Genomic DNA, 55809 nt, shown 5'->3' on the forward strand with positions numbered 1-55809 from the left:
CCGTGAAAGTCGTCGCAAGCCAATGTCGCTGAAGTATTTTTCACGCAAAAACGACAGGAGAGCGCAGGAGTGCCCCGTTAGCCTGACACACTTTCATGTTCAGGGGTGGCAGGCACACCTTCCATGGCCGTTAGCCGGTCCGGCGCGCAGGCACGACTGGTTTTCCTTGGTTAGGTCGGGAACCGCCACCGGCTAAAGCCTCGACCTCCGGTTGAGGATAGACCTTCGTTGGCCGGCACGACGATCAAGGACGAAAAATCATAGTGCTGACAGCTTGGGTGTACGATGAAAAGGTTTTGGCAAATTTATTTACACAGTTCTCCTTGGTTGATCTTTCTGCCTTTTTTGTTTTTATTTGTTCTTATTGTGCTGTCGTTTCATGCTGACGCGATGCACGGCGATGGCGCGAGGTATAATGAATTCGCAAATAATTTATTAAACGGTTTCTATTCGGCGCCCGCGCCTGATATTAACTTGTGGAGTGGCCCTGGATATCCGGTTTTCTTGATGCCTTTTGTTTTTTTTAAGATGCCTTTGGTCTCCATGACCTTGGCGAATGCGTTTTTTCAGTATTTTTCGATTATTTTGTTGTTTTATGCTGTTAAGGAATATGCGTCGCGACAGAAAGCTTTGTTTTTTTCTTTCTTGTGGGCGTGCTATTATGTTTCTTATCAAGAGCTCTACTCTATTTCGACCGAGCCTCTTGCTTCATTTTTGACTGCGCTTGTCGTTTACCTGGTTGCGAAATCGTTCAAGTCCGGCTCGGCTATAGGTTTTCAGTTTTTGCTGGGTGTGGTTATTGGCTACCTGGCGCTGACCAAGATCATTTTTGGTTATGTGATAGTGATTTTGCTTTTTATTTCATTTTTATTATTTTTTTTTAAGATCGAGCCCGCTAAGAATAAAAAATTACTTTTCATTCTTTCGCTGGCCTTTGCTGTCAACGTCCCGTATCTATTTTATACTTATAGCCTAACTGGTAAGGCGCTATATTTCGGTAACTCCGGAGGGCTTTCGCTCTATTGGATGAGTACGCCGTTCGAGGGTGAGTTTGGCGATTGGAATAATGAGTCGTTTACCGCGAATTGCGGTTCCGCTGCAAGTGCCTTATGTAACGCTGCCAGCTTTGCGAAAAACCATCAGGCAGATATTGATTACGTGAGTCAATTTAGGGGGGTAGAACGCGACGATGCGCTTAAGCGGATCGCAATCAATAATATATTGACCCATCCGGTAAAGTACCTAAGGAATTGCCTGTCGAATGTCGGCCGTCTTTTTTTTGGAGTTCCGAATAGCTACATTTATCAGCGGGAAGAGACTTTAGTTAGGTTTCCTCCGAATAGCATTATTTTGACGATGATGATTTTTTCTATAATCGCCACGATCTATAACTTCAAAAATATTCCGCTCGAAATAGGCTTTGTCGTTACTCTTATTCTAGTCTATCTATTTTTGACCACTCTGGTGAGCGCTTATCCGCGGCAGCTCTATATCGTTGTTCCCTGGTTGTTGTTTTGGTTTGCTTTTGTTGCTGAAAAGTGTGTTGTTATCAAGTTCGATATGGCCAGCGATAGAGAGTCGATCGGCAAGGGTCGAGCTGATTGGCGTCGAAACTCAGCGGCTGTCGGGGGCTGACCTTGATCATCGGTTCTTGATCATAACTCCGGCCGCCGGCGCTCCCGGCGCAGAGCGCCTCACACATGCGTGACTCCGCTGGAGAGACTGGGCAAGAATCGGTGTCGTGTCGTGTCGTGTACGCTAGCGCCTGGGAGCGCCGACATTCTGTCGGCCAACGCGCCGCCGGAGGTTCGCGGTTTCGCGGTTAAGCGCAAGGGGCGTTGTTTTCGTGAGGACCCAACGGCGCTTCGCGCCGTCGCCGACAGAATGTCGGCGCTCCCAAACGCCACAGGGTTTGGTGTCTGCGAATACTTGTCCAGTCTATGGAGCGGGCTTGATCGTCGTTCTGGCTGGCCTCTCTATTCTGCGCGTTCGTACTGACTGAGAGATATACTTGTGGGAGCTCGTCGCGGCCGGGGGCCGCTCCTACGGCGGTAGGGGCGGCCCCCGGCCGCGACGTATGTCGCGTCGGAATATTACGAGCGCCGCGCGGGCGGCGCTGGATGCTTCATCGCAACGGGTTCCGATACCATGAAACTCACGATTGTCATTCCCTGTTATAACGAGCGGGACACGATCGAGTCGATCGTCGACGCGGTGCGTCAGTCGGCCTATCCCGATAAGGAAATCATCGTGGTGGACGACTGCTCGGACGATGGCTCACGCGATGTCTTACGTGAAAGAATCGCGCCCAAGGTCAATCAGATTCTCTATCATGAAATGAATCAGGGGAAAGGCGCGGCCCTGCGGACTGGTTTCAAGGCGGCCACGGGCGACATCGTCATCGTCCAGGACGCGGATCTGGAATATGATCCGCAAGAGTATCCAATCGTTCTCAAGCCCATTCTGGATGGAAAAGCGGATGTGGTCTACGGTTCGCGCTTTATGGGTGGGAATGCGCATCGCGTGGTCTATTTCTGGCACCGTGTCGGCAATGGCTTCTTGACGCTGATGTCGAATATGTTCACGAATTTGGATTTGACGGATATGGAAACCTGCTACAAGGCCTTCCGCCGTGAAATCGTCCAGGGGATCGAGATCGAGGAAAATCGCTTTGGCTTCGAGCCTGAAATCACCGCCAAAATCGCGAAGACGGGATGCCGGATCTACGAGGTAGGCATTTCTTACTATGGCCGTACTTACGCCGAAGGCAAGAAGATCGGTTGGCGCGATGGGGTACGGGCCTTGGTCTGTATCTTTAAATACAATCTACTGCGATGAGAGTTTTCCGCTATTTTTTTGTCGGCGGCGCGGCGGCTGCCGTCGATATCGGGCTGTTTGGGCTGTTGGTCAAGGGGGTTGGGCTGCCCTGGTTTCCGGTAGCCGTTGTGAGCTTTGGGCTGGCGACGGCGGTCAATTACTTTCTGTCCATTCGTTATGTCTTTGACAGTGGTGTCAGGTTCGCTAGCCACCACGAGGTGCTGCTGGTGTTCGTTGTCAGTGCCGTCGGCCTGGCGATCAATCAGGCCGTCCTGTGGGTGTTGATTCAATATACGCCGGTGGATGTTCTGTTAGCCAAGATGGCGGCGACCGGCGGTGTGTTTTTCTGGAACTATGGGGCGAGAAGCAGGTTTATTTTCAGGGCTGTCGAATAACAGATCGGTTTGGGGTGCGGCGCTGGGCGGCCGCGATCATCGATGCGGCCACCGACACCCTTGGCGCAGAGCGCGCGGTACCTGAGTGACACCGCTCGCGCGGTGTGACGAGCGCCGGGTGAGAGGCTGCTACCGGAATCATGCTCAAGGTCGCTGGGCGTGTGTCCCTTCTTAACGTCTTGATGATTCATCGGATCATAAAATCTCACCGTGATCCGTCGCGGCCTGGGGCCGCTCCTACCGGAGTTGCCCGAGGGGTTCGGACGCGATGACGGGCGGTTGTTTGCCGGGCGCGAAGGTGCGGACAAATGGGCGCAGCCGTTTCAGGTTGGCTGGGAGGGCGTTGAGCGCCTCGCGCGCTTGGGCCTTATCGGTGAATAGGCCGGAGATTATGATGACCCCGGCGCGGGTGGTCTCGATATGGATGCGCTGCGGGTCAAGCGCGTGCTCTGCGATGAATGCGCGGAGGTCGCGGCGGGGCACGGCGGCGATCTGGATGCCATAACTGACTTGCTCCAAACTCGGTTGGTCGGCCGCGGCCGGCGGGTCCGGGACCGGTTGAGCCAGCGCCGGTGCCGGGGGCGGTGCGGGTGGGTCGGTGGTCGCCTGCTGTTCTTCGTGAGGCGGCGGCCGATCTGCGGCGACCTGGGGTGTCTCCAGAGCGTCGAGCCGCGCGGTGAGTCGCAGCACTTGCACCTCTAGCTCGGCCAACCGCTCGGGGCGCTCGGGGGCTGGTCGGCGATCGGGGGCGGCCGGATCGGGGCGCCAGGCCGGTGGCGGTTGGGCCGAAGCCGCAGGATCCGCGGCGGTTGGTGCCGCGGGCCTGGGGCGGGGGAGGGGGGCGTCATCGAGCCAATGGGCGGCCAGCGCGGCGGAGGCGATGATGGCCAGGAGCAGTGCCAGGTTGGTCCGGCGCCGCAGGGCCTCGAGCTGGCCTTGCCACCAGTCGCGCTCGGCGGAGTCGAGCCGGTGAATCTCCAGGCGCGGCGCCTCGCCGGTGGCCGTGCTCGTCGGCAGGTGGGCCGGTGTCTGTGCCGGTGCCGGGGGCGGGTCGGGCCAATCGCTCGGCCGCGCCGGCTGGGTTCCGGTGATCCGGATGACGGTGTCTTCGAGTAACCGGCGGTGCGGTTCGGCATCGGGGGCCGCCAGGAAGCCATCGAGCAGGGCAAGCAGTTGCTCGGCTTCGCTGCGGGTACGGGCGAGTGTGTCGTCAGCCGCCGCCTGCCGCGGTGCGCCGCCGTCGGCCTCGGCGCTGGCCGGGGCCGCCGCTGCCAACTGCCGCCCGACCTGCTCCAGGTAGCTGGCGATCTGTCGGGTGAGCCGCGTCAGGGTCGCGGCGGCGTGGGCGTCCCGCGGTGCTGCTAACAGGAGTCGGGGCAGGCGCTCATGCAGTGCCGCGAGGGCCGCGGCGGTCGCCGCCCGCGTTGTCGGGAGGTCGTTGGGGCCGATCGGCGGTGCGGGCGGTTGGTTCACGGTGCAAGCGCTCGCTCAGGCGTCGAATGGGTTGCGCGGCCGACGATCGGCGACCGGTGCATCTAATGCACGAGGCGTCGTCGGCGCGCTCGCCATCGCCTGCATGGTCCTGGTGCGGCGCTCGCGCCGCTGCTTGCCGTGAGTCACCGGTAGGCGCCCGGGTGGGGCGAAAAACAGGCCGGCCAGGAAGGCGAAATAGCCAAGATTGGCGGGGGTGTGGAGGTTGTAGTCGGTGAGGCTGTGGCCGAGCAGGAGGGTCAGCCCGACCCCGGCGCCGATCTGAATACAGCGAAACTCCGACCACTCGACCCCGTCCATCAGTCGCGACCACTGGCGCGCGCCGAGCCCCAGGAAGAGCACGAGCAGCGCGGGCGCCCACAGGCCGGTCTCGTAGAGCGCCTCGAGATAGTCGTTATGCGCGTGCGGGATGAACCATTGTCCCAACTCTATGGGCTGGTTGATCAGGTAGGCGTCCGGGTAGGTGCCGGGCCCGCTGCCGAGCGGGAGCAGCCGGCCGGCGCCATCGAAGGTGGTGGTGGCGATCGACCAACGCGCGTCGGCGACCAGGGCGCTCGTGGAGAACCGATCGAGCACCGGGGCGAGCCCGAGTGCGGCGGCGAAACCGACGGCCAGGGTCAGGAGCCGTCCGACCATGCCGAAGGTCTCACGGCTGCCGACGTAGCGGGCGAAGAGACTCGCGGTGAGGACGATCCCGAGCATCGCCAGGACGATACCGCTGCGCGAGCGGGTGAGCACGATGCCGACCAGCAACAGCATGGCGAGCAGGACCAGGGCCTGGCTGGGGCGCCCGCCGGCCCGCAACATCCCGATCAGCCGCTGGCGCCGGCTGCGGCTGGGGCGGTCATGGCGCGGGGTGCGCCCGAGGTGGAACAGGAAGAGTGCGAGCGCGAGCGGGAACACCATCTCGAGCATGCCGGCGAGATGATCGCGATTGCGGAAGGTCCCGGAGGCGATGTGGCTCAAAGGGGCCAGCCCGGCGATCCCGTAGTCGACCCCGGTGCTTTCGCCGGCGAACTGGAACAGGCCGATCAGCACCTGGAGCAGCGCGGCGGCGAATAACAGATAGACTAGGCGCCGGGCCTGGCCTTCGGCGAGCGTGCGCGTCCCCAGGTAGATACCGATCGGGATGAGGGTGGTGAGCCAGGCGGTCTCGGTCGCGAATGGATGTATCGAGAGTGTACGCCCGGCCTCCAGACCCTGGCCGGCGACCAGGGCGATGGCGTTGCGATAGCGCTCGCGTCCGCTCAGGTGTACGAGTAGCCAGTCCGGCCAGGGGACCAGATAAAGGACGGGGAGCAAGAACAGTGCGCCCAAGAGGACGCCTTCGACCGTGCTCAACCCGGCGCGCTGCGGTGGTTGCCAGAGCGCCAGTCCGATCAGGATGAGTCCGAGCCACTCCAGCAGCAGGCGTGGCAGTGGCTCGATCCCGCCGCTCAAGAGCGGGGCCACCAGGATCAGGATGGCGAGTACAGCCTGGATGAGGTTGGTGCCAAGACCTGCCGTGGGGCCGTGAAGCGAGCGTGTGTCTGACGTCAAGATGGGTGCTCTGAGAGGGGTGCGCGTTAATAAACCGTGAAAATGCCTGGGCACTGGGGCTCCGTTCAAGGGTAACGGACACCAAAGGGGCGATGGTCAATCCGGACGGTTTGATGTTAGCCTGCTGTGTTCACTGATAGCCAACGTTCGTTGCACATGAATCAGCTATTGTCCGCCTCTCCCCTGCGCATGCCCACTACACGAATCATAACTTTTCTGCGGACCTGGCGCAGCCTTGGCTTACTGATGCTGGGCGGATGGCTGGTCCTGCTCCTGGGCTGTGAGACGCACCCCGGGTCCGCGCACTGGGGCGAGACGTCGACCGTGGGTGCTGCGACCGCGACGGTCGCGGGGCAGGCGGTGCAGCCGCCGCCACCGGGTGCCCAGATGATGCCGGCCGTGGTCGGCCCGCCGCCGGACCCAAATCCCGCGGACCTCATCTATCGCATCGGTCCTTACGACACCTTGCGGGTGGACGTGTTCGGCGTACCTGAGCTGTCGGCCGACGCCGACGTCAACCTGCAGGGCCTGATCGTACTCCCGCTGATCGGCCCGGTGTCGGTCAGCGGTCTGACGCCGAACGAGGCGGAGGCCGCGATCGTCCGGCAGCTCGCCGGTCGCTATCTGCGTGACCCCCGGGTGACCGTCTATGTCAAGAGTTCGGCCAGTCTCAACGTGACCGTCTCGGGTTGGGTGGGCAAACAGGGCGTGCAGCCGATCCAGGGACGCAAGACCCTGAGCGACATCCTGGCGCAGGCCGGCGGGGTATCGCCGATGGGCAAGAAAGGGCAGGTGGTGCTGTACCGTGGCAACGAACCCGGTCGGGCGTCAGGCGATGAGCGCGTGACCGCCTATGTGATCGATTATCAGGCGATCCTCGACGGCAAACTGCACGATCCGCTGGTGGTGGGGGCCGATCGGATCTATGTTCCGGCCTCGGGTGTCGCGCTCTTCTTCAGCCCGATTGCCAATGTCCTACAGACCTGGGTGAGGCCCTTTATCCCGTTACCCTAAAGATCGGTCGTCTCGCCGGCCTTGCTGATCCCGCCTTGCCCGCGCGTTGGTCATCGCGGGGCTGCTCGCGGCGGGGCGCCGCGCTGCCCCATCGTGGTCGACCCGACGATCGAGGTGGTCGGGGCCGCGGGCCAGCCCGTATACTTCCACCCTGAGCTCTTTTTGTGAAGATTGCTTAATCTATGTCGACGCAGCATCCCGATGCGGGGCCTGGTTATCCGCTCCAGGCGATTCCAGGCGGACGCGGACCCGCACCGCACTCACTGGCCGCGATCCATCCGTTCGCCCCGGGCCTGATGGATGATGAACCGCCGTTGGACCTGCGCCGCTATCTGGCGATCCTCGTCCATCGCAAATGGTTGCTGGTGTTCTCGGCGATCCTGGCGCTGATCGGCGGTCTCGCCTTCACCATTCGGCAGACGCCGATCTATCGTGCCACCGCGGTGGTGGAGGCGCGGCCGCCGGCGAGCAATCCATTCGGCTATAAGGACTACTCGTCCTTTGTCAGTTCACAAAACTTTGCCGGCGATCAGATTCAGATCTTGAAAAGCGCCGCGCTGGCGCAACGGGTGGCCAAGAGTTTCGGGATCGCTCCGCCGAAGGCGGCCGGTGGTACCGATGCAGGGGGTTTTTTTGCCGAGCTGAAGACACAAATGGCAGGCTGGTTCGCGCGGCTCCAGGGCCGCTCGCCGGCCGAGCTGTCCGCTACCCCCGCGGATGATCCTCAGGTCGTTCAGCGGGCGGCGCTCGAGCGGGCGATCCGGGGCGGACTGAAGATCGTGCCTATTCCAGATACGAATATGTTGAGCCTCTCCATCGACGATGGGGATCCCCGGCGCGCCGCCGCCCTGGTCAATGCGGTGGTCAAGACCTATGTGATGCTCCACGGCGAGCAGCGCTTTCAAGATTCGACCAAGACGCAGGCCTTTTATGATGCCCAGGTCCGTAAGACTCGCGCCGAACTCGAGGACATGGAACATCGACTCATTGCCTATGCGCGCGGCAAGGACCTGGTCAATCTGGATAACCTTTTGGAATATAAAGAGAAGGAGTACAGTCAACTCAAGGCCCAACTGTTCGACGCCGAGCAACGGTTGTTTCAGGCCGAGTCGAAATTCGTCACCATGCGCGAGTCCGGTGGCCATTCCGGCGAGGACTTCCTCAACAGCCTGGTGATTCAGCAGTTAAAGACCCGCCGCGGTCAGCTCGAGGATGAGTATCAGCTCAAACTCCAGGTGTTTCTGCCCGATTATCCGCAGATGGTGCAGTTGCGCAGTCAGATCGATGCGATCGACCAGCAGCTCAAGGACGAACAGAATGCGATCGCCAAGGGTGTCGAGGTGACTTATCAGGCGATCAAACGCGAGAAGGAGGGGACCGAGCGACGGGTGGCGCAGGCCCGGGATGCGCTGATGGCGATTCGCGATCAGACCGCCGACTATCAAGCGCTCAAACGCGAACACATGGCGCTCGAGTCGGTCTATGCCGGCCTGATGGAGCGGATCAAGGAGGCCGGGATCGTCGCCAATGTGGGCAGCGACAATGTGTCGATCCTGGACCTGGCCAGCGTGCCCGACTTCCCCTATACACCGAACTTGAAGCTGAATTTGATCGTGGCGCTGGGCCTGGGGCTGGGCCTTGGGGTCTTGCTCATCGTCCTGCTCGAACAACTCGATGATTCAGTCAAATCCGCCGAGGAAGTGGAAAGGCTGGTGGGTGCGCCGATCCTGGGTAGCATCCCATTCGTTGGCGAGAAGCGGTCGACGCGCGATGCCGGGGGCCAGTTATCGATGACGGTATTGGGAGACCCCAAGGCCCCGTCGGCGGAGGCCGGTCGTTCGCTACGCGCCACGCTGCTGTTTGCCACCGCGCAGGGGGCACCCAAGGTCCTTCATTTCACCAGTTCAGCCCCGGGCGAGGGCAAGACCACCGCGACCGTCTGCGCCGCGCTGGCGTTTGCGCGCAGCGGGGCGACCGTGCTTTGTATCGATGCCGATCTGCGCAATCCGTCGCTGCACCGTCTCTTTGACCTGCCCAACAGTCAGGGTTTGAGCAATTTTCTGGTGTCCGATATCCAGCCCGCCGAGATCGTCCAGGTCGCCGATACGGAGGGGATGTTTGTCGTCACCAGTGGTCCGCTGCCGCCCAACCCGGTTGAGCTGCTGTCGAGCCGCAAGATGTCGGAGCTCCTGCGGTTGGCGGCCGAGCGGTTCGACTATGTCTTTATCGACAGTCCGCCCGTGTTGGGGCTCGCCGATGCCCCGATCCTGGCGAGTCTCGCGGGGGCGACACTCTTTGTGGTCGAACAGGGGCAGACGCGCAAGGTGGCGCTGGCGGACAGTATGAAACGGCTGCGCGCGAGTCAGGCGCGGGTGCTTGGCGCGGTCTTGCAGAAGGTGGGCCGGAGCGGTGGCGGCTATGGCTATGGCTATGGCTATGGCTATGGCTATAAATACAACTATCAGTACATGTATGGCTATGGGCAATCGGCCCGCGAACTGGAGTCGGTTTGATGTGCCGCCGCGACCCTAGTCATGGGCCGGCCGGTATCCGCTGAAATGATGGGTTCCCGGCAGAGTCTGTGGCGAGCTGTCCTGCTACTAGGCCTGGCCGCCTTGGCCTGGCGGATCACGGCCGTGGGTGTGGCCGGCCGTGCGGTGGGGACCCTGGACACCGTCGGCGAGGCCGCAGCGCGTCAGGCGCTCGACTGGTATCCTGGACAGGCGGCGGCACTGTATCGGCTGGGGGTCGGGTCGCTGCGACGCGATGGTGGGGCAGCCGAGCGCCTGCTGGCCGCTGCCTATCTGCACAATCCGACCGATCAGCGTGCGCTGGTAATGCTGGCTGGGATTGCGCTGGGGCGCGGTGAGTCGGGGCGCGCCGACGCGCTGGTGGAGCAGGCGGGCGTGCTGCGCCCGGTCGATCCCTGGGTGCAGCAGGACCTGGGCCGCTATTGGTTGGAACGGGGCCAGCCGCAGCGGGCGTTCCAACACTGGGCGCTGGCACTAGAGGCCAATCCCCGGTTGTCATCCGCGCTGTTCGCGACCTTTCGGCAACTGCTGAAGGAGCCCGCGATGCACGATGCCTTTGCGTCGTTGACGCGCGCGCCGCCCCCTTGGTGGAATACGTTTTTCACGGATACGGCGAAACGTGCCGAAACCGTGGAGAGCGTTCGCCAGCTCTACCGGATGCGGCGCGAGTCGACCGAGGTACCCTTGACTTACCCCGAGCGTCAGGCCTATTTTGAGCGCCTGCTGCGCGATGGGCTGATCGAGGAGGCCTATCTGGCCTGGGCCAACAGCTTGAATGCGGAACAGCGACAACGGCTGGGGCCATTGTTCAACGGTGGCTTCGAGGGGTCTTTGACTGGACTGGGCTTTGATTGGCAGGTCGGCAAGGTCGATCGGGCGGAGATCGCGCCTGCCCACGCCGAGGGGGACGACCGTCAGGCCTTGCGCTTGCGCTTTCGGCTCTTGCGGGAGCCCTTCGACCAACTGGCCCAGCCGTTGTTCCTGAGCGCTGGGGCCTATGCGGTGGCGGGGTCGTTCCGTAGTCGGGACCTGATGTCTGAGGGCGGCTTCCGGTGGGTGGTGCGCTGTCGCGCTCCTGCTCAAACCCTGCTTGGCGAGAGCGCGCGCATCTTTGGTGCCGAGCCCTGGACGCCGTTCAGGTTCGAGATTGAGGTGCCCGGCGACTGTCTCTATCAGGAAATTCGACTGGTTTCAGCCGATGCGTCGGGGCTGGACAAGACCCTGACCGATGGCGAACTCTGGTTCGACGACATGTCGATTCGGCGTATCGACGGCCTGTCGCCCGAGGCGCGGGCGAGCATTGAGGGGCTGCGGGCAGAGGAGCAGGCCGCCGAGAAGAAGCCTGGTGGTCATTGATCGGGAGGCTGGCCGATCGATCCGCGCTGTGCCTTGTGCCTTGTGCCTTGTGCCTTGCTCCTTGACGCTTGAAGGTTGATACCTGGCCGATTGGATGGGACTTGCGTTTCAGAGCGGCAAGTGTTTGTGCCAACATATTGTTTGATTGAGGGTCTTGCGCATGTTGAAATCTCAAGGGTTATTGGCCGCGATGGGTGCGGCGGTGAGTCTGGCCTGTGCGTTCGGACCGGCGGGCGCGGCGGATGTCGTGGGTCGACTCCTGCCGGTCAAGGGCACCACGATGATCTCCGCCGGTCCGCTGTATGTGCCCGGAACCGAGGGTATGTCAGTGCATGTCGGGGATCGGCTGATGGTCATGGAAGGGGGCAAGGCCCTGCTTCAGTTCGCGGATACCTGCCAATTTGAGCTCGGCGAAGACTTGATCCTCAATGTGGGGGTGCGCAGTCCCTGTGCCCTTGGTAGCGGGGGCGAATATCGGCCTGAGCTGCGGGGAGTCGCGGCCCTCGCCATGAATGAAAAACAAGTCACGCAAGTGGCGCAGGCTCAAGTGGTGCCGCCTCCCGCTAACCGGGAAAATGCTGGTGCTGGTGGTGCTGGTGGTGCTGGTGGTGCTGGTGGTGCTGGTGCTGGCGGTGCCGGCGGTGCGGGTGGCGCCGGTGCTGGCGGCGTCGGCGGTGCGGGTGGTGCCGGTGCGGGTGCCGGTGCGGGTGCCGGTGCCGCGGCTGGCGCGGGTGCCGGTGCGGGCGCCGGCGCTGGCGGTGCCGCTTGGCTGGCTGGCGGTCTTACGGTCGGCGGGCTTTCGACGGCGGCGACGGCTGGGCTGATCGTTGGCGGCACCCTTGCCATCGGTGGCGTCGTGGCCGCAGTTGGCGGTGGCGGTGGCGGTAGCGGTGGCACCATCCCACCTAGCGGCGGCACGACACCGACACCGACACCGACACCGACACCGATCAGTCCATAGTTAAAACGCGGTGGAGGTCCCGGTTTCCAGTTGTGCGCGGGGCGAAAAAACGCCCCATCAGACGGCCCAGGCGTGAGCCGCCGACCGCGGGTTCGGGGGTGTCGGCGAGTGCCGGTGGGGGGGCGACACCCAGCGGATCGCGGTCGTCGAGGATGGCCTGGGGGCGGTCATGCACCAGGCGTTGCGCCTCGGCGGCGCCGACCCAGCGTTCGGCCGCGCGGCGCCCCTCACCGATCCGCGGCGGTCGGTGGATGTCATCGTGGGCGTCGCTGGCCAGCAGATGTACCAGCCCGTCGTCGAGCAAGCGTTCCGACCAGCGGCGTGCGCCCTTGCCGAAGCGTCCGGTCACTGCATCGGCGGTGAGTTGGATCCAGGCGCCCTCAAAGACGGCATTCACAAACCAGCCATAGGTGTCCTCGCTCAACCATCCCAGCCGCTCGGGATGGGTGATGACTGGCACATAGCCGGCCGCCAGTGAGTCGTCAATGAGGCGTTCAAAGGCCAGTGGGACGACGACATGCGGCGGCTCGAACAGGAAGTAGCGCGAACCGTTCAAGGTGGGCAGCCGGCCGCTGCGCAGACCCGCGACGAGTTCCGGGACGATCTGGATATCGGCGCCGTGCGTGACCTTGAGCGGGATGTCGGCCGCGTGGAGCTGATCCGCCAGGCGGGCGACGCGCCGCCGGATGTCGCTGCCCTCGTTCTCAAACAGGTTGGGATAGATGTGCGGCGTGCAGGCGGTGGTCGTGATGCCCTCGGCAACCGCGAGCCGGGCCATGGCGAGCGACATGGCGAGCGAGTTCGAGCCGTCGTCGATCCCCGGGAGTAAATGGCAGTGCAGGTCGATCATGGGATCCGGTGGGCCCTCTTGGGTGAATCTGGTGGGGGAGGCGGGTGGCGGCCTGGGACCGGCGCTCAACCGCTGTACTAAGGTCAAGGTGGCGGCAGTATTCCGGTTTTTCCAGTTCGCCGCAGCGCTGCCGGCATCCGCGGGCCGCTACGCCGACCGCAGTTGCCCGAGCATTGAGTTAAGCAACGTCAGGCGTAGAAATTAATGACTCCAATCCTTGTTACCGGTGGCGCCGGCTACATCGGCAGCCACACCTGTAAGGCGCTGGCGCGCGCCGGCTATCTGCCGGTGGTCTACGACAATCTGGTTTACGGCCACGACTGGGCGGTCCAGTGGGGGCCGCTGGAGCGGGGCGACCTGCTGGACGGGGCGCGGTTGGCGGCGGTGATCGCGCGTTACCGCCCGGTGGCGGCGATCCATTTTGCCGCCTATGCCTATGTCGGCGAATCGGTGACTGATCCCGCCAAATATTACGCTAATAACGTCGGCGGTACACTTAGCCTGCTGGCGGCCCTGCGCGCCGCCGCGGTCGGGCGCCTGGTGTTCTCCAGCACCTGCGCGACCTACGGGGTGCCGGAGCGCCTCCCGCTCGACGAGCGCCATCCGCAACGCCCGGTGAACCCCTACGGTCATTCCAAGCGGATGATCGAACAGGTCCTGCGCGACTACGACCGGGCCTATGGTCTGCGCTCCATCGCCTTGCGCTATTTTAATGCCGCCGGGGCCGACCCGGACGGCGACCTCGGCGAGGATCACACGCCGGAGACCCATCTGATCCCCTTGGTGCTGCGGGCGGCGCTGGACCCCGCCGCCCCGGTGTCGCTCCACGGGGACGATTATCCCACCCCGGACGGCACCTGTATTCGCGATTACATCCATGTGTCCGACCTGGCGGATGCCCATCTGCGCGCCCTGGCGGCGCTGGAGCGCAGGGCGCCCACCGCGGCCTATAATCTCGGCACTGGCCGGGGTCATTCAGTGCTGGAGGTCCTTGCTGCCGCACGCCGCGTGACCGGGTGCGACATCCCGGTCGTCGTCGGCCCGCGCCGCGCCGGCGATCCACCGGAACTGGTGGCCGATGCCGCCTTGGCTGGTGTCGAGCTTGGTTGGCAACCCCAATTCACCGACCTCGAGGCCACCATCGCCACCGCCTGGGACTGGGCCGGAAAACACCCATCGCCAGCGGTCGCGCGCGGCCCGTGATACCAAAGACGAGCACCCCTATTCATGCTTTATATCGACAAGGTGATTGCCCAGTTGGCCTATCCGTTGAGCCTGTCGCTCGCCCTGTGTCTGCTGGCCCTGGCGTTGTTGGCCGTGGGGCGGCGGCGCTCGGGGGGGTTGGCGGTGCTGGCCGGGGTGCTGTGGTTGGGCGGCTGGTCGTTACCGGTGGTCTCGGACGCACTGCGGCTGTCGTTGGAGGGGCGGTTTGCGAACAATCCAGTGACCGCATTGCCGCTGGCCGATGTGGCGGTGGTGTTGGGTGGCGGGATCGACGTCGGGCCGCCGCAGTGGCCTTATCCGGACCTGGGCGCGGCGGTCGATCGGGTCTGGCAGGGGGCGCGGATTGTGCGCGCCGGCAAGGCCCCCTGGGTGATCGTGACGGGTGGCTCGATGCCCTGGAGCGGTGAGCGTGGTTCGGTTGCGGAGGCCACGCGCGCCTTGCTGGTCGACCTAGGCGTGCCCGAGCAGGCGGTGCTGTTGGAGGGGCGCAGTCGCAATACCCGCGAGGACGCGCTCTACAGTGCCGACGCGATCCGCGCGCGCGGTTTTCAGCGCGTGTTGCTGGTCACCTCGGCCCTGCACATGCCGCGCGCGCTGGAGTGCTTTCGGGCGGTGGGGATCGAGGCGATCGCCGCTCCCACCGATTTCGAGGTGATGCCCGAACCCCCCAGTCTGCTGCGCTGGCTGCCGGATGCCGAGGCACTGGCCGCCAGCACCCATGCGTTGAAGGAGTATCTGGGCCTGTGGATGTACCGGTGGCGGGGGTGGGCGCTCCCCGCTGCGGCTGGTTGATGGGAGGGCCGGGGCGGCGTTCCATTTTCTTTCTCGTGACCCCGCTCAAGCGGTGTCACGCCTGTGTCAGGCGCTCTGCGCCGCGTGCGCCGATCACGTCCGGACTTTCGCAAGTGCCTTACGGCATTTGTTTTTCCATGACGGAGTATGAGGTAGCAGGCGGATGAGCGACGTGGTGTTGGCCATCGACCTCGACGGCACCCTGCTGCGCACCGACAGCCTGGTCGAAGCGCTGTGCGAACTGCTGCGCGAGCGCCCGCTGGCCTTGGTCAAGGGCGCGCTGACACTGGGTGTGCATGGGCGTGCCGTCTTCAAGGGTTGGGTGGCCGATCACGCCCGGCTGGACGTCGCGGGGTTGCCGCTCAATACTCCCTTGCTGGACTGGTTAGGGGCCGAACGTGCGGCCGGTCGGCGGCTGGTGCTGGCGACGGCGGCCGATCGGCGGATCGCCGAGGCGGTGGCCGCGCGCGTGGGTCTGTTCGACACGGTGTTGGCGAGCGATGAGGGGCACAATCTCAAGGGCGAGCGCAAGGCGTTGGCGTTGGTTGCCCGCTTCGGCCAAGGAGGCTACGACTATGCCGGTGACAGCCCCGCCGACCTGCCAGTGTGGCGCGAGGCGCGCCGGGCCATCGTGGTGGGCGGGCCTGGGTTGGCGCGCGCGGCAGGTCGCGTGGCCGAGGTCGAGCGGGTCTTCGCACCCGTGTACGGTCGGGCGGCGGCGCTGCTGCGTGCGTTGCGGCCGCATCAATGGGTGAAAAACCTGCTCCTGTTCCTGCCGCTAGTCGCCGCGCATTCGGCGACCGACGGCCCCCGCCTGCTCGCCGCCGCGCTCGCCTTCCTGGCCTTCGGGCTCACCGCCTCTGCGGTCTATCTGTTCAACGACCTGCTCGACCTGCCGGCCGATCGGCGCCACCCGCGCAAGTGCCGTCGCCCCTTCGCCGCCGGCGATCTGCCGCTGGTCTGGGGTCTGCTACTCACACCGCTGCTGCTGTTGGCCGCCGCGGCGCTGAGTCTGCTGGCCTTGCCGCCGGTCTTCACGCTCGTGCTGGCTGGGTATGTCATGCTGACCACCGCCTACTCCTTCGGACTCAAGCGCAAACCTATCCTGGATGTCATGCTGTTGGCCACGCTCTATACGGTGCGGGTCATTGCGGGGGCTGCCGCGGTGGCGATTCCGCCCTCCTTCTGGCTGCTGGCGTTTTCCATGTTCATCTTCCTGAGTCTGGCCCTGAGCAAGCGTTACACCGAACTGCACGGGCTGCTGCTGCGCGGTGAGTTGACGGCCGCTGGGCGCGGCTGGCATGTCGATGACCTGTCGTTGGTGCAAACCCTGGGGACTGGGGCCGGCCTGGCCTGTGTGCTGGTGCTGGCGCTCTATATCGACAGCGCCCCGGCGCAGCGCCTGTACGCCACTCCCGAGGTGCTCTGGTTCGTTTGTCCGTTGCTGCTCTACTGGATCGGTTGGCTCTGGTTCAAGACCCACCGTGGCGAGATGCACGATGACCCGGTGGTGTTCGCCTTGCGCGATCATGTGAGCCTGCTTATTGGCGCACTCACCGCCGGCATTGTCCTGCTGGCCACAGTCGGGGTTGCACCGTGATGAACCGACACGAGTCCTGGGGACGTTACCCGCAGGCGACGCCGGCGTTGGTCACTCGGCTCACCGACCGGCGTGCGCCGTTGCCCCCGTCGGATCATCCGCGGCTGGTTTATGGTAACGGCCGCAGCTATGGCGATGTCTGTCTCAATGACGGCGGCGAGGTGCTGCTGGCGCGCGGCCTGGACCGGTTCATCGCCTTTGGTGCAGCCACCGGCGTGCTGCGCGCCGAGGCCGGGGTGCTGTTGTCTGAGGTCCTGGATCTGGCGGTGCCGCGGGGCTGGTTCTTGGCCGTCACCCCCGGCACCCGCTTCGTCACCCTGGGCGGGGCGGTGGCCAATGATGTGCATGGGAAGAATCACCATCGCGCCGGCACCTTCGGCTGTCATGTGCGCGCCTTGGAGCTGGTACGCTCGGACGGCAGTCGCCGGGAGTGCTCGCCAACCCAATCGCCTGACTGGTTCGCGGCGACCATCGGCGGTCTGGGGCTCACCGGGCTCATCGCCTGGGTCGAGATCCAACTGAGCCGTATCCCCGGACCCTGGCTCCACGCCGAGAGTCGGCGCTTCAGTGCCCTTGCCGAGTTTTTCCCACTGTCGGAGGCGGCCGACCGGCGCGATGAATTCACCGTCGCCTGGGTCGACTGCGCCGCGCGCGGGGCCAACCTGGGGCGCGGCATCTTGCTCAAGGGCAGTTTCGCCCCGGTCGCGGCCGGCAGGGGCACGCCGCCCAAGGCGCATGGGCGGCTCAGTGTCCCGGTCACGCCGCCCTTCTCGCTGATCAATCGACTCACTCTCGACGCCTTCAATGCGCTCTATTACCGCAAGCCCGAGGACGCTGGACTTACCCACTACGCCCCCTTTTTCTATCCACTCGACGGCATCGGGCATTGGAACCGCATCTACGGCCCCAAGGGCTTCCTGCAATATCAGTGTGTGCTGCCGCCCGCCGTGGCCGAGCCGGCGCTGCGCGAACTGCTCGCGCGTATCGCCCGCAGCGGTGAAGGATCTTTCCTCGCGGTACTCAAGCGTTTCGGTGGGCGGGTGTCTCCAGGCCTGTTATCCTTTCCGCGCCCCGGGGTAACCATTGCGCTCGACTTTCCGTTTAAGGGCCAAGCCACGCTGCGACTGCTCGACACCTTGGATGCGGTGGTTGCCGCAGCGGGCGGTGCGCTCTATCCGGCCAAGGATGCGCGGATGGGTCCTGCGATGTTCCGGCGATCATTCCCGGCGTTGGAGCGATTTATGACCTTTGTCGACCGCGGCTTCAGTTCGGGATTTTGGCGGCGGGCGACACTCTGATGCGGGGGATCTGGGAATGGCGATGCAGCAAGTCTTGATCGTGGGCGGCACGTCGGCGATCGGCGAGCAGGTGGCCAGGCGGCTAGCCGTCCGCGGGGCGATGCTTTATCTTACCGGCCGGGATGGCGGGCGGCTGGCGTCCATCGCGGACGATCTGCGCGTGCGCGGCGCGGCGCGCGTTGCGCCGGAGGGGCTGGACCTAACCCATGGGCCGGCGCTCGCTGGTCTGGTCAGTCGTGCGGCACAGGCCCTCGTGGGGCTGGATACGGTCTTATTCGCGGCAGGTCTGCTGCCCGATCAGGCACGGGTGAACAAGGATGCGAATCTCTTACGCGAGACGCTGGCGGTGAACGCCACGGGCGCCATGGTGGTACTCAACGAGGCCGCTGCCTACTTTGAGCAACAGGGCCACGGCCAGATCGTCGCCATCGGCTCGGTGGCCGGCGATCGCGGTCGGGCAACCAACTATGCCTATGGGGCGGCCAAGGGGGCGTTGGAAATCTTTATGTCCGGGTTGCGTCAACGCCTGCAGGGGCGCGGCGTGCAGGTGCTGCTGGTCAAGCCGGGTTTTGTCGATACGCCGATGACCGCTGACTTCGCCAAGGGGCCGCTGTGGGCAAGCCCCGAGCGGGTGACCAAAGACATCGTCCGGGCCATGGAGCGGGGTCGCTCCGTGATCTACACGCCCTGGTTCTGGCGTTGGATCATGCTCATCATTCGTCATCTTCCTGAGCGGCTCTTCGTGCGGCTGCGTTTCTGATGGCCTACTCATCCCGCCAACCGTGGGTGCGGGCCTTGGCCGACCACACCAGGACATACTGCACGCCGCTCACCAGTATGGTGACGAGACAGGCCCAGGTCAGGGCCGTGATCACCCAGTTGGGCATCGGCATGGGTCCGGCGTCGGTAATTGCGGCGATCACCAGCACGATCTGAAACAGGGTGTTGATCTTACTGCTCAGTGTCGGCGCGGCCTCTAGCTCCTCGACCCGGTAGTTGTACAGGAGCGCCCCGGCGACAATCACCAGGTCCCGAAAGATGGCCGCCATCACCAGCCACACCGGGATCAGGCCCATCGAGCCTAAAACCAGTAGACAGCTCACCAGCAGGGCCTTGTCGGCCAGGGGGTCGAGGATGCCGCCCAAGCGGCTCTGCCAGCCGTAACTCTTTGCCAGAAAGCCGTCCACGCCATCGGAGATACCGGCGACCGCGAACAACACCAGCGCCCAGCCGAATTGTTGGGTCAACAGCAGCCACACCACCGGGATCACTGCGACCAGGCGCAAGGCACTGATGATGTTTGGGATGTCGCTGGGCCTCACGTTGGGTAGACCGATGGCGCCGGTAAACGGCTGGGAGGCGATATGCTAGCCCGATGGGGCCTCGCTGTCCAAGGCGGTGACGGGCGCGGGATGCGGGTAGAATCGCCCCATGTATCCCACCGGAGCCCCCGCGTGTCCCAGGAAATCGAACCACAACTCCCCCGATCACTCAGTTACCGCGATGCCGGCGTCGATATCGACGCCGGTGCGGCCCTCGTCGAGCGCATCAAGCCGCTGGCCGCCGCCACCGCCCGCCCCGGGGTGGTGTCCGGCCTGGGGGGCTTCGGGGCGCTCTTTGCACTGCCCATCCAGGACTATCGGGAGCCGGTCCTGGTCTCCGGTACCGACGGGGTGGGTACCAAGCTGCGCCTCGCCATCGCGCTCAACCGGCACGACACCATCGGCATCGACCTGGTGGCCATGTGTGTCAACGATATCCTGGTGAGCGGTGCCGAGCCGCTGTTTTTCCTCGACTATTACGCGACCGCCCGGTTGGAGTTGGAGGTCGCCACCGCGGTGATCGCCGGCATCGCCCGCGGCTGCGAACTGGCGGGCTGCGCCCTGACCGGCGGGGAGACCGCCGAGATGCCCGGGATGTACAGCGCCGGGGACTATGACCTGGCGGGCTTCTGCGTGGGCATTGCCGAGCGCTCGGCGCTGATCCTGCCCGAGCGGGTGCGCCCGGGCGACCAATTGATCGGGCTCGCCGCCTCCGGGCCGCACTCCAACGGTTACTCGCTGATCCGCAAGGTGATCGAGGTGAGCGGGGCGGATCTCAGCGCGGACCTGGATGGGGCGACCCTGGGTGAGCGGCTGCTCGCCCCCACCCGCATCTATGTGCGCTCGGTGCTGCCGCTCACCCGGGCGCTGAACGTCCACGGTCTGGCCCATATCACCGGCGGCGGTATCACCGAGAACCTGCCGCGCGTCCTGCCGCCGGGGACCCAGGCGCGGGTGGATATGGGCAGCTTCCAGCGCCCGGCGGTCTTCGACTGGCTCCAGACCCAGGGCGGCATCACCGAGGCGGAGCTGCGCCGCACCTTCAACTGCGGCATCGGGATGGTGGTCTGTGTCGCGCCGCAGGATACCGCTGCGGCGCTGGCCATGCTGCGCTCGGCCGGGGAGGAGGCCTGGGTGCTGGGTGAAATCGAGTCCGCCACCGGCGCGCCGCGGGTGGTCTATGGCGACGCGACAGATCATGACTGAGGCGTCTGCGGCTCGGCTTCCGGTGGTCGTGTTGATCTCCGGGGGCGGCAGCAACCTGGGCGCCTTGATCGCGGAGCAGTCCCGCTGGCCCTACCGGATCGCGGCGGTCATCAGCAACCAGCCCGCCGCCCGGGGGCTGGAACGGGCGCTTGCGGCGGGTATCCCGGCTGAGATCCTGGACCACCGTGACTATCCGGATCGGGCGGCCTATGACCTGGCCCTGGCCGCGGCCATCGACCGTCATGCCCCTGGCCTGGTGGTGCTGGCCGGCTTCATGCGCATCCTCACGCCGGCCTTTGTCGCCCGCTATCCCGGGCGGCTGCTCAACATCCACCCGTCACTGTTGCCCAAGTTCCCCGGCCTGCACACCCACCGCCGCGCGCTGGAGGCGGGTGAGCGCGAACATGGGGCAAGCGTCCACTTCGTTACCGCCGAGCTCGATGGCGGCCCGGCGATCATGCAGGCGCGCGTCCCGGTCGTGCCGGGGGACTCGCCCGAGACCCTGGCGGCTCGGGTGCTGGTGCAGGAGCACCGGCTGTATCCGCCCGTGCTCGGCTGGTTCGCGCAGGGGCGCCTGCGGCTCGGGGAGGATGCCCGCGTGCAGTTGGATGGGGTGCGACTGGCTGGGCCGCTGGACCTCAACGAATTGCCAGCCGTCCTCGGTATGTGAACGAGCGACTTGCGTTCATCCTAAATCCGGCAATTGCTCACACAAAGACACAAAGAACACAAAGAAAAACAGATCATTGGATACGCTGGACCGATCGCCGGGCTGGCGACCTCGTCGACCAACATATCTCGCTGAAAATCTTTGTGATCTTTGTGCCTCCGTGTGAGAACTACTCCAGGTTTACGGCGAATTAGGCTGGGGTAGGTCGGTCGCCAGGGCCGCCCCCCGCTCCAGTCGTATCCGCACCCGCAGGCCGGGGGCGTTGTCCAGGAGTTCGATGGTGGCGCCGTGCAGTTGGATCACGGCCTGCACCAGGCTCAAGCCCAGGCCGCTGCCGGGGGTGGAGCGGCTGTGGTCGGCACGAAAGAAGCGGCGGAAGACCTCGGCGCGCAGCCCCGCGGGGATGCCGGGGCCGCTGTCGGCGACCTCCATGAGGATGTCCTGTTCGGTGCCGGTGAGACGCAGGTCGACCAGGCCGCCTTCGGGGGTGTATTTCACCGCGTTGTCGACCAGGTTGCCGAGGGCCTGGAATAACAGGTCGCGATCGCCGATGACCCAGGCGTTGCGGGGGGCACTGAAGGTCAGTTGCTGCAGCCGTTCGGCCGCGACCGGCTCATAGAGTTCCGCCAGATCCGCGACCAAGGGCACCAGGTCGACCGGGGCGAAGGCGGCGCGCCGGCCGCCGGCCTCAATGCGGGCGATGCGCAGCAGTGCATTGAAGGTGGTGAGCAGTTCCTCGGCGTCGGCGATGGTCTCCTCGGCGGTGGCCCCCGCCGGGTGGGTGTCGCCCAGTTCGGCGCGCAGCAGCTCCAGCTTGGTGCGCAGACGCGTCAGGGGAGTGCGCAGGTCGTGGGCGATGTTGTCCGAGACTTGGCGCACCCCGTCCATCAGTGACTCGATGCGCGAGAGCATCTGGTTGAGACCGGCGGCGAGTTGGTCGAAGTCGTCGTTGCTGCCCCCCACTGGGATGCGGCGCGACAGGTCGCCCTCCATGATCTCGCGGCTGATCTGGTTGATCGCCTCCAGGCGGCGCAGGACGCGGTGGCTCAACACCCAGCCGCCGAGCAGGGCCAGTGCGGCGGTGATGGCCAGGCCCCAGGTCAATGCGTCGAGGATCAGGTGGCGGGTCCCCTCCAGGTCACGCACGTCGCGTCCCACCAGCAGCAGCAGGTCGCCGCGTAGCCGGAACACCTGGCCGCGGGCGGCGTGCTCTTCGGCCTGATTCGGCCCGCGGTTGCGCAGCCGAAAGTGGATCCAGCCGTCGGCGGCCAGGAACCCGGCGGGCCAGCGATCGAGGTTGCCGAGCAGCGGCTTTAAGTCCGCATCCGCCAGGAGGTAGAGCCCGGCCCCGGCCGGGTCGCGGGCGATGCGCTCCTGGATGACGGTGCTCAGTCCGGGCAATCCACGCTGCCGGTACTGCTCGGCCAGCCCCTGGATTTCGGCGCCGATGGTGGCGTCGGTCTGGCGGTCCATGAAACCGGCCGTGGACCAATAGATGAAACCGAGCAGTATGCCGACCGAGATCGACAGCAAGAGCATGTAGAGCAGTGCGAGCCGGAAGCTCGAACTCTTCAGCACCCGGGTCGCGCGCACCCACAGTTCGTGGCGGCGTCGGCCCACCGCGGCGGGGTTCATGGGGCGCGCAGCATATAGCCCGCGCCGCGCACCGTGTGCAGCAACGGGGTCTCGAAATCACGGTCGATCTTGCCGCGCAGGCGGCTGATGTGGACATCGATGATGTTGGTCTGGGGGTCGAAATGATAGTCCCAGACCTGTTCCAGCAGCATGGTGCGGGTGACCACCTGGCCGGCGTGGCGCAGCAGGTATTCCAGCAGGCGGAACTCGCGCGGCTGGAGCGCGATCGGGTGTCCGGCGCGGGTGACCTCGCGTTTGAGCAGGTCCATCTCCAGGTCGCCGATCCGCAGCCGGGTCTCGGGGGCGTCGGCCGCCCCGCGCCGCAGCAAGGCCTCCAGGCGGGCGTGCAGTTCGGAGAAGGCGAATGGCTTGACCAGATAGTCGTCGCCGCCGGCGCGCAGGCCCTCCACCCGATCATCCACCTCGCCCAGGGCGGACAGGATCAGGACCGGGGTCTGGTTGCCGGCGGCGCGCAGTGTGCGCAGGATCCCCAGACCGTCCAGTCCGGGGAGCATGCGGTCGAGAATGAGCGCGTCATAGTCGCCGCTGGCCGCCATGAGCAGCCCCTCGCGACCGTCGGCGGCATAGTCGGTCAGGGTGCCGACCTCGCCCAAGGCCTTGCGCAGGTAATCCGCTACATGGCGGTCGTCTTCGATCAAGAGTACTCGCATAGGCGGATCATACCGGAAAAAAAGGGCCGTCCCTGGCCGGCGGATGGCTGAAACGGCAGCCGGGTGGGGGGTCCCGGGCCGGGGCGCATCCCAGAAACCGTCAATCGATGAAGTCGCGCCGCGAGCGCACTCCAACCCTTCCTCCCCCCTCGGGGCGGGCCGGAGAGAGGGAACGGCCAGGCGCCCGCCAGGCGGTGCGGGCGCCATGGCCGTTAGGCCGCGAAGGGTATCGCGATAAACATGGGCCGCCCGTCCTTTTCCACCCGCAACATCACCGCGCTACGCTTGGTCGCGGCGGCCGCGCGGATGGCCTCGACGGCCTGGGTGGGGGTGCTCACCGGCGCACCGCCGACCATGGAGATGAGGCAACCGGCCGTGATCCCCGCCTCGTCGGCTGGGCTCCCGGGCTGGACTTGGGCGACATAGACGCCCCGGCTACCGGGGGCCAGGCCCAATTGCTGGCGCAGTTCGGGGGTGAGCGGCGCCAAGCGCAGGCCGAGTTGTGCCTTGGCCTGGTCGCCGGCGCCCTGGCCCTCGTCCTTGGCCAGTGACTCGTCGCTTGGCATGGTGCCGACCTTGACCTTGACCGTCTCGGGCTGGCCGGATCGCACCAACTCCACGGCGATCTCGGTCCCGGCCTTGGTCGCTGCGATCAGCTTGGGCAGGTCTTTGTAGTCCTTGATGGTCTGGCCACCGGCCTTGAGGATCACGTCGCCGGCCTTGATGTTGGTTCCGGCCGCGGGGCCATCGGGCAGGACATCGGCCACTAGGACGCCGGCGGTGCCGTTGAGGCCCATGGCGGCGGCCATGTCCTCGGTGACCGGCTGGATCTGGAGTCCGAGCCAGCCGCGTTCAACCCGTCCCTCGGCGCGCAGTTCGGCCACGACGCTCTTGACGGTCTCGGCCGGGATCGCGAAGCCGATGCCCACACTGCCGCCGGTGGGGGAGTAAATGGCGGTGTTGACGCCGATCACCCGCCCATAGGCGTCGAACAGTGGCCCGCCTGAGTTGCCGCGGTTGATCGGGGCGTCGATCTGGATATAGTCGTCGTAGGGGCCGGCGTGGATATCACGCCCACGCGCTGAGACGATGCCGGCGGTAACCGTCCCGCCGAGGCCGAAGGGGTTGCCGACCGCCAGCACCCAGTCCCCGACCCGGGCGGACTTGGATTCGGTGAGATCCACGGCCGGCAGGGGGTGGCCGGCCTCGATCTTGAGCAGGGCCAAGTCGGTCTTCTCGTCACGGCCCAGGACCTTGGCCTTGTGTTTGCTGCCGTCATTGAGCGTCACTGTGATCTCGTTGGCCCCGTCAACGACATGGTTGTTGGTGACCACGAGACCCGTGGGGTCGATGATGAAGCCCGAGCCGGCACCCTCGGCCCGGTGGCCGCCGGGCCGCCCGTGCGGCATGCCGGGTTGCTCGAAGAAGCGCTTGAAGAACTCCTCCATGGGCGCTCCATCGGGTAACCCTTGAGGCCCAAACGATTGCTCGGGCGCCCCCTCTGCAACCACGGTCACGTTGACCACGGCGGGCGAGACCCGTTCGGCCACGTCGGCGAAGCTCGGCATGGCCGGTGCCACGACGGCGGCGGCGCCCGGGGTGGCGGCCGGCGGCATGGCGGATTGGGCGGCAACGCCCCCGCCGATCGCCAGGGCCAGGGCGACGGCGGTAGCCATGGCCCCGCGGGTCAGGTTCGCCGTGAGGCGGGGGCGGGTGGCGTGGGTGCGGTGCGGTGCTGCGGTATACATGGATTGATTTCCTGCCGATCGATCGGCGCGTCACGCTTGGTTTGTTCAGTAGGGCTCGCGCCGACGCGGGCGGGCCTTGCCTTGGGTTCCAAGTATGGGGGTTGAGGCGCTTCTGCGACCTTTCCGGCCCGTTACATTTTTGTTAGATGCGCCAGTTGCAGCGACTGGACTTCCCGGGTAACGTTGGGTCGCTTGTCACTGCGGTCACACCACATAGAAAATTGTTCGGGAGGTACCTCGATGCAGAAAGTTCCCTTAGCCTTGGTTGCTGGTCTTGCCGTCGGCGCTGCCGGTCTCGCGCCGCTCGCCGTCGCCGAGACGACCTTGACCCCGGTCGCTGGCGAGGCCACTGTCACTGAGCTCACCGGGACCGTGGTGGTGGTCAATACGCAGACCCGCAAGATGACCATCAAGACCCCGGAGGGCCGCTTCGAGCTGATCGATATCCCCGAGCAGGTCACGCGCATCGACCAGATCAAGATTGGCGACAAGGTCGCCATCAGCGAGTCCGAGGCGGTGCTGGTGAGCCTGGAGCAGGGGCGCGACGCGGGCTCCATGGGTGCCATCGGCGACACCAAGGTGCAGCGTGACCCGGGTGTCAAACCCGGCGGGACCATCACCGAGACGCTCAAGCTTTACGGCAAGGTGGAATCGGTGGATCGGGCCCGCTCGCGCGTGACCATTCGTGGACCTCAGAAGACCGTTACCCTGACCGTCAAGGACCCGGCGATCCTCGGTCAACTGAAGCCCGGCGACGGGGTGATCGCCAACTATATACGTATCCTCACCGGCAAGATCGTCAAGTAATCAGCGAGTCATCCCTATGAGTAATCTGATCGTCGTCTCATTTCCCGAGGAGCACCTGGCCTTCGAGTTGCGCGCGGCCCTCGTGAATATGCAAAAGGAGTATCTGATCGAGATGGAGGACGTGGTGATCGTCACCAAGGATGCGGCGGGGAAGGTCAAGCTCCATCAGGCGGTGAATCTGACCGCCCTGGGGGCGGCCAGCGGCGGCTTTTGGGGACTGCTGATCGGTATGCTATTCCTCAATCCGCTGCTGGGTGCCGCGGTGGGTGCGGGGGCCGGCGCATTGTCCGGACGTTTCACCGATCTGGGCATCAACGATGAATTCATGAAGGACCTGGCAGAACACTTCCAGCCCGGTTGTTCCGCCATTTTCATCCTGGTGAAGAAGGCTACGCCGGATAAGGTCTTGGCGGGTCTAGAGCAGTTCAAGGGTAAGGGTAAGGTCATCCAGACCTCACTCACCAAGGATGAAGAGCAGGGCTTGCGCGACTTCCTTGAGACGCAGCCCTAAGTCCACACCGGGGCGCGCTGATGGCGCGCGTCCGGCGTGGCCTTGGCGCCGTTGGCTATTTTCGCAGATCGGGTGCGAACTCCGGTTCTAAACCCTGCATCCAGTAGGCGAAGATGGCCGGGCGTCTTTTTTGGAGATGGCGTTCCATCGTTTCGACCTCCAGGACGTAAGGGCTAACCGGTCCATAATAGTCCACCACTGGGCCGATCGGATGGAAATGATAACCGATACGTTTCAGTAGCAACTGGAGGCTGCGTTCCATGGCGACGACCCAGTGTGTAATGCCCTGTCGCTTGGTCTCGTGGTAGATCAACTTATAGAGCCCCGCAATGATCTCGTGCCCCGCCTCGGGGGGTCTCAGGTCGATCTCGTCCGCGACTGTGGTGGGGTGCGGGCGTGCCGGCCCGCCGTAAATCGTATCGTCTATGCGGTGGCGGAAGGTCTTACCAACCGCGAGCCGGGAGATTTCAGCGTAGCGCTCCAGGGCCGGATGCCCCGGTTTCCGGAAATAGGCATAATCCGGATTGAAATCGCAATGCCTCTGCAAGGGAAAGCCGAGCGGGGAGTGCAGGATCAGGCGCGCTGTCCCGGCCGTCTGCTGGTTGAATCGATGTCGGCCAACCAGCTGCACCGCAGAGCGGTCATAGCGGTCCCGTTCCAAGTGGTCCGGATATTCGCTTGACGGCAGGAAGCCACGCTCTTCGCAATAGACCTGATAGCGGACCCTAAAGGCCTCAGCGAGTGCCTCTGCGCCTTCCGCGCGGAAGAATTCAAAATAATTTGTATAGATCCAGTGTTGGGGGTTGAAGGGCTCGATGATGGTCATTGTTGTTATGCGTCAGTGGTCAAGGATGGCTGCGAGCGCGCTGATTTTCGGTCTGAGTGCGGTGCTCGTAAGCTATGCTGAACTATGAAAAATTGACGCTTCGCAATGCCGGCTATGTGTCTGCCGAACTGCAAGAACGCATTCGTGATACCCGTTTGCTAGTCGCCGGCTGCGGGATCGGTAGTGTCTTCGCTGAAGCCGCAGTACGATTGGGGTTTGAGCGTCTTCTGTTGGTCGATGGCGACACCGTCGACGCGCACAATCTGAATCGCCAGGATTTCACGGCGGCAGATGTAGGCCGCTCCAAGGTGGCGGCCCTGGCGCAGCGCCTGAGGGCGATCAATCCGGCAGTCGACATTCTTGAAGTTAGCGCTAACCTGGGCGAGAACAATACGCGGCAGATTGTGGCGGACGCGGATCTGGTCTTCGACACGGTCGATTTCCTTGACCTGTCGGCCATCGTGCGTCTCCACGATGAATGTCAGCGCCAGGGGAAACCGGCCATCACGGCCATTGCCGTCGGCTGGGGTGCCGGCGTCCTCTATTTCCCGGTCGGCGGGGAGTGGAGCTTCCGTCGCCTGTTCCGTATCGCCGAGGGCGAGGCGGTCGAAAATGGGGCCTATGTCGCGATGTTCGCGCCGCTGATGCGGCGGCTTGCCGATCGACTCGACCCCCAGGTACACGAGGTGGTCTCCGCTGCCCTCAAGACCATGGAGGACGGGGCGCCCTGTCCGGCCTCTCAGGTTGCCCCAGGCGCCTTTGCGGTCGGTGCCTTGGCGATGACGCTGGTGGTGCGTATCCTCGCCGGTTTGCCCGTGAACCAGGCGCCGCACCTGCTCATCGCGGACCTGCCGACCGCCCTCACATCGCCCGGTATCGACCTGTCGCGCTGAACCTGGTCCCGTCAGCGACTTGAATCCCGCGTCGGCGCGGTTATTTAGCGACAACGATTCCATCCACTTCCTTAAAGGCCAGACAGATGAGCGAAAACCAGGTGGTCGAGTTCCCGGGTGCCGAGATCGACGTCCAGTGGGACGGTCGACTGTGCATCCATGTCGGCGAGTGTGGCAACGCGGCCGGAGAACTCTTCGTCGGCGGCCGGGAGCCCTGGTGCATCCCGGATTGTTGCAGCAAGGTGCAGGTGCGCGAGATCATCGAGCGCTGCCCGAGCGGGGCACTGAGCTACAGCGATCCGGAGGGCGGTCCCGAGGTGGCCCCGGCGGAGAACACGGTGACGGTCGCCTACAATGGCCCACTCTATGCCCATGGCGAGTTGGCGATCGAGGGGGCGCCCGCGGACATGCCGGGGGTCAGCCACCGGGCCGCGCTCTGTCGCTGTGGGGCGTCCGCCAACAAGCCCTTCTGTGATAACAGTCACCTGAAAGTCGGTTTCGAGGACTTTGGTGCAGTCGGCGAGCGTGGGGTCCCACTCACCGCCTTGGGCGGTCCACTGGCGATCAAGGCCTTACCCGATGGGCCCCTGTTGGTCAACGGCAATCTCAGCATCCGGGCCGCGAGCGGGCGCTTGGCCTGGGAGGGGGCCGCGACCGCCCTGTGCCGCTGCGGGGCCTCCAAGAACAAACCCTTCTGCGACGGTAGCCACCAGCAGGTCGGCTTTAAGAGCACCTGAGCAGTTCCAGATAAGCCGGAGCGGCCGTCTCGGGCGCGGGCAGGCCGAAGGGGTCCTCGCCGGGGTAGAGCCGGGCGCGCAGTCCGGTGCGCAGCACCCCGGGGTCCAGGCTGGCGACGCGGATCGGGCTGGTGCCGCGGGTTTCCTCGGCCAGCACCTGGGCCAGTCCCTCCAGGCCGAATTTGGCCGCCGCGAAGGCGCCCCAGTAGGCGTGTCCGGCGCGCCCGACCCGGTCGGCGGTGAAGATCACCACCGCGTCGCGGGAGGCGCGCAGGAGCGGCAGGCAGGCCTGGGTGAGCAGAAAGGGGGCGGTGAGATTGATCCGCAGCACCTGCTCCCAGTCGGCGGCATCGTAGTCGTCGAGGCGAGCGAGGTAGGGGGCGAAGGCGGCGCAATGCACCAGTGAGTCGAGTCGCCCGAAGGTCTCCCCGACCAGCTCGGCCGCGCCGCGGGCCGCGCGCTCGTCGGCCGTGTCGAGATTGAGCGGCAGGATGGCGGGCTCGGGCCCGCCGGCTGACTCGATCGCGTCATAGACCGCGGCCAGGTCGGCGTCCGGGTGGTCGCTCAAGACCAGGGTGGCACCCTGGGCGGCGGCGGCCAGGGCGACGGCGCGGCCGATCCCCTCGGCCGCCCCGGTCACCAGGACGACGCGCTCTGCGAGTGGTTGTTGTGTTGGGTCTGCTGCCATCGGTAATCCTAGAGCCTGGAAAGGGCAATTGTCACGCCAAGGCGCCAAGCTCGCCAAGGTTGTTCAGTGTGTTGTCGGCGGCTGGCCATCCACCCGACGGGCGATCTGGATCGCCTGGTCTATCTTATTGTATTTATTGGCGAGCTTGGCGCCTTGCCGTGAGAAACTCGGGTTAGTCCCCCGCATCGCGCCGGCACGTGACCAGATAGTTCACATCCACGTCAGTGGGGTTGAGCGCAAAGACGCGGGTCAGCGGGTCGTAGGTGAGCCCGGTGATGTCAAGGGTGCGCAGGCCGGCGGCGCGAATCCAGCGATCCAGTTCGGCCGGGCGGATGAAGCGGTTGAAGTCATGGGTCCCGGTCGGCAGCATTTTGAACAGATACTCGGCCCCGAGGATAGCCAGGAGATAGGACTTGAGATTGCGGTTGAGGGTAGAGAAAAACACCAGACCCCCGGGTCGTACCAGCCGCGCGCAGGCCGCCACCACTGAGCCCGGGTCTGGCACATGCTCCAGCAGCTCGGTACAGGTGACGACGTCGAAGCTGGCCGGCCGCTCGGCCGCCAGCGCCTCCGCCGGGATGCGCCGGTAGTCGACCGCGATACCGCTCTCCAGGGTGTGCAGCTCGGCCACCCGCAACGGCGTTTCGCCCATGTCGATGCCGAGGACATGGGCGCCGCGGCTGGCCATGGACTCGGACAGGATGCCGCCGCCGCAGCCGACGTCCAGCACCTCGCGGCCCGCCAGTCCGGCGGCCCGATCGATGTACTCCAGCCGCAGCGGATTGAGTTCGTGCAGCATTTTGCACTCGCTCAAGGGGTCCCACCAGCGCGCGGCCAGGGCCTCGAACTTGCCGATCTCTCCGGGGTCCACGTTGGCGTGGAGGTCGTGGTGCTGGGCGGTGGCGGTCATGGGGTAAGGGACCTAGGTGGCTGGGATAGCGGGAGGCGCCATTCTATAACGAGCGGTGCCGGACAGAACCGATTAAACTGCACGGCTTTTCACGCCGGGGGAACCTCCCATGTTTACACAGACCATGACGATTCGCGACTACGACCCGGAACTTTGGGCGGCCATCCAGGGCGAGGAGCTGCGCCAGGAGGAGCACATCGAGCTGATTGCCTCCGAAAATTATGTCAGCCCCCGGGTCCTGGAGGCCCAGGGAGGCGTCATGACCAACAAGTATGCCGAGGGCTACCCCGGCAAGCGCTACTACGGCGGCTGCGAGTTCGTCGACGTGGCCGAGCAGTTGGCCATCGACCGGGCCAAGCAACTGTTCGGCGCCGCCTACGCCAACGTCCAGCCGCACTCCGGCTCCCAGGCGAACGCGGCCGTGTACATGGCACTGTGCCAGCCGGGCGACACCATCCTCGGCATGAGCCTGGCCCACGGCGGCCACCTGACCCACGGGGCCAAGCCCAACTTCTCCGGCAAGCTCTACCATGCCGTCCAGTACGGCCTGGATCCCGCCACCGGCGAGATCGATTATGCCGAGGTGGAGCGTCTGGCCCTGGAACACAAGCCGCGTATGATCATCGCCGGCTTCTCGGCCTACTCGCGGGTGGTCGATTGGGCGCGGTTCCGGGCGATTGCCGATGCGGTCGGCGCCTATCTCTTCGTCGACATGGCCCATGTGGCCGGCCTGGTGGCGGCCGGGGTCTACCCGAGCCCGGTGGCCATTGCCGACGTGACCACCACCACCACCCACAAGACGCTGCGCGGTCCCCGCGGCGGGCTGATCCTGGCGCGTGCCAATCCCGAGATCGAGAAGAAATTGAGCTCGCTGGTGTTTCCGGGCACCCAGGGCGGCCCGCTGATGCACGTCATCGCCGCCAAGGCGGTGGCCTTCAAGGAGGCCCTGGAGCCGACCTTCAAGGCGTACCAGCAGCAGGTGGTACACAACGCCCAGGCCATGGCCGAGGTCTTCCTCGCGCGCGGCTACGATGTGGTCTCCGGCGGCACCGACGACCACCTGTTCCTGGTGAGCTTCATCGAGCAGGGCCTCACCGGCAAGCACGTGGACGCCTGGCTGGGGGCCGCCAACATCACCGTCAACAAGAACGCGGTGCCCAACGACCCCCAGTCGCCCTTTGTCACCAGCGGCATCCGGGTCGGTACCCCGGCGATGACCACCCGCGGTTGCGGTCTGACGGAGGCGCGCGACCTGGCCGGCTGGATGTGCGATGTGATCGACGGGCGCGGTGATCCGGCCGCCATCGCCACCGCCAAGGCGCGGGTGCTGGACCTGTGTAAGCGCTTCCCCGTGTACCAGCGCTGATCGCATGCGCTGTCCGTTCTGCGGCGCCGAGGACACCAAGGTCGTGGACTCCCGGCTGGCGGGGGATGGCGATCAGGTGCGCCGTCGGCGCAAGTGCGAGCTGTGCAAGGAGCGTTTCACCACCTACGAGACGGCCGAACTGAACCTGCCGCGGGTGGTCAAGGGCGACGGTAGCCGGGTGCCGTTCGATGGGCGCAAACTGCGCGCCGGTATGATGCGTGCCCTGGAGAAGCGCCCGGTCAGCACCGAGCAGATCGACGCGGCCCAGGCGCGCATCCAGCGGCGGTTGATGTCGGGCGGGGACGCGGAGGTCCCGGCGCGGCGGGTGGGGGAACTGGTGATGGAGGAGTTGAAGGCGCTCGATCAGGTCGCCTATGTCCGCTTCGCCTCCGTCTACCGCAAATTCGAGGACGTGGCCGCCTTTCGCGAGGAGATCGACCGCCTGGAGCGGCAACCGACGCCGGAGGTCCGGCGTCAGCAACTCGATTTGCTCGACCAACTGGAGGACAAACCGAAGTGACTGCCAACCACCCCCGGGCGACCCCGCCGCGCGCGGCCGACTACGCCCCCATGGCCCGGGCGATCCAGCTCGCCCGGCGCGGGCTCTATACGACGAATCCCAATCCACGCGTGGGGTGTGTCCTGGTGCGCGATGGTGAGGTGGTGGGTGAGGGCTGGCATCGGCGCGCCGGTGAGCCCCATGCCGAGCCCCTCGCCCTGACCGCCGCCGGTGAGCGGGCGCGGGGGGCCACCGCGTATGTCACCCTGGAGCCCTGCTGTCACCACGGCCGCACCCCGCCTTGCACCGAGGCATTGATTGCGGCTGGGGTCACACGGGTGGTCTGCGCCATGGTGGACCCCAATCCGCTGGTCGCCGGGCAGGGCCTGGGGCGCTTGCAAGCGGCGGGCATCGAGGTGCTGTGCGGGGTGTTGGAGGCGCAGTCGCGGGCGCTGAATCCGGGATTTATCAAGCGGATGGAACACGCGCTGCCCTACTGCCGCTGCAAACTCGCGGCCAGCCTTGATGGGCGCACCGCGATGGCCAGCGGGGAGAGCCGCTGGATCAGTTCTGCGGCCTCCCGGCGGGACGTGCACCGCCTGCGTGCCCGGCACGCGGCCATCGTCACAGGGGTCGGCACCCTGCTGGCGGATGACCCCTCGCTCACGGTGCGACTGGCGGGCGCCGAGCTGCCCGGGCTTCAGGCTGGTGAGTCGGTGCCTCAACCCTGGCGGGTGGTGGTGGACAGTCGGCTGCGCACGCCCGCGGGGGCGCGGCTGTTCAGCCTGCCCGGGCCCACCGTGATGGCCTGCGGTGGGGCTGTCGATCCGGCGCGGGTGGCCGCGCTGGAGGCCGTGGGGGCGCGGGTGGTGCAGTTTGCCGAGCCCCACGGTCTGGTCGATCTGCACGCGCTGATGGCCTGGTTCGCCGCCCAGGAGGTCAACGAGGTCCTGCTGGAGGCCGGCCCCACGCTGGCCGGGGCGGCACTCACGGCCGGGCTGGTCGACGAGTTGATCCTGTATCTGGCCCCCCACCTGATGGGCGACGGGGCGCGCGGGCTGTTCCGGCTCCCCGGGCTGGAGCATATGGAGCACCGCATCCCGCTGCATATCCAGGAGGTGCGCCGCGTCGGGCCGGACCTGCGACTCACTTTGCGCGCGGGCGCACTGTCACCGGCCGAGGGGGTTTGATCATGTTTACCGGCATCATCCAATCAGTTGGGGAGGTTCGCCGCCTGGAGCCCCGCGGGGGCGACGTGCGACTGACCATCGGTAGCGGCAAGCTGGCGCTTGCCGACGCATCCTTGGGCGACAGTATCGCGGTCAACGGGGTCTGTCTCACCGCCGTGACCCTGGCCGCCGACGCCTTCGCCGCCGATGTGTCCCGCGAGACCCTGTCACTCACCACGCTCGGTGGGCTGACCACCGGCAGCCCGGTGAACCTGGAGCCGGCGCTGACCCTGTCGACGCCCCTGGGCGGGCACCTGGTGAGCGGCCATGTCGATGGGGTCGGGCAGATTCTGGAGCGGCGCGAGGACGGCCGCTCCTGGCGGCTGCGTATCGCCGCCCCGCCCGAGCTGGCCCGCTACATCGCGCACAAGGGGTCCATCTGCGTGGACGGCGTGAGTCTCACCGTCAACGCGGTGGACGGTGCCTGCTTCGAGCTCAACATCGTCCCCCATACGCTCGATGAGACGATTATCGCCGGCTACCGGACCGGCACCCGGGTCAACCTGGAAGTGGACCTCATCGCCCGCTATCTGGAGCGGCTGCTGCTGGGTGAGAAGGCGGCCAATCCCAGTGGGGGAGCCGGCGGGGGTGGCCTTACGCGTGAATTTCTGGCCGAGCATGGGTTCGGGGGCTGACCGTGGCCGCGGATTGAATAGGTTGCGGGGGGTCGGACAGCCAATGACAGCACCGATTGAAACCATCAAGAAATCATTGGATGTCAGCCAGCAGGCGCCGGGGCTGCTGGAGCGGCTGGGTGTGCGCTATTATCGCTATCTGGGCCGCCAGTCAGGTACCGCGGGTCTGCGCAACCCGACGATCGACGAGCTGCCCGACGATATTACGCTGCAAACGCTGGCCGGCAATATCACCACCTTTGCAGTCATCATCGCCTTTGCGGTCGGCGCCTTGACCACGTTCGGCACGGTCTGGGTGAACGTGACTTATCAGGGTGTTATGGGTGACACGGCCTATTATGCGCTCTATGGCGGCGTCCTGGTCGCCATGTTGTTGGTCGAGTTGGCCGGGCTGTACTGGTTGGGCGTCAAGACGGTGTACAGCCTAGCCTGTCTGACCGGTCAACATCAGTTGAGCGAGAGTTTTTATCTCCCGGTCAATTATGCGGTGCCCAATATCCTGGCCCGGGCGGCGCTGGAGGTCCCCGATCCGGTCATTCATTATCTTGGTATTGATCCGCTCAAGCATCTGTCACGATCAAAACTGCTGCTGGTTGCCGTCTTATACAAGGCCAAGGTCCTACTGAGCAGCCTGGTGGTGAAATATGTGTTGGTCCGGCTGGCCGGCAAGGGCGGTACGCGCACCGTATTCAATTGGGTGGCCGTCCCGATCACCGGTTTGTGGGATGCCTTTACGCTGCATAAGGTCGCGCGCGATGCGCGCCTGCGGCTATTTGGGCTCAAACTCACCGAACACATCGTTACCAATAGCCTGAGCGACGACCTGCTGGGGCGCTTGAGCCCCTCCGCTCAAGAGTGCGCGATCCGGGCGGTCGCCGCCATCATGGTCCTGGCCCAAAATTATCACCCAAATCTCTTGGTGTTGCTCATCAGGTTCGCCGATGCCTTTCATATCACAGAGGGCAATGAGTATGATAACTGGGACGATTTTTTGTCGCTGTTGAATCGCCTTTCCGCCTCAGAGCGGCTGTTTATATTGGACTTGCTCAGTATTGCCGCGGCCTTCGATGGCCGGGTCTCACGCCTGGAGGGGCGTCATCTGCCGCAGGCCTTCAAGGAATTGACTGACCGCTACATGACGCGCACCAGTCAATTGACGCAGATGCTGGTGTCCGGGCAGCTACATGCGGCCAAGGCGCTGTGTACCCTGGAGCTTGCTGCGGGCTGATGGCCTACTGCCCGGGGAGCGCCGGGGTGGGGGGTATCAATCTGACTATCGCCCAACCATCGAACCATTCGGTCAACGCACGCGACTGGCCCAAGCCGGCAAGCCGGCGGTCGATGGCATCATGGTTGCCCCACACCACCTCGGCCAAGGTGCCGGCGTCGACGCGTGATTCGATGTCATGGCAATAGAGCCCCAGATCGCGCTGCACATAGAATCCGTAGGTGCGGCAGGCGACCGGGCGCTGGGCATAAACGCGGCATGCGTTGGTCGTCTCGTCCAAGAGTGGGCAGGTCACCGGTCGCGATGGCTGGTGCGCCAAGGCCGCCACGTCTCGACTGATTGCGTGCAACTGTTCCGGTGGGAATGCGGTGAGCCCCTCCCGCAGCAAATCCCATTCCGGCGCTGTGAGCTGAGGTATCTCGGCCAGCCGCCGACAACAATGGCTGCACCCCTTGGCGCATAGCCAGTCGGGGCGGTTCTCCCGGATGGATTGAACACGCGACTCGATGTCGGTATGGAGTCGATCTAAAGGATTGTCTGGTTGCACAGTCTGGCTCTTCTCTTCGCTCTCTTCTCGTGACACCGCTCCAGCGGTGTCACGCATGTGTTAGGCGCTCTGCGCCGCGTGCGCTGACGGGGCCGGCCGACGGGGCCTCGAGCACAACTCCGGCGACTTCGCTTGCGGCCCCCAGGCCGCGACCGATGCCACCCGCTCAGTGCTGGCCGGTGCGATGATCGTCATTGCGGGGGCTGCTCGGGGACCGGCGCGCCAAGCTCCGCGGCGACCTGGGTGAGGCGCGGCCAGAGGCCCCACTGGCCGATGGCGCGGATGCGCGACTGGGCGCGGTCCAGGGCCTCGCCCGCCTGGTCCGGGCGGCCCTGGTGGTGGCGCAGGCGCGCCTCCAGCAGGTGCAGTTCGGTCTCGCGGCGGCCGTAGCCGGTGCGGCGGATGATCTCGTTGGCGTGTGCCCAGGCGCGGGCGGCCTCAGGGATGGGGTCGGCGGCCGTCCCGGGCACCGGCCGGGCGAGCCGGTCCAGGTGCAGGTGGCCCTCGAGCAGTGCGCCGTCGGCGAGATAGGTCAGCATGTTGCCGCGGCGGGCGATGGCCAGTGCGGCGTCCAGGTCGGCCTGGGCTTGCGCCGGGCGGTGTTGGTCCCGGTGGTGGTGGGCGCGGGCGAGATGCACGATGGGCATGAAAAACACCGCTCCCGCCCGGCGCATGGTCGCGACTGCTTGGTCCAGGGCGGCGCTTGCCTGCGTCTGAGAGTCCGGGTCGCCCAGTGCGGCGAGCGACTGGCCGATCTGGCAGTGGTCAAATGCCTGGGAGGTCAGGTGTACGCGTTGCTCGAAGTAGGCCAGCGATGCTCGCGCCTGCTCGCGGACCGCACACCGGTCGTCCGCAGTGCTGGACTGCTCCAGTAACAACTGACCGTAGTCGAAGCCGGGCAGGCTGGCCAGTGTTGGGTCGCTGGGAGTTATCTCCGCCTGAAGCGACTCGGCTTCGGCAAAGGCTGCGGTCGATTCGGTGAGCCGTCCTTGACCGTGCAGGACTCGGCCAAGATAAGCGAGTGCCAGCAATTTGTGACTCCGTGCCTTGGACTGGTCGGAGACCCACCCCGACGCCTCAATGGCCTTCCGGGCGGTCCGCTCGGCCTCCAGCCAGCTGCCGAGAGGGGTCTCTAGTTCGACCAAGTTTTCCGACGAGAGACAGAAGCCGTACCAGTCGCCGGACGCGCGGTATCGATCTCCCTCCGCTTTCCGCGGTCCCAGCGAGGCTTCGAGGCGGCCAAGGGACATAAGACAAAAGGCTATGTTGGACATCAGGTAGGAGCGGTTGTGCTCGGACAGGTCCCCGGTCGCTGGCAGTGCGGACCAGCCGTCCGGGAAGAACCCGGTGAGCGCGGACAGGTCCGCCGAGATGGCGCCGAGTTGGTGGACGCTGTAGTTCCGATCGCCGCGCCGGATGCGGTCCTGAAAGACTCGCCGCACGGCTTCGTACAACCCCGCTCGACACCCATGCCCCACCGCCCGATAGAGCGGCTCCAGTCCGTCCAGCCCGTCTGGCCAATCCTTCCCCGGCACCGACCGGAACCAGTCGAACAGACACCGGTGCGCCGCCCGCCAGGCATCGGGCTGCTCGGTCTCCAACCGGGCGCCGAAGCGCTCGCGCACCAGCGGGTGGGCGTCGAGCTCCGGTGCGGGCGCGGCCGGGTCGCAGTCCACCAGCCCCCATTGGCGCAGCCGCGCCAGTGATTCTGCTATGGCGCGTTCGTCCGCCCCTTGCAGGGCCTGCGTCAGCCCGGGGATGGGCGGCTCGGCGGACTTGAGCGCCAGCAGCGCGCCCCAGGGGGCCGGGCGGTCGAAAAGCCCCAAGATATTCACCAGTTCCCGGTCCAGGGTCTGCCGGCCGCGGGCCAGCTCGGCGTCGAACCAGGCCATGATGGTCGCCGCGTGTCGGCCGGTGCCGGTGTCCGGTAGCCCGGATGGAGCGCAGCGGAATCCGGGTTCCCGCCGCGTATCTGCCAGACCCGCCCCGGATTCCGCTAGCGCTCCATCCGGGCTACGGGAGGCGCCGTCCCAATCCCACAGCAAAAAGGCTGCGGTGCTGTCGTCGAGAAAGGTATGGGCAAACTCGGCCGCCAGGGTCAGGGCCAGCGGGTGCAGACCGCAGCGCTCGGCAAGGCGGTCGAGCTCATCATCGCTGCCCATGAGTCCCCGGTCGCGCAGGAGGGTGCGGGCGCCCTCGGCCGGCAGCGTGTGGAGTTGGACTTGGGCGAAGCCAGGCCCATCGACGATGCCCGCATCCGAGTCCGGGATCGGCAGCCGGCTGCTGCCGATACAGAGCGCGTTGCCGGGCTCCCGGGCCAGGGTCTCCAGTAGCCCGAGCAGCCCCTGATCCTTGACGCTGCCGTTGAGACGCGGGTCTGCGGAGGGTTGCTGTAAGGGCTCCAACCCGTCGAGCAGCAGGACCCGGGGCGCGCCATCCGGCGCATTGGCTGCGGCGCGGGCGAGTCGCTCACCGAGGTCGTAGTCCGAGAGCGGCGGGGCGCCTGGCTCGGTCGCGTCCGGTCCGGTCAGCTCGGCTAAGGCGGCGATCAGGAAGGCACGCGCGCTGGTGGCCTGGTTGTGGCTGCCCTGGGAGTAGAAGGAGTGACCGACGAAGCGCGTCCCGGCGGGCCATTTCTCTCCGGCCAGCCACCAGCGGGTGAGCGCGGACTTGCCCTGGCCGCCGGGGCCGACCCAGATCAGCACCCCGCGCCGACCGGCGGGGTCGCCGGTCCAGGCGGCCAGGCGCTTGAGTTCCAACTCGCGGCCGTAGAGCCGGTTGGTGCGGCCGGGCAGCCGCGCGAGCAGGCGTTGGAGCCCTTCTGTCGTCTGCGCTTGGGCTGGGCTCGATGGGTCCTGGGGCGTGCGGGACGGCAGGCGGCGGGTCTTGCCGTGCGCACGCAGGGTTTCGCCGATTTCTTGGGCAACCCGGGTATAGGCGAGGCTGTGTCGATGGAACGCGCGAATGGGCTTGGCGTCCCGCGGGAGCATCTGGAAGCGCCCGATGAAGTCCAGCTCTTGCCAACCGCAGTCGTCGGTCAGGACAAAGAGGATCAGCACCCCCTCATCCGTATGTCGTTGCAGGAGCAGCGGCAGCTCCACATCCATGCAGAAGTCGGAGGCCAGAAAGTCGGCGCAGAGCAGAAAGATGGCCGCGTCCGCCCGCGCCAGCGCGGAGTCGATTTCCTGCCGCCATAGGCTGCCCACGGGTATCTCCCGGTCGGTCTAGGTTCGCACCAGCCCAGTGCGCTTGAGCGGCGCCAGGTGGATCAGCAGCCGGTCCTTGACCGCCTCATTGGCGTGCGAATAGCTGACAAACAGCTCAAACGGTCGTTCTGGCTGGGTGCTGGTCGGGGAGGTGCTCGGCATGGGGTCCGTCCTGATCTCGACACGGTGGGCACGGTGGGGTCACGCGCGATTGTAACCCGTTCAAGACCCCTTGAGCCCCACCGGCAAACTGGTGCGCTCCACCACCTGGCGCAGCACGAAGCTGGAGTGCACCCCGCTCACCCCGTCGATACGGGTGATCCGCTCCAGCAGCAGTTCCTGGTAATGCTCCATATCCCGCACCACCACCTTGAGCTGGTAGTCCGCGTCCCGCCCCGTCAGCAGCAGGCACTCCAGCACCTCCGGCATGGCCGCGACGGCCGCGTCGAAACCGGCGAAGCGCTCCGGGGTGTGCCGGTCCATGGAGATGCTGAGGATGGCCATCAGATTGAGGCCGAGCCGTTTGGCATCGACCAGTGCGCGATAGCCGGTGATGATCCCGGCGTCCTCCAGCGCGCGTACCCGGCGCAGGCAGGGCGAGGGCGACAGCCCGATGCGATCCGCCAGGTCCTGATTGCTCAGGCGGCCGTCGGCTTGCAGCTCGGCGAGGATACGGCGGTCGTAGTTGTCCAGTTTCATTTGGCCGGCTGGCGTGCCTGGGCTGGGCTACTGCGCCTGGAAACCCGTGCTGTCGGTGGCCGACACCCGCCCTTTCAGGGCCCGCAGGATATCCGGGAGGGCCCGGCCGCGGGTCTCCCGGGCGATGCAGAAGCGGTTGCGCCACAGGTCATCGCGGTAGGACTCGTTACCTAAGGCCGTGATCGGTTGCCACTCATCGCCCGGGGCGCGGGCGAAGTGTCCGTTGGTGCCATAGGCGAAGACCTTGTACTCGCCCTTGAGGGTGCAGCGGATGCCCTCGAAGCTGACGTTGCGGGTGCCGGTCTTCGACTCCAGGATCAGGGTGTAGTGGACCTCCTCGTGGCGGGCGTCGGTCGTCAAGTTCTTGCCGTCGATATAGAAGCGGAATGGCGTCGGCGGGCCATCGGGGGTATAGGCGATCAGGTCGGCGTCGCGCGGCCAGGGCGGCAGGGGCGCGGCCATCTCGGGCTTGGCGACCGGTTCCGGGAGTTCCTGGATGTGGCGCGATTCCGGGTCGAGGGTGAAGTTGTTCTCGGCCAGGGCGGGCGGGCACCCCAGGAACAGGGCCAGGAGCAGGGGAAGGGGGATGCTCGATGCAGTGCTGTTTGAGATCATGGGTTTGCTCTGAGGTTGCTCGACGCTGACTAGAGGTCTTTGGTGGAGAAGGTATCGCAGGCGTTGAGTTGCCCCTGCGCCAGCCCGCGCTTGAACCAACGCACCCGCTGGGCGGAACTGCCGTGGGTGAAGCTGTCCGGGGTCACAGTGCCGCGGCTCTGGCGTTGCAGGCGGTCGTCGCCGATGGCCGAGGCGGCGTTCAGCCCCTCTTCCACGTCACCCTGCTCCAGTATCCGTCGCGCCTGATGGGCGCGGTTGGCCCAGACGCCGGCGAAGCAGTCGGCCTGGAGTTCCAGCCGCACGGAGAGCTGGTTGGCCTCGTGCTGGCTGACGCGCCGCCGCCGGGCATCGACCTGCTCGGAGATGCCGAGCAGGTTCTGGACATGGTGGCCTACTTCGTGTGCGATCACATAGGCCTGGGCGAAGTCCCCGGGGGCGCCGAAGTCGTTGCGCAACTCGTCATAGAAGGCGAGGTCGATATACACCTTCTGGTCCGCCGGGCAGTAGAAGGGCCCCATGGCCGCCTCCCCGAGCCCACAGGCCGAACGGGTCGTGCCAGTGAACAGGACCAGCTTGGGGTCGATGTAACGCTTGCCGTTCTCCTTGAACACGGCGTGCCAGGTGTCCTCGGTGTCGCCCAGGATCACCGAGACGAACTGCTTCATCTCGTCCTCCGCCCCGGCGGTGGGGGCCTGGAACTGGCGCGACTCACCGGGCTCCGGCCGCCGGCCCGCGGGGACCGTGACCGGTGGGGCGACTTGGCCGCTCGGGGCCAGCAGCACGGACGGGTCCACGCCCATCACCAGCAGGACGACGATCAGCACCAGCGTGCCGACCCCACCGCCAATGCCGACCCCGCGCCCCATCCGCATGGGCGCCCGTCCGTCGCCAAAAGAGTCCCCGATATCGCCGCCCGCGTCGCGGCGGTCCTCTACATTTTCGCTCCGTCTACCGTCACGCCAGCGCATGGGCCTGCCTCCTCAGGGTCTGGTTGTTGTCTCGTGCGCGTGAATCATATCATCCATGCAAAAGCGGCGGATGAAACCTTGCAGCAATTCCAGCGTCGGCGCGATGTGGGCGAGTTCCAGGTACTCGTCCGGCTGGTGGGCCTGGGCGATGTGGCCGGGGCCGAGGATCAGTGTCTCCATGCCCAGCCGGTCGAGGAAAGGCGCCTCGGTGCCGAAGCCGACTGCACCCGCGGCGTGCCCGGTGAGGGCCTCCCCGGCGCGCACGATCACTGAGTTCGCGGGGGTTTCCACCGGGGGGATGGAGGCAAACAGCGGCTCCACGCTCCAGGTGAGGCCGCGCCGCTGCGCGACCGCGGCCACCCGCCGGGCCAGCTCGGCGCGCAGGTCCTGTGGGTCCATGCCCGGGAGCACGCGCAGATCCAGGTGCAGTTCGCAGTCCCCGCAGATGCGGTTGGGATTGTCGCCGCCGTGGATATGGCCCGGGTTGAGGGTGGGGTAGGGGACGTGAAAGGCCGGGTGTTGGTGGGTGCGTTTGAGCTCCTCGCCCCAGGCGAGGATGGCCGTCAGGGCCTCGTGCATGCCGATGAGCGCGTTGTTGCCCAGGCTGGGATCGCTGGCGTGACCGCTGCGCCCGATGAGGCGTACCGACTCGCCCATTACCCCTTTGTGGGTGCGCACCGGCCGCAGTCCGGTGGGTTCGCCGATGATCGCGTAGCGCCCCAGCGGCCGGCCGGCATCCACCAGGGCGCGCGCCCCGTGCATGGCCGATTCCTCATCCGCGGTGGCGAGGATCATCAAGGGGTGTTTGAGGTCCGCCGGGTTGAGGTGCCGCGCGGCCTCGACGGCGAGTGCCAGGAAGGACTTCATGTCGCAGGTGCCGAGCCCGTAGTAGCGCCCGTTGCGCTCGGTCAGCTTGAGCGGGTCATGGGACCAGAGTCGCTCATTGTAGGGGACCGTGTCGGTATGACCGGACAGCACCAGCCCCCCGGGGCCGGTGCCCAGGGTCGCGAGCAGGTTGGCCTTGTGCGGCTGTCCCGGGATGGGCAGGACCTCGACCCGGAAGCCGGCGGACGCAAGCCACCCCGCCAGCAGGTCGATCAGCGGCCGGTTGCTGTGGTCGAGGCCGGGGGTGATGCTGCTGACTGAGAGTGTACCGATCAGCCCCTGTAGCATCGGGAGGAGGGCGGGGGCTTGGCTGGGCATGGGGACTCCGGTGCTTAAGGGGGCCGGCCGACGGCGAAAAGCGCTGCCGCGGCCCGGGTGTTGGTGTAGATTCGGCGGGCCTAGCCCGCTACTCGGTGTCCAGCATGCACGCAGAGTCCGCCCCCGGGGGGCCGCCGCCCGCCGATCCCGATCATCCGTTACCCGGTGCGCCGCCCGCGCCGGGCCTGGGTGCGGCGCTCGCCGTGCGCCCCGCGACGGTCGCCGACCTGGGGCCCTTGGTCGAGCTGGAGAATGCCAGCTTTGCGGGCGACCGCCTGACGCGGCGCCAGTTCCGCTACATGCTGACCCGGGCACGCGCACTGATGCTGGTGGCCGCGCGGCTGGACCTGGGGCTCGCGGGCTATGTGCTGGTGCTCTTGAGCCGCGGGACCTCGGTGGCGCGGCTCTATTCCATCGCGGTGGCGCGGGAGGCGCGCGGCCAGGGGGTCAGCCAGGCCCTGGTGGCGGCGGCGGAGGCGGCGGTCTGGGAGCAGGATCGTGCCTATATGCGGCTGGAGATCCGGCGCGACAATCCGGCCTCCCAGTCGCTGTTTGAAGGGCTCGGCTACCGGCGCTTCGGGGTCCTCTGCGATTACTACGAGGACCACATGGAGGCCCTGCGCTACGAGAAGACCCTGGCCCCGGACCTGAAGCCGGCGTTGAACCGGGTGCCCTTCTACGAGCAGACCCTGGAATTCACCTGCGGTCCCTCCAGCCTGATGATGGCGATGCACGCCCTGCGCCCCGCGCTCGCCCTGGACCGGACCCTTGAACTGCGCATCTGGCGCGAGGCGACCACCGTCTTTATGACCTCCGGTCACGGCGGCTGTGGCCCTTTCGGTCTGGCCCTGGCGGCGCAGCGGCGCGGCTTCGCGGTCGAGGTCTTCATCAACGACCCCGGGGTGCCGCTGGTGGACTCGGTACGCAGTCCGGACAAGAAGGAGGTGATGCGCCTGGTCCACGAGGACATGCAAGCCGAGATTCAGCAGCGGGGCATCCCGGTCCACTACCGGACCCTGAACCTGGACGAGCTGGCCGCGCGCTTCGAGGCCGGGGCCGTGCCCATGGTGTTGATCTCCTCCTATCGCATCTACGCGGAGCGGTTCCCACATTGGGTGGTGGTGACCGGTTTCGACCAGCATTTCGTCTACGTTCACGACCCCTTCGTGGACTACCAGAACGGAGAGTGTACCCTGGACTCCATCAACATGCCGATTCAACGCCAGGAGTTCAGCCGCATGAGCCGTTACGGTCGGGTCGGTCTGCAGGCGGTCATCCTCATTGCGGCCCCAGCCTCCCAGGCCCAGCCCAATGGCTGAGCACATTCTGCTGGTCGAACAGGAGGCCGACTGGCAGGCCGGCTTCCCGCGCCTGCCCGTGGTCACGGCCCGCGACTATCTGGCCGGTGGGGAACTGGCCACCCGCAAGGATCTCCGGGTCATCAACCTGTGTCGCAGTTACCGCTATCTCTCGGTCGGCTACTACTGCTCGCTGTTGGCGGAGGCGCGCGGTCACAAGGTCATCCCGTCGGTGCGGACCATCCAGGAGCTCTCCAGCCGTGAGATCTACAGTCTGGAGACCGAGGAGTTGGACGCATTGGCCCAGCGGTTGTTGCGCCGCCGCAAGGCTAGCGCCCTCACCCCTACCGCCTATGAGCTGACCATCTGCTTCGGTCACTGCGACGTGCCGAGCCTCCAGCCCCTGGCGCGGCAGGTCTTCGAGACCTTCCGCTGTCCGCTGCTCAAGGTCGAGTTTCGGCTCCAGGGGACTTGGCGCATCGGCGCCATCAAGGCCCTGCCGATCACCGCGCTGCCGACGGAGGGGGAGGCCGGTTTCTTTGGCGCGCTGGAGGGCTATCTGACCCAGCGCTGGCGCGGCCAACGGGCGCGGCTCGCCTATCGCTACGATCTGGCCATGCTCCATGACCCGGAGGCGCAGATGCCGCCCTCCGACAAGAAGGCATTGGCACTCTTCGTGCGGGCCGGCAAGGCACTCGGGGTCAACGTCGAGCTCATTCAGCGCAAGGACTACAGCAAGCTCGCCGAATACGACGCGCTCTTCATCCGCGAGACTACCCGCATCGGTCATCACACCTTCCGTTTTGCCAAGAAGGCGGACAGCGAGGGCATGGTGGTGATCGATGACCCGGACTCCATCCTGCGCTGCACCAACAAGGTCTATCTGGATGAACTCATGGCCGCCCACAAGGTCCCGCGTCCCAAGACCCTGGTCCTGCGGCGCGAGAACCTGATGGACGCCGCCGTGCAGATCGGCTACCCGGTGGTGCTCAAGATCCCGGAGGGGTCATTCTCCCGCGGTGTATTCAAGGCAGCGGATCGGGCGGAACTCACGCGCATCGCCGCGCGGCTGTTCAAAGAGTCGGACCTGATCCTGGCGCAGGAGTATCTCTATACCGCCTTCGACTGGCGGGTGGGCGTGCTCGGGCGCAAGCCATTCTATGTCTGCAAGTACCTGATGAGTCCCAACCACTGGCAGATCGTCAAACACGAGTCCGACGGCCGCTTCGCCTATGGCGACTCCGAAACCCTGGCCGTGGAGGACGCCCCACCCGCGGTGATCCGCACCGCGCTCAAGGCCGCCGACCTGATCGGCGACGGGCTCTATGGGGTGGATCTGAAGGAGACCGCAGACGGTCCGGTGGTGATCGAGGTGAATGACAATCCCAGCCTCGACGCCGGGGTGGAGGACCTGGTGCTGGGCGATGAGCTGTATCGGCGCCTGATCGGTGAATTCGTGGAGCGGCTGGACCGGCGGCGGGCGGGGAAGAAGTAGGATGGGAGCGCCGACATTTTGTCGGCGAGTGTTGGGGTCTGGCTCCCACGCTCCTGCGTGGGAGCAAGAGCGGGTGCTCCGCGTCCAGTAGCCAAACCGGACGCGGAGCGCCCGCACGGCATTCCCACGCGGGAGCGTGGGAACGAGAAACCGCCCGCGCAAGCGTCGGCCTCCGGTTGCTGCGCCTGCTGCCGGAGGTCGAGGCTTCAGCCGGTGGGCGTCGCGTCGCGGCTATTTGCCGAGTTTTTTCAATGCAGACTGGGCTTCGGGGTCGCCCTGAGCAGCGGCTTTGCGGAGCCAGGCTACCGCTTGTTTCTTGTCCTGTGTCACGCCTTGGCCCTTGTCGTACATGACACCGAGGTTGAATTGCGCGTCGACAAACCCCTGCTCGGCGGCCTTTCGGTACCAGGCCGCCGCCTGCTTCTCGTCCTGTGCCACGCCTTCACCGCGGTGGTACTTATTAGCGAGGTTGAATTGCGCACCGGCATCGCCCTGCTCGGCGGCCTTGCGATACCAGGCCACGGCTTGCTTCTTATCCTGCGCCACGCCTTGGCCATTGTTGTACATGAGACCGAGGTTGGATTGCGCCTTGGCATTGCCCTGCTCGGCGGCCTTGCGGTACCAGGCCGCCGCTTGCTTCTTGTCCTGTGCCACGCCTTCGCCGTTCGCGTACATGACACCGAGGTTGAATTGCGCTCCGGCATCGCCCTGTTCGGCGGCCTTGCGGTACCAGGCCACCGCTTGTTTCTCGTCCTGTGCCACGCCTTTGCCTTCGTAATACATGGCGCCGATTATCGTTTGCGCCTTGGCATCGCCCTGCTCGGCCGCCGCACGGAATTCGCGAAATGCCGTCGCGTAATCCTTCCGGTTAGCCGCGACCACACCCGCCTGAAAATCGGCCAGGGTCCCGGTGGAAACCAGGGTACACAGCCAGAACAGAACAGCCGGGGCCAGATACCTGAACCAGCCGGTATGAGCGGTGCGCCAATGCAGTGTCATCTTCGCGTCCTCCAGTCAGACCGGCATTGCGGTCAATGGGCGTGAAGCGGCGTCGGACCAGTCCGGTCGCCGCGCCGGAGGCAAGGCTTGCCCCCCACCTCGGCCCGCCCCTGCGTGCGGGGAGGGCGCAGGAATATCGGCGTGTCGCGATGCCCGCGGCGGCACCTGTTCGCGGCATTGAAGGGAAAAGAGTACGGAATCTTCGGCCGCGTGGCAAGCTACGAGCGTCGGCTCTGGGAGCGCCGCACCCCAGTGCGGCGAGACCTCGCGGGTGGCCGAAACTATTGCGTCTGCGGATGGGCCGGGCCGCACTGGGGTGCGGCGCTCCCAGGTGCCGCTGGGGCCTGCGCTCGTGACACCGCTCGAGCGGTGTCACGCCTGTGGCAGGCGCTCTGCGCCGGGAGTGCCCGTGATCGGCATTGCGAGGTCGTGTCGCGGCTGAAGCCGCTCCCACCGTGGGCCGGCCTGACTTTCACGGTAAGTCGCGGCCTTCTGCTGTTGACGCACCATGCTGGCCGGAACGATGATGAAGACCGCATTGGGCCTTGGTCATGGCTCCGGCTAGACCTGTCCTTGCGGCAACCCGTCGCGGCCTGGGGGCCGCTCCTACACGGGTAGGAGCGGCCCCCAGGCCGCGACGAATGTTCGCAGGGTGGCCGCAATAATGATCAAGGCAGATCATTGAGGCGAGGTTTTCGCAACTGCACTGGTGGCTGTAGCTGGCCTCGGCGCCGATTGACGTTCAACGAACACGACATGCTGGATGAGTCGCATGCTTGCTATTGAGATAGACACCGAAATCGACGAAAACAGTGAGATTCACATCAAGCTTCCGCGCCCGCAGTGCCGTGGTCCGGCGCGCGTGATCGTGCTGCTCGATGTCGACCAGGCCGAGCTGGCCGCACCGAAAAAGCACCGGCCCTCGCCGCGGCTCGCCTTCAAAGGCGCGCAGCTGCACGGGGACGACCTGGCACCCGCGCTCACGCCGAGTGAGTGGGGCGAGCTTTACCAGTGATCCTGCTCGACACCCCGCTGACCGCATCATCATTGCCACGGCGCAGGAGCGCAACGCGCGGCTGGTGACGGCAGATGAAACCATCCAGACCTATCCGAACCTGCGCACGGTCTGGCGCTTGTAATTGCGCCTGCTGCTGGAGGCCGAGGCTGCGCTCGTGACACCGCTCGAGCGGTGTCACGCATGTGGTAGGCGCTCTGCGCCGAGAGCGCCCGTGGCCGCAATTGCGAGATCCGTGGTAGCGCCGACCGCCTGTCGGGAGGACATCCTGCTATGCTCACCGGGTTCCTACGCCATGTACCCCCGACGTTCGTCAGGCCAGCCGACATGCAATCCGTGAATATCCGCCAACTCAAGAACGACCCTGCCGAAGCGGTTCGCAAAACGCACGACGGCCCGGTCCTGGTCCTCAAGGGCGATCACCCCGAAGCGATACTGATGCACCTGGACGCATCCGCCGCGACCGCGGAGGGCGACGGGCTGGCCTTGGCCCTGGCCGTCGCACTCTACAAAGACGGTGCCATGTCACTCGGTCGGTCCGCCCGCGTGGCACGGGTCAGCGTCTCCGCCATGACGACCCACCTGTCCCGACTCGGTATCCCCGTTGCCGGTGCCGATCCGATCGACCATCGGGCTGACATGCAGACCCTTGAACAATGGCTCGCCTCGTCCTGACCGGCTGGCGCGGCGCGAGGCGCGCCGGGCCGGACTCCAGCTTATCGGGGTCGCGGCGATCATCGGCATGGCCGAGCAGCGCCAATTGATACCGTCCGCCCGTGTCGTATTCGATGCCCTCTTGCAGACCGATTTTCGGATAGGTGCGGAGGTCATCCAGTCTGTTCTGGATTCGCTGGCGGCGACTCAGGGGACGGTGCGTTGAGTGAGGCGCTCAACTCTGCTGAGCGCCCGGGTGCCGACAGGATGATTGATGCCAATTCCTCCTCCCCCTGGATTTCGCGTTAAGCTGTCGCCATGCACAGCCACCAGGGACCCCGATATGAGCGTAGCCGACGCACCGATCCGCATCTTTATCAGCTATGCCCAGCATTCGGAGCTGCACTCAGCCGCAGTGCTGGCCCTGACCCAGGCCCTGCGGCGCAATGGGCTTGCGGTCGACCTGGATCAATTCCATGGTCATGAACTGCTGGACTGGCCGCGCTGGTGCCGGGATCAACTCAGGCCGGGGAAGGCCCGCTGGGTGCTGATGGTCTGCTCGCGGGCCTACCACGACCGCCTCGAAGACCGCGTCGATCCAGATGTCGGCAAGGGGGTCTTTTGGGAAGGAAAACTGATCGGCGACGAGCTTTACGATGCCAAGGGCAATCGCCGCATCGTCCCGGTGCTGCTCAATGACGAGCCCGAGTCCTCGATTCCGGCCATCGTGCGCGGCTGGACGCGCTTTAGGCTGGGGGGCTTCGACCTCACGGACCCCGGTTATGAGGCCCTGTACCGGCTGCTGACCGGTCAGCCAGCCATCGTGTGCGAACCCGTCGGGGAACTCATCGATCTGCCGGCGCGGACCGGAACACCGCCCGCCGCGCGGTCAGCCAAACCCCAGAACCTCCCCTATCCCTCGCTCGGCACCCTGTTCAAGGGCCGTGAGGCGGTGCTCGCCGAGATCCGCGCCGGCTTCATGCCGGGGCGCGGTGCGGCCCAGGCCATCGGTACCCGGCACGCGGTCCACGGACTCGGCGGCATCGGCAAGACGCGGCTGGCGGTCGAGTATGCCTGGCGGCATGCCGAGGACTACTCGGCGCTGCTGTTTGTAACCGCCGCGCCGACGGTCGAGCCGACTGGCTCGCTGGGGGGCGAGCTTGTGACCGAGGCCGCCGCCGCACGCGTGCTGGAACAACTGCAAGCCCAGGTCGCCGGACTCGCCCCGGTGCTCGGTGTCGCGACCGATGTCACCGAGTCCGCCGCCCGCGCCGCGGCGGTGCTGCGCTGGCTCGCCGACCCCGCCCACTCTGGCTGGCTCCTGATCCTGGACAACTTGGACGATGAGGCGGCGGCGGCCGCCGCGGATCGGCTGTGCGCCAACCTCACCCAGGGCCACCTGCTGCTGACCGGCCGGCTCGCCAACTGGCCAGGCCAGGTCCACGCCTTGCCGCTCGACGTGCTGGACCCGGAGCCGGCGCGTGACTTTCTGCTGGAGCGCACCGCGGGCCGTCGTCGCCCGCGGCCGGACGACGCCGACCAGGCGCAGACCCTGGCTGGGGAACTGGACGGACTCGCGCTCGCCCTGGAGCAGGCCGCTGCCTTCGTCTGCCGCGAGCGCATTGGGCTTGCCGACTATCTCGTGCGCTGGCGCCGTGCCGACGCACGGGTGCGCCAATGGCACGATGCCCGGCTCATGAACTACCCGCGCCCGCTCGCCACCACCTGGCAGACCAGCGCCGACATCCTGCCGGAGCCGGCCCGCGCGCTGCTGGACCTGATCGCCTGGCTCGGGCCTGAGCCGTTACCGCGCTTCCTGTTCGATCATGGGGCGGCACCGCAGGGGCTGGAGGCGCTGTTTGCCGGCAGGACGCCGCCCGCCGAGGTCCTGGCCGGGCTGCTCGCAGCAGATGCCGCGCAAGGTCCGGCACCGGACCCCGCCGAGTCGCTGACCCAACTCGCCGACCTGTCGCTGCTCCAGCCGACCGCGGCCGACTTCGACAGCCCGGGGCGGCTGCACCGGGTCACGGCACTGATGATCAGGGAGTGCCAGTCCGCGGACCGGAAGGCCGCCGCGCTCGGCGCCGCCCTGGATTTGGCCGATGCCGCCGCGGTTGGCGATCCGATGGATGTGCGCTACTGGCCGGTCTGGGGGCTGCTGGCGCCCCATCTGACGGTGCTGCTGGCGTACGCCGAGGGTCGCCGGGTTAGCATAGGTCCCGAGGCGCGGCTGCTGAACGAGCTTGGGAGCTTTCTTCTCGCTAAGGCAGAGCACGTCGAAGTCGAGCCGTTGATGAGCAGGGCACTCGCCATCTTCGAGCAAATGTACCGTCCGGACCATCCGACTGTCGCCACTGCACTAAACAACCTGGCCCAATTGTTGTCGGCGACCGACCGCTTCGCCGAAGCGGAAACGGCGATGCGCCGGGCACTTACGATTGATGAACAGGGGTTCGGGCTGGACCATCCGAGGGTCGCGATCCGACTAAGCAATCTGGCGCAATTGCTCCGAGAAACCAACTGTCTTTCTCAGGCCGAGCCCCTGATCCGCCAGGCACTCGCGATCGACGAGCAGAGTTATGGGGCGGACCACCCGAGAGTCGCCGTCCGGCTCACCATCCTCGCCCAATTGCTCCAAGACACCAACCGCCTTACCGAGGCTGAGCCGCTGATGCGCCGGGCACTCGCGATCGATGAGCTGGCATACGGCCTAGTCCATCCGGAGGTAGGCGTCAGGCTCAATAATCTGGCCTTACTGCTCAAAGATACCAGCCGCCTTAGCGAGGCCGAGCCGCTGATGCGCCGGGCACTCGCCATCTATGAACAGAGTTACGGGCCGGACCATGCGAAGGTCGCGACTGGACTCAACAATTTGGCTCAATTGCTTCAGGTCACCAACCGCCTCGGCGAGGCCGAGCCGCTGATACGTCGGGCACTCGCTATTGACGAGCAGAGTCTTGGGCCGGACCATCCGGAGGTTGCCACCGATCTAAATAACCTGGCCGCGCTGCTCCAGAACACTGACCGCATCGCCGGGGCCGAGTCGTTGATGCCCCGCAACGTCTCGATCCTGCTGCGCTTCACCGCTACGACCGGGCACCGCCATCCGAATCTGGACGTAAGCCTGCGCAACTACGCCGGCCTGCTCGTCGCTAGCGGGCTTGATGCACCGGGCATCGCCGCGCGGTTGGACGAGGTTTGCGCCGAGGCCGGGCTCGATCCGGCAGTGCTGCCCGATGGCGGCGGCGGACACGCCAGCGGGAACGGCGCCTGATCCTTCCGATTCCTGGTTACGAAGCTCTGCTTGGTAACCCCCGGCGCCAAGGGCTGCTTCACGAGCCAGCGCACACGCAAACGCGGTCCCCTGAAGCTGAGCTTCCGGGTGCAACGTCAATTTTTGGCGGCGTGGCAAGCCGGGAGCGCCGCACCCCAGTGCGGCGAGACCTCGCGAGTGGCCGCAGTATTGCGTGTGCCGATGGGCCGGGCCGCACTGGGGTGCGGCGCTCCCAGGGGCCGCCTGACGGCGGCGGGACTTGGTGACGAGGGCGATGCGGGGGTTGTGCTAGACTTTCACACCGAATTCAGATCGAATACAGGTGCCACTCATGACCGACGCGATCATCAGCCTTAGCGAGTTCAAGGCCGACGCCAGCCGACTGCTGGCCCGGATGCGCGAGGAGCCGGGCGTTCTGGTATTGACCCAGAACGGCCGGGGCCGGGCCGTGGTTCAGGACTATGAGCAGTATCAGGCGGACCAGGAGGGTCTCTTGATGCTCAAGCTACTGGTGCTGGGGGAGGCCGACATCGCGCGGGGGAGGGTGATCCCCCAGGACGAGGTTTTCGCGGACCTGCGCAACGAGCTGGCGGCCCTGGGGCCTGACGGTGACTGAGACGCCGGTCGAGTGGACGGCCACGGCCAGGCAGGACCTGCGGTCTATCGTTCGTTACATCGCCCGTGACAGCCGGGAGAATGCCCAGGGTGTACTCGCCCGGCTTGAGATCCGGTCCGCGGCGCTGGCCGGGCAGCGTGAACGTGGCCGGGTCGTTCCTGAATTACGGGCCATTGGCGTCCTTCACTATCAAGAGCTCATCGAGCGTCCCTGGCGCATCGTCTATCGGGTCCAGGCCGATCGGGTGCTGGTCCTCGCGGTACTTGACGGTCGCCGCAGCCTCTCGGCCTTGCTGATGGAGCGGCTGGTGCGAAGTTGAGGCTGCGCTCGTGACACCGCTCGAGCGGTGTCACGCATGGGGCAGGCGCTCTGCGCCGGGACCTCCCGTGGCCGGAATTGCGAGGTCGCGTCGCGGCTTAAGCCGCTCCCACCGGGGACCGGCCTGACCTTCGCTGTAAGTCGCGGCCTTCTGCTGTTGACGCACTACGCTGGCCGGAACGATGATGAAGGCCTACCGCAGGTCGCGACGCCCCACCGGAAGCGGCGGTTCCTGAGCCAGGTTATCAAACGGAGCTTAGTAACCGAGCAGGCCCCGCTTGTTCCCGTCCGGCTCCTCATCTCTGTTCGCATCTGGTATCTGACCCACCCGGAGCAAGCGGTGATCGCCCTTTCAATCGAACTGCCCGAGGAACTGGCCCAGGCCAGCCTTGAGATCGCCCACGAGCTTGGCCTGTCGCGGACCGAGTTGATTCGCCAGGCCGTGGTCCATGAGATCGCACAGGCGCGCGGCGCCCTGGAGCGGCGCGCGATGGCGGAATGCCTGCGGGCCATGGGCGCCGATCCGTCGGCGCGCCGTCTGGCCGAGGACCTTGACGCCGCCATGGACGCCCCGCTGCCGCCGGAGGAGGATGGTTGGTGGAGCCACTGATTCGGGGCGTTTGCATTGGTCGAACACTGCCGGGCTATCAGCATTTCCCGCGTCTGTGGTCCTGAGGTTGCGCAGCTCGATGACTCCGAGATCGAGGTCATTCTGCATCGGCTCATGCGGCTCGTTGGACTTTGATCTGGCACCCGCGCTCACGCCGAGTGAGTGGGGGGAGCTTTACCAGTCATCCCCCCCGTGACTCAGGGACCCACTCATGGCCAAGACGCCGCTCTTTCTCTCCCACAGCACCGCCGACGATGCCCTGGTCCGCCGCCTCCAGCAGGCGCTCGCCGATCTGGGCGAAGACCTCTGGATCGACTCCCGCGAACTGCGCGGCGGCAACCTGCTGTGGCCCGTGATCCAAGAGGCAATCGACTCGGCGGCGGCCTATGCGGTCCTGGTGAGCCCCGCCGCCCTGCAATCCGAGTGGGTGGGCGACGAGCTGGCCCATGCACTCAAGGTCCAGCGCGACCGCGGCCCGGCCCACTACCCGGTCATCCCGCTCTCGCTCGACGGCACCCGGCTCGGGGTCTTGAAACAGGTCTTCGGTACCGAACCCGCCTATATCCCTATCAGCAGTACACCCGGCGGCATCGACGCGGCACTCAACGCCATCCTGACCGCCCTGGGCCGCCGCCTCCCGGCCGACGTGGCGCCGACCCCGCAGCCGGCGCCCGAGCCGATCGAGGAACTGGTGCTGGAACTCACCGACCTGCGCTACGAGGACCTGGGCGCGGGCGTGCGCCGCCCCTCGGCCCGCGCCCGCCTGGTCCACGAGCCGGGGCCCGGTCCGCACGGGGCCGGTCAGCGCGAGGTGGCGAGCGCGCGCAGTTGGCGCCTCACCGCCCCCCTGGGTCCCATTGAGGCCGACGACCTGCGTTGGTACCTGGAGAAATACGCCATCTGGCCCGGCACCCAGTTCGCGGAGCGCGCCCGGCGCGTCGAGCAGGACCTCGCGCGCTGGGGCCAGGACCTGCACCAGGCCGCCCTGCCCGCGGAGCACACCGCCAACGTCCTGCAATCCTGGTCGCGCATCGGCGACAGAGCCGCCCGGCGCTTCTCGGTCCTGGTCGACTGGGAGGCCGCGCTGGAGACCGGGGCCACGCCGGAGCAGACACAAGGTGCTGAACCTGGAGGGGGCCGGCACCGACGCCGATGCCGCCCGGGAGGAGATCGAGGCACTGGTCGAGGCCGTCCATGGGCACGCCCGCACCCTGGCCTTGATCGCGCCCAGCCTGCGGGCGCTCGGCCCGGCGCGGACCCGTGCCGCGCTCGTCGACCTGATGGCGCAGATGGAGCGCGACTTTCCCGGGAGCCGCGAGCAGTCGGTCTATGCCGGGGTTGCACTCTCCGTGCAGCGGCTGGCGCCGGTCAATCAGGAGCGGGTGCGGGTGCTGGGGGTCTTCCACGGGGCGGTCGACCTGGACGTGCTGGAGGCGATGATGGGCTGGGAGGCGGCCGACTGCGCCGCCCTGGCCGCGGACCTGATCGGCACCGGGCTCGCGAACGCGGACCCCTACAACCACCTGACGCTCAATCCCGCGCTCTGCCCCTGGCTGCGCGAGCGGGTGACAGCGGCAGAGCTGGGGAGCCTCAGTGCCCGCTGGGGCGAGGCCATGGGGCAGTATGTCGGGTTCCTGTATCAGCAGCTAAGCCAACAGGCCGAGGTCGCCGCGACCCTGACGCTGCTGGGGCTGCCGAACCTCTTCGCGCTGCTCGATCTGGTGCAGGGGGCTGGGCAGGCCGAGGCGACCATTGATCTGGCGACCAGGCTCTACCGCCTGTTGCAGGTGCTCGGCCCACCGCGCCTGCTCGTGCGCGTCGGGCAGGTGCGCGATGCCGCGGCCCGGGCGCTCGGGGAGGGCGCGGGCGCGGCCTGGGGCCATGCCCGGTTCAATGCCGAGTACACCCGTATCGAGCAGCAATTGGCCGGCGGGCGCCTGCGCGAGGCGATGACGGGCGCGCAGGCCCTGCTCCAGCGCGCCCGGCCGACGGGTGGGGGGGCTATCCGGATGCCGATTATGACCTGGCAATGGCCTACTGGCTGCTGGCCCGGGTCCGCCAGACCGCGGGCGGCGCCGGACCGGCCCTGCCGCTGCTGGATGAGGCCAGGCAGGGCTTCGAGGCCATCGCGCGGGACCGAGGCCACCAGGCGGCGGAGGTGATGGCGTCCGTCTGCCTCACGGACCAGGGCGACTGTCTGCGCGACCTGGGCCGGTTCGACGAGTCGGCCGCCGCCTATGAAGTGGCCATCGCCCGCGCCGAGCGGCTCGGTGCCGAGCGTCAAGTGGCCGTCGGTCAGAACCAACTCGGCACGGTCCGCCTGCAACAGCGCCGCTACCGGGAGGCACTGGACGCCCATGCGCAGGCCCGTGCGCGCTTCACTGCCCTGGGCGAGCAGGGCACCGTCGCCGTCGCCTGGCACCAGACCGGCATGGCCTATCAGGAGTCGGGCAACCCGGGGGCGGCGGAGGACGCCTACCGGGAGTCGCTGGCGATCAATGTGCGGCTCGGCAATCGCGCCGGGCAGGCGAGTACGCTCATCCAACTGGGCAATCTGTATAAGGATGTCCTGAACCGCCCCGAGGAGTCGGTGGCCTTGTACCTGCAGGCCGCGGACCTCTATGTCGAGACCGTTGATGAGGCACACGAAGGCCACGTCAGGAACAATCTCGGGGACAACCTGCGCCGGCTCGGACGGCTCGACGAGGCGCGCAGCCAGATCCAGCGGGCGATCGAGTGCAAGGCGCCATTCGGCCACGCCGCCGAGCCCTGGACGACCTGGGACATCCTCGCCGATATCGAGACGGCTGCCGCCAACCCCGACGACGCCGCCGTGGCCAGGG

At 66.1% G+C, this 55809-nt stretch carries 52 protein-coding genes (1 of these 52 only partly in view); 34 read left to right on the forward strand and 18 right to left on the reverse strand.

The genetic code is table 11. The features are described from left to right. The first annotated feature begins 327 nt into the window (after positions 1-327). The 3 genes from QZX93_RS07905 (at position 328) to QZX93_RS07915 (ending at position 3212) form a co-directional block, all read left to right on the forward strand. Positions 328-1635: a hypothetical protein gene (locus tag QZX93_RS07905; protein ID WP_295394498.1), complete on the forward strand. Its 1308-nt coding sequence runs from the start codon at positions 328-330 to the stop codon at positions 1633-1635. 513 nt (positions 1636-2148) lie between these two features. Further along, a complete protein-coding gene (locus tag QZX93_RS07910; protein WP_295384884.1) occupies positions 2149-2838 on the forward strand; it encodes a glycosyltransferase family 2 protein in 690 nt (229 codons plus the stop codon). Then, positions 2835-3212 carry a GtrA family protein gene (locus QZX93_RS07915; RefSeq protein ID WP_295384887.1) on the forward strand — a complete coding sequence of 126 codons (378 nt, stop codon included), beginning with the start codon at positions 2835-2837 and terminating at the stop codon, positions 3210-3212. Before QZX93_RS07910 ends, QZX93_RS07915 begins: the two co-directional genes overlap by 4 nt. Positions 3213-3449: 237 nt before the next feature. Here QZX93_RS07915 and QZX93_RS07920 read toward each other — a convergent pair whose 3' ends face one another. Next, positions 3450-4685 carry an SPOR domain-containing protein gene (locus QZX93_RS07920; protein WP_295384889.1) on the reverse strand — a complete coding sequence of 412 codons (1236 nt, stop codon included), beginning with the start codon at positions 4683-4685 and terminating at the stop codon, positions 3450-3452. A 15-nt stretch (positions 4686-4700) separates the two neighbouring features. Continuing rightward, positions 4701-6242 carry an O-antigen ligase family protein gene (locus QZX93_RS07925; RefSeq protein WP_295384891.1) on the reverse strand — a complete coding sequence of 514 codons (1542 nt, stop codon included), beginning with the start codon at positions 6240-6242 and terminating at the stop codon, positions 4701-4703. Between the two features lie 246 nt (positions 6243-6488). On the opposite strand from QZX93_RS07925, the gene QZX93_RS07930 reads away from it, so the two are divergent. The 4 genes from QZX93_RS07930 to QZX93_RS07945 all read left to right on the forward strand — a co-directional run bounded on the left by QZX93_RS07930 (position 6489) and on the right by QZX93_RS07945 (position 11967). Beyond that, positions 6489-7256, forward strand: coding sequence for a polysaccharide biosynthesis/export family protein (locus tag QZX93_RS07930; protein ID WP_295384893.1), 768 nt, complete (start codon positions 6489-6491; stop codon positions 7254-7256). Positions 7257-7438: 182 nt separating this feature from the next. Then, the gene (locus tag QZX93_RS07935) at positions 7439-9769 is read left to right on the forward strand and encodes a polysaccharide biosynthesis tyrosine autokinase (protein WP_295384895.1); all 2331 of its coding nucleotides are present in this window, start codon (positions 7439-7441) and stop codon (positions 9767-9769) included. Between the two features lie 45 nt (positions 9770-9814). After that, positions 9815-11143, forward strand: coding sequence for a hypothetical protein (locus tag QZX93_RS07940; protein ID WP_295384897.1), 1329 nt, complete (start codon positions 9815-9817; stop codon positions 11141-11143). Between the two features lie 512 nt (positions 11144-11655). Then, on the forward strand, positions 11656-11967 hold the full coding sequence (locus QZX93_RS07945; protein WP_295384899.1) for a hypothetical protein: 312 nt from the start codon (positions 11656-11658) through the stop codon (positions 11965-11967). Between the two features lie 126 nt (positions 11968-12093). On the opposite strand, the gene QZX93_RS07950 is transcribed toward QZX93_RS07945, so the two are convergent. Continuing rightward, positions 12094-12954: a CpsB/CapC family capsule biosynthesis tyrosine phosphatase gene (locus tag QZX93_RS07950; protein WP_295384900.1), complete on the reverse strand. Its 861-nt coding sequence runs from the start codon at positions 12952-12954 to the stop codon at positions 12094-12096. Between the two features lie 204 nt (positions 12955-13158). Between QZX93_RS07950 and galE the strand changes: the two genes are divergently transcribed. The 5 genes from galE (at position 13159) to QZX93_RS07975 (ending at position 18628) form a co-directional block, all read left to right on the forward strand. Then, positions 13159-14157, forward strand: a complete 999-nt coding sequence (gene galE, locus QZX93_RS07955) for a UDP-glucose 4-epimerase GalE (RefSeq protein WP_295384901.1) — start codon at positions 13159-13161, stop codon at positions 14155-14157. A 24-nt stretch (positions 14158-14181) separates the two neighbouring features. Further along, positions 14182-14970: a YdcF family protein gene (locus QZX93_RS07960; RefSeq protein WP_295384903.1), complete on the forward strand. Its 789-nt coding sequence runs from the start codon at positions 14182-14184 to the stop codon at positions 14968-14970. Positions 14971-15133: 163 nt separating this feature from the next. Beyond that, complete coding sequence (locus QZX93_RS07965; protein WP_295384905.1) at positions 15134-16570, forward strand: UbiA family prenyltransferase; 1437 nt, start codon at positions 15134-15136, stop codon at positions 16568-16570. Beyond that, entirely contained in the window at positions 16570-17868 is a 1299-nt protein-coding gene (locus tag QZX93_RS07970) for an FAD-binding oxidoreductase (RefSeq protein WP_295384906.1), read from the forward strand. The genes QZX93_RS07965 and QZX93_RS07970 overlap by 1 nt, the downstream gene beginning before the upstream one ends. 22 nt (positions 17869-17890) lie before the next feature. After that, the gene (locus QZX93_RS07975) at positions 17891-18628 is read left to right on the forward strand and encodes an SDR family oxidoreductase (protein ID WP_295394500.1); all 738 of its coding nucleotides are present in this window, start codon (positions 17891-17893) and stop codon (positions 18626-18628) included. Between the two features lie 4 nt (positions 18629-18632). Here the strand turns inward: QZX93_RS07975 and QZX93_RS07980 are convergent, their stop codons facing one another. Then, positions 18633-19190 carry a CDP-alcohol phosphatidyltransferase family protein gene (locus QZX93_RS07980; protein ID WP_295384910.1) on the reverse strand — a complete coding sequence of 186 codons (558 nt, stop codon included), beginning with the start codon at positions 19188-19190 and terminating at the stop codon, positions 18633-18635. Positions 19191-19322: 132 nt separating this feature from the next. On the opposite strand from QZX93_RS07980, the gene purM reads away from it, so the two are divergent. Continuing rightward, complete coding sequence (gene purM, locus QZX93_RS07985) at positions 19323-20396, forward strand: phosphoribosylformylglycinamidine cyclo-ligase (protein ID WP_295384914.1); 1074 nt, start codon at positions 19323-19325, stop codon at positions 20394-20396. Further along, complete coding sequence (gene purN / locus QZX93_RS07990) at positions 20389-21066, forward strand: phosphoribosylglycinamide formyltransferase (protein ID WP_295384916.1); 678 nt, start codon at positions 20389-20391, stop codon at positions 21064-21066. Before purM ends, purN begins: the two co-directional genes overlap by 8 nt. Before the next feature lie 180 nt (positions 21067-21246). Here the strand turns inward: purN and QZX93_RS07995 are convergent, their stop codons facing one another. The 3 genes from QZX93_RS07995 to QZX93_RS08005 all read right to left on the reverse strand — a co-directional run bounded on the left by QZX93_RS07995 (position 21247) and on the right by QZX93_RS08005 (position 25120). Further along, positions 21247-22701 (reverse strand): HAMP domain-containing sensor histidine kinase, encoded by a 1455-nt coding sequence (locus QZX93_RS07995; protein ID WP_295384918.1) that lies wholly within the window; start codon positions 22699-22701, stop codon positions 21247-21249. Then, the gene (locus QZX93_RS08000) at positions 22698-23372 is read right to left on the reverse strand and encodes a response regulator transcription factor (RefSeq protein WP_295384920.1); all 675 of its coding nucleotides are present in this window, start codon (positions 23370-23372) and stop codon (positions 22698-22700) included. The genes QZX93_RS07995 and QZX93_RS08000 overlap by 4 nt, the downstream gene beginning before the upstream one ends. A gap of 212 nt (positions 23373-23584) precedes the next feature. After that, positions 23585-25120 (reverse strand): DegQ family serine endoprotease, encoded by a 1536-nt coding sequence (locus tag QZX93_RS08005; protein WP_295384922.1) that lies wholly within the window; start codon positions 25118-25120, stop codon positions 23585-23587. 240 nt (positions 25121-25360) lie between these two features. Between QZX93_RS08005 and QZX93_RS08010 the strand changes: the two genes are divergently transcribed. Both QZX93_RS08010 and QZX93_RS08015 read left to right on the forward strand, forming a co-directional pair. Further along, positions 25361-25927 (forward strand): hypothetical protein, encoded by a 567-nt coding sequence (locus QZX93_RS08010; RefSeq protein ID WP_295384924.1) that lies wholly within the window; start codon positions 25361-25363, stop codon positions 25925-25927. A 16-nt stretch (positions 25928-25943) separates the two neighbouring features. Continuing rightward, positions 25944-26438 (forward strand): DUF1269 domain-containing protein, encoded by a 495-nt coding sequence (locus QZX93_RS08015; protein ID WP_295384925.1) that lies wholly within the window; start codon positions 25944-25946, stop codon positions 26436-26438. Between the two features lie 55 nt (positions 26439-26493). Here QZX93_RS08015 and QZX93_RS08020 read toward each other — a convergent pair whose 3' ends face one another. After that, positions 26494-27264, reverse strand: coding sequence for a PEP-CTERM/exosortase system-associated acyltransferase (locus tag QZX93_RS08020; RefSeq protein WP_295384927.1), 771 nt, complete (start codon positions 27262-27264; stop codon positions 26494-26496). Between the two features lie 74 nt (positions 27265-27338). Here QZX93_RS08020 and QZX93_RS08025 point away from each other — a divergent pair, with 74 nt between their 5' ends. Both QZX93_RS08025 and QZX93_RS08030 read left to right on the forward strand, forming a co-directional pair. Next, on the forward strand, positions 27339-28157 hold the full coding sequence (locus tag QZX93_RS08025) for a ThiF family adenylyltransferase (protein WP_295384928.1): 819 nt from the start codon (positions 27339-27341) through the stop codon (positions 28155-28157). An 86-nt stretch (positions 28158-28243) separates the two neighbouring features. Next, complete coding sequence (locus QZX93_RS08030) at positions 28244-28894, forward strand: CDGSH iron-sulfur domain-containing protein (protein ID WP_295384930.1); 651 nt, start codon at positions 28244-28246, stop codon at positions 28892-28894. Here QZX93_RS08030 and QZX93_RS08035 read toward each other — a convergent pair. Beyond that, a complete protein-coding gene (locus QZX93_RS08035) occupies positions 28881-29582 on the reverse strand; it encodes an SDR family NAD(P)-dependent oxidoreductase (RefSeq protein ID WP_295384932.1) in 702 nt (233 codons plus the stop codon). The two genes, QZX93_RS08030 and QZX93_RS08035, sit on opposite strands and share 14 nt — an antisense overlap. A 172-nt stretch (positions 29583-29754) precedes the next feature. Then, positions 29755-30492, reverse strand: coding sequence for a bifunctional 2-polyprenyl-6-hydroxyphenol methylase/3-demethylubiquinol 3-O-methyltransferase UbiG (gene ubiG, locus QZX93_RS08040; protein ID WP_295384934.1), 738 nt, complete (start codon positions 30490-30492; stop codon positions 29755-29757). 109 nt (positions 30493-30601) lie between these two features. Between ubiG and glyA the strand changes: the two genes are divergently transcribed. From glyA to QZX93_RS08065, 5 genes are read left to right on the forward strand one after another with little or no spacing between them, the layout of a single operon-like run. Next, on the forward strand, positions 30602-31858 hold the full coding sequence (gene glyA / locus QZX93_RS08045; protein ID WP_295384936.1) for a serine hydroxymethyltransferase: 1257 nt from the start codon (positions 30602-30604) through the stop codon (positions 31856-31858). Between the two features lie 4 nt (positions 31859-31862). After that, positions 31863-32378: a transcriptional regulator NrdR gene (gene nrdR / locus QZX93_RS08050; protein ID WP_295384938.1), complete on the forward strand. Its 516-nt coding sequence runs from the start codon at positions 31863-31865 to the stop codon at positions 32376-32378. Between the two features lie 50 nt (positions 32379-32428). Then, positions 32429-33547, forward strand: a complete 1119-nt coding sequence (ribD, locus tag QZX93_RS08055; protein ID WP_295384962.1) for a bifunctional diaminohydroxyphosphoribosylaminopyrimidine deaminase/5-amino-6-(5-phosphoribosylamino)uracil reductase RibD — start codon at positions 32429-32431, stop codon at positions 33545-33547. 2 nt (positions 33548-33549) lie between these two features. Further along, a complete protein-coding gene (locus QZX93_RS08060) occupies positions 33550-34221 on the forward strand; it encodes a riboflavin synthase (protein ID WP_295384941.1) in 672 nt (223 codons plus the stop codon). A 43-nt stretch (positions 34222-34264) separates the two neighbouring features. Further along, positions 34265-35449, forward strand: a complete 1185-nt coding sequence (locus QZX93_RS08065) for a hypothetical protein (RefSeq protein WP_295384943.1) — start codon at positions 34265-34267, stop codon at positions 35447-35449. Positions 35450-35453: 4 nt separating this feature from the next. Here QZX93_RS08065 and QZX93_RS08070 read toward each other — a convergent pair whose 3' ends face one another. The 7 genes from QZX93_RS08070 to argE all read right to left on the reverse strand — a co-directional run bounded on the left by QZX93_RS08070 (position 35454) and on the right by argE (position 42687). Further along, the gene (locus QZX93_RS08070) at positions 35454-35996 is read right to left on the reverse strand and encodes a YkgJ family cysteine cluster protein (RefSeq protein ID WP_295384945.1); all 543 of its coding nucleotides are present in this window, start codon (positions 35994-35996) and stop codon (positions 35454-35456) included. Between the two features lie 191 nt (positions 35997-36187). Beyond that, positions 36188-39202 (reverse strand): TIR and AAA domain-containing protein, encoded by a 3015-nt coding sequence (locus QZX93_RS08075; protein WP_295384947.1) that lies wholly within the window; start codon positions 39200-39202, stop codon positions 36188-36190. 18 nt (positions 39203-39220) lie between these two features. Then, a complete protein-coding gene (locus QZX93_RS08080) occupies positions 39221-39364 on the reverse strand; it encodes a hypothetical protein (RefSeq protein WP_295384949.1) in 144 nt (47 codons plus the stop codon). Positions 39365-39424: 60 nt separating this feature from the next. Then, positions 39425-39901 (reverse strand): Lrp/AsnC family transcriptional regulator, encoded by a 477-nt coding sequence (locus QZX93_RS08085; RefSeq protein WP_295384951.1) that lies wholly within the window; start codon positions 39899-39901, stop codon positions 39425-39427. A gap of 27 nt (positions 39902-39928) precedes the next feature. Continuing rightward, positions 39929-40516 carry a CNP1-like family protein gene (locus QZX93_RS08090; RefSeq protein ID WP_295384952.1) on the reverse strand — a complete coding sequence of 196 codons (588 nt, stop codon included), beginning with the start codon at positions 40514-40516 and terminating at the stop codon, positions 39929-39931. A gap of 29 nt (positions 40517-40545) precedes the next feature. Next, positions 40546-41484, reverse strand: a complete 939-nt coding sequence (locus QZX93_RS08095; RefSeq protein WP_295384954.1) for a neutral zinc metallopeptidase — start codon at positions 41482-41484, stop codon at positions 40546-40548. 12 nt (positions 41485-41496) lie between these two features. Further along, positions 41497-42687 carry an acetylornithine deacetylase gene (argE, locus tag QZX93_RS08100; protein ID WP_295384955.1) on the reverse strand — a complete coding sequence of 397 codons (1191 nt, stop codon included), beginning with the start codon at positions 42685-42687 and terminating at the stop codon, positions 41497-41499. 104 nt (positions 42688-42791) lie between these two features. Here argE and QZX93_RS08105 point away from each other — a divergent pair, with 104 nt between their 5' ends. Together QZX93_RS08105 and QZX93_RS08110 are read left to right on the forward strand one after the other, a co-directional pair. After that, positions 42792-44006, forward strand: a complete 1215-nt coding sequence (locus QZX93_RS08105) for a GNAT family N-acetyltransferase/peptidase C39 family protein (RefSeq protein WP_295384956.1) — start codon at positions 42792-42794, stop codon at positions 44004-44006. After that, positions 43999-45480 carry a RimK family protein gene (locus tag QZX93_RS08110; protein WP_295384958.1) on the forward strand — a complete coding sequence of 494 codons (1482 nt, stop codon included), beginning with the start codon at positions 43999-44001 and terminating at the stop codon, positions 45478-45480. Before QZX93_RS08105 ends, QZX93_RS08110 begins: the two co-directional genes overlap by 8 nt. Before the next feature lie 231 nt (positions 45481-45711). Here the strand turns inward: QZX93_RS08110 and QZX93_RS08115 are convergent, their stop codons facing one another. Beyond that, positions 45712-46479, reverse strand: a complete 768-nt coding sequence (locus QZX93_RS08115; RefSeq protein ID WP_295384960.1) for a tetratricopeptide repeat protein — start codon at positions 46477-46479, stop codon at positions 45712-45714. 772 nt (positions 46480-47251) lie between these two features. On the opposite strand from QZX93_RS08115, the gene QZX93_RS08120 reads away from it, so the two are divergent. From QZX93_RS08120 to QZX93_RS08165, 9 genes are all read left to right on the forward strand, one after another. Beyond that, positions 47252-47494, forward strand: a complete 243-nt coding sequence (locus QZX93_RS08120) for a hypothetical protein (protein WP_295384366.1) — start codon at positions 47252-47254, stop codon at positions 47492-47494. Positions 47495-47767: 273 nt separating this feature from the next. Continuing rightward, positions 47768-48169 (forward strand): UPF0175 family protein, encoded by a 402-nt coding sequence (locus tag QZX93_RS08125; protein WP_295384364.1) that lies wholly within the window; start codon positions 47768-47770, stop codon positions 48167-48169. Beyond that, positions 48144-48374, forward strand: a complete 231-nt coding sequence (locus QZX93_RS08130) for a DUF3368 domain-containing protein (protein ID WP_295384362.1) — start codon at positions 48144-48146, stop codon at positions 48372-48374. Before QZX93_RS08125 ends, QZX93_RS08130 begins: the two co-directional genes overlap by 26 nt. 117 nt (positions 48375-48491) lie before the next feature. Beyond that, positions 48492-51422 (forward strand): toll/interleukin-1 receptor domain-containing protein, encoded by a 2931-nt coding sequence (locus QZX93_RS08135; RefSeq protein WP_295384360.1) that lies wholly within the window; start codon positions 48492-48494, stop codon positions 51420-51422. A gap of 331 nt (positions 51423-51753) precedes the next feature. Beyond that, positions 51754-52038 (forward strand): type II toxin-antitoxin system Phd/YefM family antitoxin, encoded by a 285-nt coding sequence (locus tag QZX93_RS08140; protein ID WP_295384358.1) that lies wholly within the window; start codon positions 51754-51756, stop codon positions 52036-52038. After that, positions 52031-52357, forward strand: a complete 327-nt coding sequence (locus QZX93_RS08145; RefSeq protein ID WP_295384356.1) for a type II toxin-antitoxin system RelE/ParE family toxin — start codon at positions 52031-52033, stop codon at positions 52355-52357. Before QZX93_RS08140 ends, QZX93_RS08145 begins: the two co-directional genes overlap by 8 nt. A 339-nt stretch (positions 52358-52696) precedes the next feature. Then, the gene (locus QZX93_RS08150) at positions 52697-52966 is read left to right on the forward strand and encodes a ribbon-helix-helix protein, CopG family (RefSeq protein WP_295384354.1); all 270 of its coding nucleotides are present in this window, start codon (positions 52697-52699) and stop codon (positions 52964-52966) included. Between the two features lie 211 nt (positions 52967-53177). Further along, a complete protein-coding gene (locus tag QZX93_RS27300) occupies positions 53178-54722 on the forward strand; it encodes a toll/interleukin-1 receptor domain-containing protein (protein WP_366759976.1) in 1545 nt (514 codons plus the stop codon). 273 nt (positions 54723-54995) lie between these two features. Then, positions 54996-55809 carry the 5' portion of a tetratricopeptide repeat protein gene (locus QZX93_RS08165; protein ID WP_366759960.1) on the forward strand. The gene runs 296 nt beyond the window's last position, so the window shows 814 of its 1110 coding nt (coding positions 1-814); it begins with the start codon at positions 54996-54998; its stop codon lies beyond the right edge, outside the window.

Source organism: uncultured Thiodictyon sp. (genome assembly GCF_903946935.1).
GTDB lineage: Bacteria > Pseudomonadota > Gammaproteobacteria > Chromatiales > Chromatiaceae > Thiodictyon.

Excerpts from the sequence above, each read along its gene's own strand:
- QZX93_RS07910 (WP_295384884.1), top strand. The coding sequence starts at position 2,149 with ATGAAACTCACGATTGTCATTCCCTGTTATAACGAGCGGGACACGATC.
- QZX93_RS07915 (WP_295384887.1), top strand. The coding sequence starts at position 2,835 with ATGAGAGTTTTCCGCTATTTTTTTGTCGGCGGCGCGGCGGCTGCCGTC.
- QZX93_RS07930 (WP_295384893.1), top strand. The coding sequence starts at position 6,489 with ATGCTGGGCGGATGGCTGGTCCTGCTCCTGGGCTGTGAGACGCACCCC.
- QZX93_RS07935 (WP_295384895.1), top strand. The coding sequence starts at position 7,439 with ATGTCGACGCAGCATCCCGATGCGGGGCCTGGTTATCCGCTCCAGGCG.
- QZX93_RS07940 (WP_295384897.1), top strand. The coding sequence starts at position 9,815 with ATGATGGGTTCCCGGCAGAGTCTGTGGCGAGCTGTCCTGCTACTAGGC.
- QZX93_RS07945 (WP_295384899.1), top strand. The coding sequence starts at position 11,656 with ATGAAAAACAAGTCACGCAAGTGGCGCAGGCTCAAGTGGTGCCGCCTC.
- QZX93_RS07950 (WP_295384900.1), bottom strand. The coding sequence starts at position 12,954 with ATGATCGACCTGCACTGCCATTTACTCCCGGGGATCGACGACGGCTCG.
- galE (WP_295384901.1), top strand. The coding sequence starts at position 13,159 with ATGACTCCAATCCTTGTTACCGGTGGCGCCGGCTACATCGGCAGCCAC.
- QZX93_RS07960 (WP_295384903.1), top strand. The coding sequence starts at position 14,182 with ATGCTTTATATCGACAAGGTGATTGCCCAGTTGGCCTATCCGTTGAGC.
- QZX93_RS07965 (WP_295384905.1), top strand. The coding sequence starts at position 15,134 with ATGAGCGACGTGGTGTTGGCCATCGACCTCGACGGCACCCTGCTGCGC.
- QZX93_RS07970 (WP_295384906.1), top strand. The coding sequence starts at position 16,570 with ATGAACCGACACGAGTCCTGGGGACGTTACCCGCAGGCGACGCCGGCG.
- QZX93_RS07975 (WP_295394500.1), top strand. The coding sequence starts at position 17,891 with ATGCAGCAAGTCTTGATCGTGGGCGGCACGTCGGCGATCGGCGAGCAG.
- purN (WP_295384916.1), top strand. The coding sequence starts at position 20,389 with ATGACTGAGGCGTCTGCGGCTCGGCTTCCGGTGGTCGTGTTGATCTCC.
- QZX93_RS07995 (WP_295384918.1), bottom strand. The coding sequence starts at position 22,701 with ATGAACCCCGCCGCGGTGGGCCGACGCCGCCACGAACTGTGGGTGCGC.
- QZX93_RS08000 (WP_295384920.1), bottom strand. The coding sequence starts at position 23,372 with ATGCGAGTACTCTTGATCGAAGACGACCGCCATGTAGCGGATTACCTG.
- QZX93_RS08005 (WP_295384922.1), bottom strand. The coding sequence starts at position 25,120 with ATGTATACCGCAGCACCGCACCGCACCCACGCCACCCGCCCCCGCCTC.
- QZX93_RS08010 (WP_295384924.1), top strand. The coding sequence starts at position 25,361 with ATGCAGAAAGTTCCCTTAGCCTTGGTTGCTGGTCTTGCCGTCGGCGCT.
- QZX93_RS08015 (WP_295384925.1), top strand. The coding sequence starts at position 25,944 with ATGAGTAATCTGATCGTCGTCTCATTTCCCGAGGAGCACCTGGCCTTC.
- QZX93_RS08020 (WP_295384927.1), bottom strand. The coding sequence starts at position 27,264 with ATGACCATCATCGAGCCCTTCAACCCCCAACACTGGATCTATACAAAT.
- QZX93_RS08025 (WP_295384928.1), top strand. The coding sequence starts at position 27,339 with ATGCTGAACTATGAAAAATTGACGCTTCGCAATGCCGGCTATGTGTCT.
- QZX93_RS08030 (WP_295384930.1), top strand. The coding sequence starts at position 28,244 with ATGAGCGAAAACCAGGTGGTCGAGTTCCCGGGTGCCGAGATCGACGTC.
- QZX93_RS08035 (WP_295384932.1), bottom strand. The coding sequence starts at position 29,582 with ATGGCAGCAGACCCAACACAACAACCACTCGCAGAGCGCGTCGTCCTG.
- ubiG (WP_295384934.1), bottom strand. The coding sequence starts at position 30,492 with ATGACCGCCACCGCCCAGCACCACGACCTCCACGCCAACGTGGACCCC.
- glyA (WP_295384936.1), top strand. The coding sequence starts at position 30,602 with ATGTTTACACAGACCATGACGATTCGCGACTACGACCCGGAACTTTGG.
- nrdR (WP_295384938.1), top strand. The coding sequence starts at position 31,863 with ATGCGCTGTCCGTTCTGCGGCGCCGAGGACACCAAGGTCGTGGACTCC.
- ribD (WP_295384962.1), top strand. The coding sequence starts at position 32,429 with ATGGCCCGGGCGATCCAGCTCGCCCGGCGCGGGCTCTATACGACGAAT.
- QZX93_RS08060 (WP_295384941.1), top strand. The coding sequence starts at position 33,550 with ATGTTTACCGGCATCATCCAATCAGTTGGGGAGGTTCGCCGCCTGGAG.
- QZX93_RS08065 (WP_295384943.1), top strand. The coding sequence starts at position 34,265 with ATGACAGCACCGATTGAAACCATCAAGAAATCATTGGATGTCAGCCAG.
- QZX93_RS08080 (WP_295384949.1), bottom strand. The coding sequence starts at position 39,364 with ATGCCGAGCACCTCCCCGACCAGCACCCAGCCAGAACGACCGTTTGAG.
- QZX93_RS08085 (WP_295384951.1), bottom strand. The coding sequence starts at position 39,901 with ATGAAACTGGACAACTACGACCGCCGTATCCTCGCCGAGCTGCAAGCC.
- QZX93_RS08090 (WP_295384952.1), bottom strand. The coding sequence starts at position 40,516 with ATGATCTCAAACAGCACTGCATCGAGCATCCCCCTTCCCCTGCTCCTG.
- QZX93_RS08095 (WP_295384954.1), bottom strand. The coding sequence starts at position 41,484 with ATGCGCTGGCGTGACGGTAGACGGAGCGAAAATGTAGAGGACCGCCGC.
- argE (WP_295384955.1), bottom strand. The coding sequence starts at position 42,687 with ATGCCCAGCCAAGCCCCCGCCCTCCTCCCGATGCTACAGGGGCTGATC.
- QZX93_RS08105 (WP_295384956.1), top strand. The coding sequence starts at position 42,792 with ATGCACGCAGAGTCCGCCCCCGGGGGGCCGCCGCCCGCCGATCCCGAT.
- QZX93_RS08110 (WP_295384958.1), top strand. The coding sequence starts at position 43,999 with ATGGCTGAGCACATTCTGCTGGTCGAACAGGAGGCCGACTGGCAGGCC.
- QZX93_RS08115 (WP_295384960.1), bottom strand. The coding sequence starts at position 46,479 with ATGACACTGCATTGGCGCACCGCTCATACCGGCTGGTTCAGGTATCTG.
- QZX93_RS08120 (WP_295384366.1), top strand. The coding sequence starts at position 47,252 with ATGCTTGCTATTGAGATAGACACCGAAATCGACGAAAACAGTGAGATT.
- QZX93_RS08125 (WP_295384364.1), top strand. The coding sequence starts at position 47,768 with ATGCTCACCGGGTTCCTACGCCATGTACCCCCGACGTTCGTCAGGCCA.
- QZX93_RS08135 (WP_295384360.1), top strand. The coding sequence starts at position 48,492 with ATGAGCGTAGCCGACGCACCGATCCGCATCTTTATCAGCTATGCCCAG.
- QZX93_RS08140 (WP_295384358.1), top strand. The coding sequence starts at position 51,754 with ATGACCGACGCGATCATCAGCCTTAGCGAGTTCAAGGCCGACGCCAGC.
- QZX93_RS27300 (WP_366759976.1), top strand. The coding sequence starts at position 53,178 with ATGGCCAAGACGCCGCTCTTTCTCTCCCACAGCACCGCCGACGATGCC.